53 protein-coding genes, 1 tRNA gene and 1 other RNA gene (2 of these 55 running past the window's edge) are annotated in these 57,671 nt (G+C 64.2%); 21 read left to right on the top strand and 34 right to left on the bottom strand.

Annotated features, from left to right (window positions below; all coding sequences use genetic code 11):
- The 10 genes from T31B1_RS16315 to T31B1_RS16270 all read right to left on the bottom strand — a co-directional run.
- On the bottom strand, positions 1-285 hold the start of the coding sequence (locus T31B1_RS16315; RefSeq protein WP_353250586.1) for a Na(+)-translocating NADH-quinone reductase subunit C. It extends 528 nt beyond the left edge of the window; 285 of the gene's 813 nt are visible here — the first part of the coding sequence; the start codon lies at positions 283-285; the stop codon falls past the left edge of the window.
- A 3-nt stretch (positions 286-288) separates the two neighbouring features.
- On the bottom strand, positions 289-1,551 hold the full coding sequence (locus T31B1_RS16310) for an NADH:ubiquinone reductase (Na(+)-transporting) subunit B (RefSeq protein WP_353250585.1): 1,263 nt from the start codon (positions 1,549-1,551) through the stop codon (positions 289-291).
- Position 1,552: 1 nt separating this feature from the next.
- On the bottom strand, positions 1,553-2,908 hold the full coding sequence (locus T31B1_RS16305; RefSeq protein ID WP_353250584.1) for a Na(+)-translocating NADH-quinone reductase subunit A: 1,356 nt from the start codon (positions 2,906-2,908) through the stop codon (positions 1,553-1,555).
- A gap of 33 nt (positions 2,909-2,941) precedes the next feature.
- Positions 2,942-3,026: transfer RNA gene (locus T31B1_RS16300), tRNA-Leu, on the bottom strand.
- Positions 3,027-3,045: 19 nt separating this feature from the next.
- Entirely contained in the window at positions 3,046-3,543 is a 498-nt protein-coding gene (gene secG / locus T31B1_RS16295; protein WP_353250583.1) for a preprotein translocase subunit SecG, read from the bottom strand.
- Positions 3,544-3,569: 26 nt separating this feature from the next.
- Positions 3,570-4,325: a triose-phosphate isomerase gene (gene tpiA, locus T31B1_RS16290; protein WP_353250582.1), complete on the bottom strand. Its 756-nt coding sequence runs from the start codon at positions 4,323-4,325 to the stop codon at positions 3,570-3,572.
- Positions 4,326-4,367: 42 nt separating this feature from the next.
- A complete protein-coding gene (gene glmM, locus T31B1_RS16285; protein WP_353250581.1) occupies positions 4,368-5,756 on the bottom strand; it encodes a phosphoglucosamine mutase in 1,389 nt (462 codons plus the stop codon).
- 1 nt (position 5,757) lies between these two features.
- Positions 5,758-6,642 carry a dihydropteroate synthase gene (gene folP, locus T31B1_RS16280; protein ID WP_502951012.1) on the bottom strand — a complete coding sequence of 295 codons (885 nt, stop codon included), beginning with the start codon at positions 6,640-6,642 and terminating at the stop codon, positions 5,758-5,760.
- Positions 6,643-6,714: 72 nt separating this feature from the next.
- Entirely contained in the window at positions 6,715-8,688 is a 1,974-nt protein-coding gene (gene ftsH / locus T31B1_RS16275; RefSeq protein ID WP_353250580.1) for an ATP-dependent zinc metalloprotease FtsH, read from the bottom strand.
- A 110-nt stretch (positions 8,689-8,798) separates the two neighbouring features.
- Positions 8,799-9,416, bottom strand: a complete 618-nt coding sequence (locus tag T31B1_RS16270) for an RlmE family RNA methyltransferase (RefSeq protein WP_353250579.1) — start codon at positions 9,414-9,416, stop codon at positions 8,799-8,801.
- A 51-nt stretch (positions 9,417-9,467) separates the two neighbouring features.
- Between T31B1_RS16270 and T31B1_RS16265 the strand changes: the two genes are divergently transcribed.
- Entirely contained in the window at positions 9,468-9,788 is a 321-nt protein-coding gene (locus T31B1_RS16265; RefSeq protein WP_353250578.1) for a YhbY family RNA-binding protein, read from the top strand.
- 15 nt (positions 9,789-9,803) lie between these two features.
- On the opposite strand, the gene greA is transcribed toward T31B1_RS16265, so the two are convergent.
- The 4 genes from greA to ubiA form a co-directional block, all read right to left on the bottom strand.
- A complete protein-coding gene (greA, locus tag T31B1_RS16260; RefSeq protein WP_353250577.1) occupies positions 9,804-10,286 on the bottom strand; it encodes a transcription elongation factor GreA in 483 nt (160 codons plus the stop codon).
- Between the two features lie 136 nt (positions 10,287-10,422).
- Entirely contained in the window at positions 10,423-11,793 is a 1,371-nt protein-coding gene (locus tag T31B1_RS16255; RefSeq protein WP_353250576.1) for an adenosylmethionine--8-amino-7-oxononanoate transaminase, read from the bottom strand.
- A 27-nt stretch (positions 11,794-11,820) separates the two neighbouring features.
- On the bottom strand, positions 11,821-12,861 hold the full coding sequence (locus T31B1_RS16250) for a hypothetical protein (RefSeq protein ID WP_353250575.1): 1,041 nt from the start codon (positions 12,859-12,861) through the stop codon (positions 11,821-11,823).
- A gap of 39 nt (positions 12,862-12,900) precedes the next feature.
- Positions 12,901-13,758, bottom strand: coding sequence for a 4-hydroxybenzoate octaprenyltransferase (ubiA, locus tag T31B1_RS16245; RefSeq protein WP_353250699.1), 858 nt, complete (start codon positions 13,756-13,758; stop codon positions 12,901-12,903).
- A 200-nt stretch (positions 13,759-13,958) separates the two neighbouring features.
- Between ubiA and T31B1_RS16240 the strand changes: the two genes are divergently transcribed.
- Positions 13,959-15,323: a glutamate--cysteine ligase gene (locus tag T31B1_RS16240; protein ID WP_353250574.1), complete on the top strand. Its 1,365-nt coding sequence runs from the start codon at positions 13,959-13,961 to the stop codon at positions 15,321-15,323.
- A 41-nt stretch (positions 15,324-15,364) separates the two neighbouring features.
- On the opposite strand, the gene T31B1_RS16235 is transcribed toward T31B1_RS16240, so the two are convergent.
- Positions 15,365-16,234: an anti-sigma factor gene (locus T31B1_RS16235; RefSeq protein WP_353250573.1), complete on the bottom strand. Its 870-nt coding sequence runs from the start codon at positions 16,232-16,234 to the stop codon at positions 15,365-15,367.
- Positions 16,227-16,748, bottom strand: coding sequence for an RNA polymerase sigma factor (locus T31B1_RS16230; protein WP_353250572.1), 522 nt, complete (start codon positions 16,746-16,748; stop codon positions 16,227-16,229). Before T31B1_RS16230 ends, T31B1_RS16235 begins: the two co-directional genes overlap by 8 nt.
- A gap of 217 nt (positions 16,749-16,965) precedes the next feature.
- Here T31B1_RS16230 and T31B1_RS16225 point away from each other — a divergent pair, with 217 nt between their 5' ends.
- Positions 16,966-17,361: a DUF4168 domain-containing protein gene (locus T31B1_RS16225; protein ID WP_353250571.1), complete on the top strand. Its 396-nt coding sequence runs from the start codon at positions 16,966-16,968 to the stop codon at positions 17,359-17,361.
- Positions 17,362-17,380: 19 nt separating this feature from the next.
- Here the strand turns inward: T31B1_RS16225 and T31B1_RS16220 are convergent, their stop codons facing one another.
- A complete protein-coding gene (locus tag T31B1_RS16220; RefSeq protein ID WP_353250570.1) occupies positions 17,381-18,109 on the bottom strand; it encodes an epoxyqueuosine reductase QueH in 729 nt (242 codons plus the stop codon).
- 93 nt (positions 18,110-18,202) lie between these two features.
- Between T31B1_RS16220 and T31B1_RS16215 the strand changes: the two genes are divergently transcribed.
- A complete protein-coding gene (locus T31B1_RS16215; protein ID WP_353250569.1) occupies positions 18,203-18,514 on the top strand; it encodes a hypothetical protein in 312 nt (103 codons plus the stop codon).
- Positions 18,515-18,758: 244 nt separating this feature from the next.
- Here T31B1_RS16215 and T31B1_RS16210 read toward each other — a convergent pair whose 3' ends face one another.
- The 9 genes from T31B1_RS16210 to grpE all read right to left on the bottom strand — a co-directional run bounded on the left by T31B1_RS16210 (position 18,759) and on the right by grpE (position 30,629).
- Positions 18,759-19,148 (bottom strand): ectoine synthase, encoded by a 390-nt coding sequence (locus T31B1_RS16210; protein ID WP_353250568.1) that lies wholly within the window; start codon positions 19,146-19,148, stop codon positions 18,759-18,761.
- 95 nt (positions 19,149-19,243) lie between these two features.
- On the bottom strand, positions 19,244-20,521 hold the full coding sequence (ectB, locus tag T31B1_RS16205; protein WP_353250567.1) for a diaminobutyrate--2-oxoglutarate transaminase: 1,278 nt from the start codon (positions 20,519-20,521) through the stop codon (positions 19,244-19,246).
- 53 nt (positions 20,522-20,574) lie between these two features.
- The gene (gene ectA / locus T31B1_RS16200; RefSeq protein ID WP_353250566.1) at positions 20,575-21,087 is read right to left on the bottom strand and encodes a diaminobutyrate acetyltransferase; all 513 of its coding nucleotides are present in this window, start codon (positions 21,085-21,087) and stop codon (positions 20,575-20,577) included.
- 109 nt (positions 21,088-21,196) lie between these two features.
- Positions 21,197-24,421, bottom strand: a complete 3,225-nt coding sequence (gene carB / locus T31B1_RS16195; protein WP_353250565.1) for a carbamoyl-phosphate synthase large subunit — start codon at positions 24,419-24,421, stop codon at positions 21,197-21,199.
- Positions 24,422-24,518: 97 nt separating this feature from the next.
- A complete protein-coding gene (gene carA / locus T31B1_RS16190) occupies positions 24,519-25,655 on the bottom strand; it encodes a glutamine-hydrolyzing carbamoyl-phosphate synthase small subunit (RefSeq protein WP_353250564.1) in 1,137 nt (378 codons plus the stop codon).
- Between the two features lie 115 nt (positions 25,656-25,770).
- Positions 25,771-26,580: a 4-hydroxy-tetrahydrodipicolinate reductase gene (gene dapB, locus T31B1_RS16185; RefSeq protein WP_353250563.1), complete on the bottom strand. Its 810-nt coding sequence runs from the start codon at positions 26,578-26,580 to the stop codon at positions 25,771-25,773.
- A 149-nt stretch (positions 26,581-26,729) separates the two neighbouring features.
- Positions 26,730-27,860, bottom strand: a complete 1,131-nt coding sequence (gene dnaJ, locus T31B1_RS16180) for a molecular chaperone DnaJ (protein WP_353250562.1) — start codon at positions 27,858-27,860, stop codon at positions 26,730-26,732.
- A 77-nt stretch (positions 27,861-27,937) separates the two neighbouring features.
- Positions 27,938-29,884, bottom strand: coding sequence for a molecular chaperone DnaK (gene dnaK / locus T31B1_RS16175; RefSeq protein WP_353250561.1), 1,947 nt, complete (start codon positions 29,882-29,884; stop codon positions 27,938-27,940).
- 118 nt (positions 29,885-30,002) lie between these two features.
- Positions 30,003-30,629 carry a nucleotide exchange factor GrpE gene (gene grpE / locus T31B1_RS16170; protein ID WP_353250560.1) on the bottom strand — a complete coding sequence of 209 codons (627 nt, stop codon included), beginning with the start codon at positions 30,627-30,629 and terminating at the stop codon, positions 30,003-30,005.
- 172 nt (positions 30,630-30,801) lie between these two features.
- On the opposite strand from grpE, the gene T31B1_RS16165 reads away from it, so the two are divergent.
- The 3 genes from T31B1_RS16165 to T31B1_RS16155 all read left to right on the top strand — a co-directional run bounded on the left by T31B1_RS16165 (position 30,802) and on the right by T31B1_RS16155 (position 33,969).
- Positions 30,802-31,689, top strand: a complete 888-nt coding sequence (locus tag T31B1_RS16165; RefSeq protein WP_353250559.1) for an NAD(+) kinase — start codon at positions 30,802-30,804, stop codon at positions 31,687-31,689.
- Positions 31,690-31,692: 3 nt separating this feature from the next.
- A complete protein-coding gene (recN, locus tag T31B1_RS16160; protein ID WP_353250558.1) occupies positions 31,693-33,366 on the top strand; it encodes a DNA repair protein RecN in 1,674 nt (557 codons plus the stop codon).
- A 117-nt stretch (positions 33,367-33,483) separates the two neighbouring features.
- On the top strand, positions 33,484-33,969 hold the full coding sequence (locus tag T31B1_RS16155; protein WP_353250557.1) for an outer membrane protein assembly factor BamE: 486 nt from the start codon (positions 33,484-33,486) through the stop codon (positions 33,967-33,969).
- A gap of 12 nt (positions 33,970-33,981) precedes the next feature.
- On the opposite strand, the gene T31B1_RS16150 is transcribed toward T31B1_RS16155, so the two are convergent.
- Entirely contained in the window at positions 33,982-34,263 is a 282-nt protein-coding gene (locus T31B1_RS16150) for an RnfH family protein (RefSeq protein WP_353250556.1), read from the bottom strand.
- Entirely contained in the window at positions 34,260-35,642 is a 1,383-nt protein-coding gene (locus tag T31B1_RS16145; protein WP_353250555.1) for a sodium-dependent transporter, read from the bottom strand. Before T31B1_RS16145 ends, T31B1_RS16150 begins: the two co-directional genes overlap by 4 nt.
- A 170-nt stretch (positions 35,643-35,812) precedes the next feature.
- Between T31B1_RS16145 and smpB the strand changes: the two genes are divergently transcribed.
- The 3 genes from smpB (at position 35,813) to T31B1_RS16130 (ending at position 38,915) form a co-directional block, all read left to right on the top strand.
- Entirely contained in the window at positions 35,813-36,292 is a 480-nt protein-coding gene (smpB, locus tag T31B1_RS16140) for an SsrA-binding protein SmpB (RefSeq protein ID WP_353250554.1), read from the top strand.
- Positions 36,293-37,217: 925 nt separating this feature from the next.
- Positions 37,218-37,576: a transfer-messenger RNA gene (ssrA, locus tag T31B1_RS16135) on the top strand.
- 157 nt (positions 37,577-37,733) lie between these two features.
- On the top strand, positions 37,734-38,915 hold the full coding sequence (locus T31B1_RS16130) for a glycosyltransferase (protein ID WP_353250553.1): 1,182 nt from the start codon (positions 37,734-37,736) through the stop codon (positions 38,913-38,915).
- A 6-nt stretch (positions 38,916-38,921) separates the two neighbouring features.
- On the opposite strand, the gene T31B1_RS16125 is transcribed toward T31B1_RS16130, so the two are convergent.
- Together T31B1_RS16125 and T31B1_RS16120 are read right to left on the bottom strand one after the other, a co-directional pair.
- Positions 38,922-39,797, bottom strand: coding sequence for a glycosyltransferase family 2 protein (locus T31B1_RS16125; protein ID WP_353250552.1), 876 nt, complete (start codon positions 39,795-39,797; stop codon positions 38,922-38,924).
- Positions 39,794-41,863 (bottom strand): HAD-IIB family hydrolase, encoded by a 2,070-nt coding sequence (locus tag T31B1_RS16120; RefSeq protein WP_353250551.1) that lies wholly within the window; start codon positions 41,861-41,863, stop codon positions 39,794-39,796. Before T31B1_RS16120 ends, T31B1_RS16125 begins: the two co-directional genes overlap by 4 nt.
- A 72-nt stretch (positions 41,864-41,935) precedes the next feature.
- Between T31B1_RS16120 and T31B1_RS16115 the strand changes: the two genes are divergently transcribed.
- The 7 genes from T31B1_RS16115 to T31B1_RS16085 all read left to right on the top strand — a co-directional run bounded on the left by T31B1_RS16115 (position 41,936) and on the right by T31B1_RS16085 (position 49,212).
- Entirely contained in the window at positions 41,936-43,003 is a 1,068-nt protein-coding gene (locus tag T31B1_RS16115) for a glycosyltransferase family 4 protein (protein ID WP_353250550.1), read from the top strand.
- 148 nt (positions 43,004-43,151) lie between these two features.
- Positions 43,152-44,255: a glycosyltransferase family 2 protein gene (locus T31B1_RS16110; RefSeq protein WP_353250549.1), complete on the top strand. Its 1,104-nt coding sequence runs from the start codon at positions 43,152-43,154 to the stop codon at positions 44,253-44,255.
- Positions 44,252-45,295: an acyl-CoA dehydrogenase family protein gene (locus T31B1_RS16105; RefSeq protein WP_353250548.1), complete on the top strand. Its 1,044-nt coding sequence runs from the start codon at positions 44,252-44,254 to the stop codon at positions 45,293-45,295. The genes T31B1_RS16110 and T31B1_RS16105 overlap by 4 nt, the downstream gene beginning before the upstream one ends.
- A 38-nt stretch (positions 45,296-45,333) precedes the next feature.
- Positions 45,334-45,954 (top strand): PIG-L deacetylase family protein, encoded by a 621-nt coding sequence (locus T31B1_RS16100; RefSeq protein WP_353250547.1) that lies wholly within the window; start codon positions 45,334-45,336, stop codon positions 45,952-45,954.
- The gene (locus T31B1_RS16095) at positions 45,951-46,532 is read left to right on the top strand and encodes a class I SAM-dependent methyltransferase (RefSeq protein ID WP_353250546.1); all 582 of its coding nucleotides are present in this window, start codon (positions 45,951-45,953) and stop codon (positions 46,530-46,532) included. Before T31B1_RS16100 ends, T31B1_RS16095 begins: the two co-directional genes overlap by 4 nt.
- Positions 46,533-46,601: 69 nt before the next feature.
- Entirely contained in the window at positions 46,602-47,153 is a 552-nt protein-coding gene (locus T31B1_RS16090) for a DUF421 domain-containing protein (protein WP_353250545.1), read from the top strand.
- Between the two features lie 295 nt (positions 47,154-47,448).
- Positions 47,449-49,212: a potassium/proton antiporter gene (locus T31B1_RS16085; protein WP_353250544.1), complete on the top strand. Its 1,764-nt coding sequence runs from the start codon at positions 47,449-47,451 to the stop codon at positions 49,210-49,212.
- 13 nt (positions 49,213-49,225) lie between these two features.
- Here the strand turns inward: T31B1_RS16085 and T31B1_RS16080 are convergent, their stop codons facing one another.
- Positions 49,226-49,696, bottom strand: coding sequence for a DUF1249 domain-containing protein (locus tag T31B1_RS16080; RefSeq protein ID WP_353250543.1), 471 nt, complete (start codon positions 49,694-49,696; stop codon positions 49,226-49,228).
- Positions 49,697-49,744: 48 nt separating this feature from the next.
- A complete protein-coding gene (gene ppsR, locus T31B1_RS16075; RefSeq protein WP_353250542.1) occupies positions 49,745-50,581 on the bottom strand; it encodes a posphoenolpyruvate synthetase regulatory kinase/phosphorylase PpsR in 837 nt (278 codons plus the stop codon).
- Between the two features lie 114 nt (positions 50,582-50,695).
- Here ppsR and ppsA point away from each other — a divergent pair, with 114 nt between their 5' ends.
- From ppsA to T31B1_RS16055, 4 genes are read left to right on the top strand one after another with little or no spacing between them, the layout of a single operon-like run.
- Entirely contained in the window at positions 50,696-53,068 is a 2,373-nt protein-coding gene (gene ppsA / locus T31B1_RS16070; protein WP_353250541.1) for a phosphoenolpyruvate synthase, read from the top strand.
- 19 nt (positions 53,069-53,087) lie between these two features.
- Positions 53,088-53,927: a sulfurtransferase gene (locus T31B1_RS16065; protein ID WP_353250540.1), complete on the top strand. Its 840-nt coding sequence runs from the start codon at positions 53,088-53,090 to the stop codon at positions 53,925-53,927.
- Complete coding sequence (locus T31B1_RS16060) at positions 53,924-54,808, top strand: DMT family transporter (RefSeq protein WP_353250539.1); 885 nt, start codon at positions 53,924-53,926, stop codon at positions 54,806-54,808. Before T31B1_RS16065 ends, T31B1_RS16060 begins: the two co-directional genes overlap by 4 nt.
- Positions 54,805-55,815, top strand: a complete 1,011-nt coding sequence (locus T31B1_RS16055) for an MBL fold metallo-hydrolase (protein WP_353250538.1) — start codon at positions 54,805-54,807, stop codon at positions 55,813-55,815. Before T31B1_RS16060 ends, T31B1_RS16055 begins: the two co-directional genes overlap by 4 nt.
- A gap of 9 nt (positions 55,816-55,824) precedes the next feature.
- Here the strand turns inward: T31B1_RS16055 and T31B1_RS16050 are convergent, their stop codons facing one another.
- Positions 55,825-57,510, bottom strand: a complete 1,686-nt coding sequence (locus T31B1_RS16050; RefSeq protein WP_353250537.1) for a putative bifunctional diguanylate cyclase/phosphodiesterase — start codon at positions 57,508-57,510, stop codon at positions 55,825-55,827.
- 98 nt (positions 57,511-57,608) lie between these two features.
- Positions 57,609-57,671, bottom strand: the 3' end of a protein-coding gene (locus T31B1_RS16045) for a competence/damage-inducible protein A (protein WP_353250536.1). The gene runs 705 nt beyond the window's last position; only the last 63 of its 768 coding nucleotides appear in the window; its start codon lies beyond the right edge, outside the window; its stop codon occupies positions 57,609-57,611.

The following is a 57,671-nucleotide window of genomic DNA, read 5'->3' as shown; positions in this document are numbered from 1 at the left end:
CTTGGACACGTCGACGTCCTTGGCATACTCACCCGTGGCCAGATCCACCACACGCAAGTCGATCCGGTCGCGGAACACGGCGTTGACGTCGACATCGGGCCCGGTCGGCAGGCCCGCGACGTCGAGGATGTTGCTGCGCCGGTCCGCCTTGGCGTTGACCGTCTGCAGCGGCTTCAAAAACGTCGCCGCGGAGGCCACGAGTACCGAGCAGACCAGACAGACAGCCAGTGCGACTACTACGATATAGCCGACGCCGTCACGGGAGAAACTGATGATTCCGGGCATGATTTACTCCGCGGCCACGGTGTCCTGACCCGCCGTCTCCGGCGACCCGGCCCGACGACTGGCCAGACGCTTCTGACGGCGACGCACATTCGCTTGCACCACAAAATAGTCGATCAGCGGCGCGAAGATGTTACCGAACAGAATCGCGAGCATGATGCCTTCCGGAAACGCCGGGTTGATCACGCGTACGAGACCGGTCATGACGCCGATCAGACCACCGTAGATGAGCCGGCCGGTGTTGGTCATCGCGGCGCTGACCGGGTCCGTGGCCATGAATACCGCACCGAAGGCGAACCCGCCGATCACGAGGTGCCAGTACCACGGCATGGCGAACATGAGGTTGCTTTCGCTGCCGATCAGATTGAACAGCAGGGTCACTGCAACCAGGCCACCGACACAGCCGGCCATGATTCGCCAGGACGCGACGCGTGTGTAGAGCAAGAACGCGGCGCCGAGCAGAATCGCCAGTGTAGACGTCGAGCCTATCGAGCCCTGGATATCGCCGGCAAACGCATCCCACCAGGTGATCTGGCTCGTGATGGCACTCATGCCATCGGTCGCGCCCAGGCCCAACGGCGTGGCCGCGGACCAACCGTCCAGCGCCGTCCATACGCTATCGCCCGACATGTAAGCCGGAAAGGCAAAGAACAGGAATGCACGACCAGTCAGCGCCGGGTTGAGGAAGTTCTTGCCGGTGCCGCCGAAGACCTCCTTGCCCACCACGATGCCAAAGCTGATGCCCAGCGCCGCCTGCCATAAAGGCAGCGCCGGCGGCAACGTGAGCGTGTAGAGAATCGAAGTGGCGAAGAAGCCTTCGTTGATCTCGTGATTGCGAACCGCCGCGAACAGCGCTTCCCAGAGGCCGCCGACAACGAAAGTCACGAAATACAGGGGTGCGAAATACCAGAAGCCGAGCACGAAGTTATCCCAGAAACTCTGGGGGTCGTGCGACACGCCCATCAGCTGCAACGGCAGCTGGCGCCAGTTGTCGACCGTGGAAACACCCATCTGCCCCATGGCCAGATTCGCCTGGAAACCGGTATTCCAGCAGGCCATGAAGATACACGGAAACGTCGCCAGCCAGACATAGATCATCACCCGCTTGAGATCAATGCCGTCGCGCACATGCGGTGCCGCCCGGGTCGTATCCGCCGGGGAATAGAGGAACGTATCCACCATCTCGTAGAGCGCATAGAAGCGCTCATAGCGCCCGCCCTTGGCGAACAGTGGGTGCAAGCGATCCAGGGTATGTCTCAGACCGGCCATATCAACCTTCGCGTTCGATGATCTCGAGCGTCGCACGCAGGTGCGGGCCGAAATCGTATTTCGCCACATCGACGAACGACAGCAGCGCGACATCCTCTTCGTCGAGCTCTGTTGCCCCCAGCGCCTGGGCTGTATCGGTATCCCGCACGAGCAACGCGCGCAGCAACTGGGTCGGCAGGATATCGAGCGGCATTACTTCCTCGTAGTTACCGATCGGCACCATTGCGCGAGCACTGCCGTTCTGCGAGGTATTGAACCGATACCGCGACGGTTTGAGCAGGCTCGACACGAAGACGTTGATCTTCGAGAACCGGTCACGGCCCGGCATCAGCCAGCCCATGAACGGCCTTTCCCGGCTTTCCGGCAACAGGGTGAGCTGCGTATCGTAGCGGCTCAGATACGAGCCCCACTCTGCTGCCCGCCGTCCTGACAGAACCGAACCGGAAATCGCGCGCACTTCGGGCCCTTCGACCTCACCGTTGAGCAATTCGTCCGTACTCGCACCCATACGCGTACGAAGCAGTCGCGGATTCGCAGCCGCCGGCCCGCACAGTGCGATCACGCGCTGGACATCGATCCGACCGGTCGTCATCAGATGGCCGTACGCCATTACATCCTGGTAGCCGATATGCCATACCGGCGCATCCACGCTGACCGGGTGCAGATGATGGATATGCGTACCCACGAGACCGGCCGGGTGCTTGCCGCCAAACTCTGCCACCACGAAACGATCGCCCGCGGCACTCGGGATATCGGCGCCCGGCGCCTTGCAGACATACACCGGCCCGTCGGTCAGACGCGCCAGCACCTGCAGGCCGTCGACGAACGCTTCGCGGCGCTCGTTGATAACAACGGAAGGGTCCGCGGCCAGCGGATTGCTGTCCATGGCGGTAACGAATATTGCGTGGGGCCGAGTGCCCGGCGCAGGAACCTTGGAGAAGGGACGCGTCCGAAGCGCGGTCCACTGACCGGAATCAAGCAGCGTCTTCTCGATGGTCGCGGACGACAGTCCGCTCAGCGAATCACTGGCATGCGATTCGAACGTACGCTGACCGTCGAGCTCGTCACCGGCGACACGAATAACGATCGACTGCAGGACACGTTTGGCGCCACGATTGATCGCGACAACCTCGCCGCCAGCTGGCGCGGTGTAGAACACGCCCGGCGTTTTCTTGTCTTCGAAAAGCGGCTGACCCAGCGCCACCTGATCACCCTCGGCGATCAGCATGGTGGGCTTCATCCCATGGTAATCCAGACCGACGACGGCAGCCCGAGTAACCGGCGCCGCATCTTCGATGATCTGGTTCGGCGCACCTTCGATGGGCAGATCAAGCCCTTTGCGTATCGTGACTTGCATTTCGCCGCTGGCGTGCCTCTTACCCCGATTGTATGGTGCCGACGGCCGGACTCGAACCGGCACAGCTTTCGCCACTACCCCCTCAAGATAGCGTGTCTACCAATTCCACCACGTCGGCATGACTTGCCCGGGCGCCCCTAGTCTGGGATCTGCGCACCGGGTTCGGAAGCACCGGCGTCGTCGCCCGTGCCACCAGTTGATTGCGAGCCGGCCGAGTCGCCGCCGGCCTGACCGTTGTCCTGAGCATTCTCGGCAGCAGCGCGTCGCTCGCTGTTCTGAGCGCGCTGCTCGCCGGTAATCTGTTCGTCACCAGGCACGCCGTTGTTATCGCTGTCGGAAAGCAGCGACGAACCCGGCGCCTCCTGGTTCATCTGGTCGGTCACGCTGCCGGTCGGCGTACTCACGCCATTGATCAGATACGCCAGCGTAAGACTGATCGCAAAGAACACGGTCGCCAATGCCGCGGTCGCCCGCGTCATGAAGTTCGCCGACCCCTTGGCGCCAAAAACCGTACCCGATGCACCGCTACCGAAAGCCGCACCCGCATCAGCACCCTTGCCGTGCTGAACGAGAATCAGCCCGATCAAGCCGAGCGCAATGACGACCTGGACGATGACCAGAATTGTATAAACCATACTAGGGCCTTAAATCGACCGCGAGCCTAACCGGCCGCGCGGGCGATGTCCAAAAATGAATCGGCCTTGAGCGAAGCGCCGCCGACGAGTGCCCCGTCGACATCTGCCCCGGCAAAAAGCGCCGCGGCATTATCGGGCTTCACGCTACCGCCGTAAAGCAGCTGAACCGATTCCGCCATTGTAGCATTCCTGTCTCGGATGTGTGACCGGATAAACGCATGAATTTCCTGCGCCTGATCCGGCGTGGCTGAATGACCCGTACCGATTGCCCAAATTGGTTCGTAAGCGATCACGGCTATCGACAAGGTGTCCTGATCGGCGTGATCGAACAAAGCATCGAGCTGAGCAGCCAGCACGGCCTCGGCCTGCCCTGCCTCGCGCTGCTCGAGCGTCTCACCCACACAGATGATCGGCACCAGGCCCGCAGCAGCGGCCGCATTGGCTTTCGTGGCCACGACCTGGTCGGTTTCCCCGTACAGCGCGCGGCGCTCGGAGTGGCCGACGATCGCGTAGGTCGCGCCCGCGTCGACTACCATCTCGCCACTGGTCTCGCCCGTGAACGCACCGGGCTCACGCTCGGCCGCCACATTCTGCGCACCCACGGCCACTGCGACGCCCGACACCTGACGGCCGAGACGCTCGATATAGACCGCCGGCGGGCAGATCAGCAGCTGCGCGGCCAGCCCGTCGACCGCTGTCGATATCTCTTCGGCAAAACGATCCACCGCAGCAGCGCTGCCGTTCATCTTCCAGTTGCCGGCGACCATCATCCTGCGCGTCATATGCTGTTCCCTTGCCTGTTCGTTTACCGCTGCGTCCAGCGCCTACGCGCCGTGTCCAACCACCTGCCGAACGGTATCTGCGAGGCGATTCGCGCACTCTTCAACGGCCAATCCGTCGAGCCCTTCGACCATGACCCGCAGCAGCGGCTCGGTGCCCGAGGGGCGCAATAATACCCGACCCGCCTCGCCGAGGGTGTGTTCGACATCACGTATCGATGCATCCACCCGGGGATCGGCCATGACCGTATCGGCCGTGCCCCGCCCGATACGCACGTTGATGAGCGTTTGTGGACATTTGTCGACGGGCGCTATCAGTCGTTCGAGGCTCTGCCCGCTCGCGACCATTGCCGCCAGAACCTGGAGCGCGGTGACGATACCATCTCCGGTGGTGGCCCGGTCGAGACACAACACATGCCCCGAGGACTCGCCGCCAACGATCCCGCCGCGCGCTTTGAGGCGTTCGAACACATAGCGATCGCCGACCTTGGCACGCTCGAAGTCGACGCCGTCCTTGCGGAACGCCAGCTCCAGTCCGAGATTGCTCATCAGCGTGCCGACCACGGGCCCGGCGAGATCGCCGCCTGCGCGACGCGCATTGGCAATGACATAAAGAATCTGATCGCCGTCGACGATACTGCCCTCATGGTCGACCATGATGCAGCGATCGCCGTCGCCGTCGAGCGCGATGCCGACATCGGCACCGCCGGCACGGACGGCCTCGACCAGTCCGCGCGGATGCGTGGAACCCACGTCGCGGTTGATATTCAGCCCATCCGGACGATCGCCGATCACCTCGACCGACGCACCCAGCTCGCGGAAGACGTCGGGTGCCACGTGGTAGGTCGCGCCGTGCGCGCAGTCGAGCACGATCTTGAAGCCGGACAGCCCCCCGTTCTCGAAGCGCGCCGTGGATTTGCAGAACTCGACATATCGCCCCGGCGCACTCTCCACACGCCGCGCGCGCCCGAGCTGATCGGAGGCCACGCATTCCAACGGCCGATCGAGTTGCGCTTCGATCTCGGCCTCCAACGCATCGTCCAGCTTCTGGCCGAAATGCGAGAAGAATTTCACGCCGTTGTCATGGTATGGATTATGGGAGGCACTGATCACCACGCCCGCGGCGGCCCGGAATGTTCGGGCCAGATAGGCCACCGCCGGCGTCGGCATCGGGCCGACCAGCAACACATCGACGCCAGCCGCGGCAAACCCGGCTTCCAGGGCGGACTCGAACATGTAGCCTGACAAGCGGGTGTCCTTACCGATAAGCACCTGTGGACGCTCGCGCGCGGTGTCTGGCACGCCGCGTTCGCCGCGCCTGCGCGCAAGCACGCGGCCGGCGGCCCAGCCAAGCTTGAGCGCGAAATCGGGCGTCATCGGCGCCTGGCCGACCTCGCCCCTGATGCCATCGGTCCCGAAATAACGTTGCGCCAACTTATTGTCCTGTTCTGAACGTTTCGTGTGGTCCGAGCGCCTGCGCCAGCCTGAGCACCTGCACGGTCGGCGCCACGTCGTGGCAGCGAATAATACGCGCCTGGCGCGTCGCTGCCCAAAATGCCGCGGCGACACTGGCGTGAATACGGGCGTCCATCGACGGGGTATCGAGCAGACGGGCGAACATCGACTTGCGCGACACCCCGACCAACACCGGGCGGTCGCCGTGAGTGAACCGATCCAGTTCGCGAAGCAGTGCCAGATTATGGTCCAACGTCTTGCCGAAGCCGAAACCGGGATCGATACACAGCCGCTCGCGTGCAATGCCGGCTTCGAAACAGCTGGCCACGCGCTGACGCAGAAACCCTGCCACCTCGCCCACCACGTCGCCGTAGACGGGCGCCTGCTGCATGGTGCGCGGCTGACCCTGCATATGCATCAGACACGCCGCCGCGCCGGTCTCGCGCACCGCATCGATCGCGCCGGGCGCCTGTAGAGCATTCACGTCGTTGACCATGTCCGCGCCAGCCATGCAGGCCGCACGCATCACACCCGGCTTGAGCGTGTCCACGGAAATGAACACATCGCTTTGTCGGCGCAATGCCTCGATCACCGGCACCACGCGCGCGCATTCGACCTCCTCGTCGACCGGCTCAGCGCCCGGCCGGGTCGATTCACCGCCGATATCCACGATGGCCGCGCCCTGGTCGATCAACGCCAGGGCGTGCGCGACCGCGGCCGCAGTATCGACATACGCCCCGCCATCGGAAAACGAATCCGGCGTGACATTGACGATGCCCATGACCACGGGACGGGACAGATCACAGACGCGTCGCGCCGACCCGAACACGGGCGTCGACGCGGTCGGCGGGTTGCTGACGATCATGCGTGGCAGCTCCGAACGTGCAAAAAAAAGGCCGACAGCCCAGGCTGCCGGCCCTGTCCATAGTGCGGTGCGCTAGGACTGACGATGATGCGCGGGACTGGGCACGCCTTTTTCGCCACCCGTCTTGTCCGTTTCGCCGCTCGGCGACGCCTGACCGTCGGTCGCGTCGACACCGGAGGCGCCACCACTGCTGCCCGGACCCGACGGATCCGAGTCGTTCCAGCTTTCCGGCGGGCCCGGCTCGCGGCCCTGCATGATCTCGTCGATCTGCTTGCGATCGATCGTTTCGTACTTCATCAACGCATCGGACATGTTATGGAGCTTGTCCATATTGTCCTCGAGGATCTGCTTGGCACGTTCGTAGCAGCCATCGATGATCGAGCGAATCTCTTCGTCGATGGCGTGGGCGGTCTCGTCCGAAATCCCGTTGGACTGGCTAGCGGACTTGCCCAAAAACGGCTGACTGTCCTCGGTATCGTATGCGATGGGACCCAGGCGATCCGACAGACCCCACTTGGTGACCATGTTCCGAGCGATCTCGGTGACCCGCTCGATATCGTTCGACGCGCCCGTGGTGACAGCCTCCTTGCCGAAAATGATCTCCTCGGCCAGCCGACCGCCGTAGAGCGTGCAGATCTGGCTGATCAAGCGCTGCTTGGAATAGCTGTAGCGATCCTCTTCCGGCAGGAACATGGTCACGCCCAGCGCCCGGCCACGCGGCACGATGGTCACCTTGTGCACCGGATCGTGCTGCGGCACGGTGAGGCCGATGATCGCATGACCGGCCTCGTGGTAGGCCGTCAGGCGTTTCTCGTCCTCGGTCATGACCATGGACTTGCGCTCGGCGCCCATCATGATCTTGTCCTTGGCGCGCTCGAAGTCTTCCTGCGTGACGGTCTTCTTGTTGGCCCGGGCGGCGAACAGCGCGGCCTCGTTGACCAGATTGGCCAGGTCCGCGCCGGAGAAACCCGGGCAACCGCGGGCAATGATCGACGCTTTCACATTGTCGTGAATCGGCACGTTCTTCATGTGGACCTTGAGGATCTGCTCGCGACCGCGCACATCCGGCAGCGGCACCACGACCTGACGATCGAAACGGCCCGGACGCAGCAACGCCGGATCGAGCACGTCCGGCCGGTTGGTGGCAGCGATGACGATCACGCCCTCGCTGCCCTCGAAGCCGTCCATTTCGACCAGCAGCTGGTTGAGGGTCTGCTCGCGCTCATCGTGACCGCCGCCCAGACCGGCGCCGCGCTGACGGCCGACGGCGTCGATCTCGTCGATGAAGATGATGCACGGCGACTGCTTCTTGGCCTGCTCGAACATGTCTCGCACACGCGAGGCGCCCACGCCGACGAACATCTCGACGAAGTCGGATCCCGAGATCGAGAAGAACGGCACACCCGCTTCGCCCGCGATCGCCTTCGCCAACAGCGTCTTGCCAGTACCCGGCGAGCCGACCATCAGAACGCCACGCGGAATCTTGCCGCCGACCTTCTGGAACTTGCCCGGATCGGACAGGAACTCGACCAGCTCCTGGACTTCGGACTTGGCTTCCTCGACGCCGGCCACATCGGCGAACGTGATCTTGATCTGATCGGCCGCCATCATGCGCGCCTTGGACTTGCCGAAGGACATCGCCCCCCGGCCGCCGCCACCGCCCTGCATCTGCCGCATGAAATAGATCCACACGCCGATGAGCAGCAGGAACGGGAACCACGAGATCAGGATCTGCTTGAGGAACGAACCCTGATCCGGCGGCTCGCCGGTGATCTCGACCTTGTTATCCATCAAGGTGCCGATCATCGCCTTGTTGTCGGACTCGGGGCTATAGGTGGCGAATTTCTGACCGGACTTGAGCTGCCCGCGAATCCGCTGGTCCTCGATGTGCACCTGCGAGACGCTGCCGCCTTCGACCTGGCTGAGGAACTGCGAGTACGGGATCTCGTTGGCGTTGCTCGTCGATGGCGCAAAGCTGGAGAACACGCTCATCAGCACCAGCGCAATCACGACCCACAGCAGCAGATTCTTAGCTAATTCGTTCAAGATCGTCGTCCTCGACCGCGGCACGTGCGGTCGTGTGAATACTTCGTGCGTGTCTTGTTCGTCACAGTATAAACAAACCGGGGCCCGGCCCGCGGTGCATCATGCATCGGTCATGTACGCCAGCCCTTGCCCAGCAGATACATTTCACGGCTGGCATCCCGCGAAGCCTTGGGCTTGCGAACCGCCACCTTGCCGAATCGGCCCCGCATGTCGCGTAGCAACTCGTCGAATCCCTCGCCCTGGAACACCTTGATCAGGAGATCTCCGCCGCCGACCAGCACCTGATCGCACAGCGCGAGCGCCAGTTCGGCCAGCTGCATCACGCCGGCCTGGTCGGCCACCATGATTCCGGTGAGATTGGGGGCCATGTCGGAAAGTACAAGGTCTACGCGATCGTCTCCCAGTGCTTTCGCCAGCGCGTCCAGACCCGCCTGTTCGGCGAAATCACCCTGCAAGAACTCCACGCCCTCGATCGGATCCATGGGCAGGCGGTCCAGGGCCACGATACGCGCGGTCGGCCGGGCGCGGCGGCAATACTGGCTCCAGCCGCCGGGCGCGGCCCCCAGGTCGACGATGCAGCGCTTACCGGCCAGCAGTCGGTCGCGTTCGTCGACTTCCGCGAGCTTGTAAACCGCTCGCGACCGGTAATTGTCCTTCTGGGCGGCCTTCACGTACGGGTCGCTACGATGCTTGTCCAACCAGCGTCGTGTGTCGCTGCGTTTGCTCATGAGCCGTATACTGCCTCGCGTTACCAGCCCAACGACCAGGCCGATCTATACATGTCGCTATCGCTCGATGCGGATACTCGCCGCGCCCTGAAAAAACAGGCGCATCACCTCAAGCCGATCGTGCAGACCGGTGCGGCCGGTCTCAGCGAGCCGGTGCTCGCTGAGATCGAGCGCGCACTGGTCGATCACGAATTGGTCAAGATCAAGCTCGCGGCCGATGACAAGGCAGGCGTTCGTGCCGACGTGGCCACCGCCTGCGATAGCCTCGGCGCAGCCTGTGTTCAACAGATCGGCCGTACCGCCACGCTTTATCGCCCCAACCCGGACGCCGACAAGCCCGAGAAGAAGGCCGCGCCGAAACGCCGACGGTAAGGCGCGCCGCGCACCTCAGATATAGCGCACCTCGACGATCTCGAGCGTGCGCTTGCCGCTGGGCACATCCACATCGACCACGTCGCCTTCGGTCTTGCCGATCAGGGCCCGTGCGATGGGCGAGGCGAACGAGAGCATGCCATTCTTGATATCGGCCTCGTCCTCGCCGACGATCTTGTAGGTCAGTTCGTCGCCAGAGTCCTCGTCGGCCAGGTCGACCGTAGCCCCGAACACCACTCGCCCATTGGCCTGCGCGCCGACTCTGGCCACGTCGATGATCTGGGCGGTAGCCAGCTTGCTCTCGATCTCGGCGATACGGCTTTCGTTGAAACCCTGCTCTTCCTTGGCCGCATGGTATTCGGCGTTCTCTTTCAGATCGCCGTGTGCGCGCGCTTCCTCGATCGCGGCCACGATCCGCGGGCGTTCGACTTTCTTGAGCTTCTTGAGTTCGTCGCGCAGCGCGTCAGCGCCGGTCTGGGTCAACGGTGTTCTGTCCATCGTATCCACCCTGCAAGGATTCGGTTCTCAAAAATAAAACGGCCGCCTCGATGGCGACCGTTTCCGGGAACAATCGGTTGGGCCGGCCCTGTATATCGGCCGGCAACGTGGCTCTCAGGCTAGCAGCGACGGCGTTTCAAGTCGAGACGGCGCGTTCGATGCCCTCGGCGGCCACACGGCCAAGATGCGCGATCTGATCGGGGGTGATCACATAAGGCGGCATGAAGTAGATCGTGTCGCCCAGCGGCCGCAGAAGTGCGCCCTGGCTCAAGGCATATCGATAGACAGCCAGTCCGCGTCGTTCGCGCCAGTCGAACGGTGTCCGGGTGGCTTTGTCCGCGACCATCTCGATGGCCAGCACCATCCCGGTCTGGCGGACCTCGGCGACGTTCGGATGATCGGCCAACGGTGCGACCGATTCACCCATCGCCCGTGCCAGGGCCCGGTTGGAATGGATCTGGTCGCGACGCTCGAATTCGTCGAGCGTCGCCAGCGCCGCGGCACAGGCCAGCGGATTGCCGGTATAGGAATGCGAGTGCAGAAATGCCGTCAGATTCGCGTAATCGTCGTAGAACGCCTCATAGATGTCGTCCGTGGTCATGGTGATCGACAACGGCAGATAACCCGCGGTCAGGCCCTTGGACAGACACATGAAGTCCGGCGTGATGCCGCGGTGCTCGCCCTCAGGCCCTGCCTGTTCGCAGGCGAACAGCGTACCCGTTCGACCGAAACCCACCGCGATCTCGTCGGCGATCAGATGGACGCCGTGGCGCGTACAGGCCTCGCGCAGCAGTTCGAGATACACCGGATGGTACATGCGCATATGGCCGGCGCACTGCAGCAACGGCTCCACGATCACCGCACAGGTTTCGTGGGCATGCTCGGCCAGCAATGCCTCCATGTCGGCAAACACGGCGCGGCTGTGTGCCTCCCAGCTCACCCCCGCATCCCGGTGGTAGCAGTCCGGCGAGCGAGCCGTCAGCGGCTTGAGCAGAAGCGGCTCGTAGGTTTTCTTGTAAAGATCGACATCGCCTACAGCCAAGGCGCCCAAGGTCTCGCCGTGATAGCTGTTCGACAGATTGATGAAGCGGGTCTTCTCGCCATGCCCCGTATTGCGCCAGTAATGAAAACTCATCTTCAGCGCGACTTCCACGGCAGCCGAGCCATTGTCGGCGTAGAAGGCGCGCGTCAGCCCGGCCGGGGTAGCCTGAACGAGCCGCTCGGCCAGCGCCACCGCCGGCTCGTGCGAGAAGCCGGCCAGCATGACGTGTTCGAGGGTATCGAGCTGGCTCTTGATACGGTCGTTGATCGCCGGGTTGGCATGCCCGAAGATATTGACCCACCAGGAACTCACGGCATCGATATAACGGTTGCCATCGAAATCCTCGAGCCAGATGCCCTCGCCGCGGCGAATCGGGATGGGCGGAAGCGCTTCGGTGTCTTTCATCTGCGTGCAGGGATGCCACACCACCTGCAGATCACGTGCGATGAGTTCGTCGTTCGTCATTGAAATCAGCCTTGGTCGCGAAATCGTTCAGTCCACGGCAAGCAGCGTGTATGGCGCCTCGTGCGCCTCCCGGCGATCGCGGGGGTGCTCGTCGGCCAGCGCCTTCACCCGATCGGGGTCGTAGACCACGAACAGCCTGTTGTCATCGAGCACCGCCACGCCTTCAGCCTTGTTGGTGAACTCGAACACGCTGCCGTCTTCGGCCATCACCAGTTCCGGGTCCAGGCCGGCATGGAAATCGGCCAGCGTCATCCGCCAGAGATAAGCACCGATACGCTGCTCGCCCCGTGCGTCTTCTACCTCGAAGCTCGTCAGGAAATAGATCAGGCCGCGCTTCGGGTCGTACTCCAGACTGGACAGGCCGACATCGAAACGTACGCCCGTCCATCGCGCGGGCTCGAATTCATAGATGACGCGGAATGGGCCAGTGAACACCAATTCGTCGTCCGCCATACGATACGGCGCGGCGACTACGCGACAGACATAGTCGAAATGCTCGTGATCGCATCCGACTTCACGGATACCGAACGCCAGCTCGTCATCGCCGCCATCGGCGGCCGGGATCGCGGCCAGGCCCTCGACCTTGTAGTACGGCGCGCCGAGCGCGGTCTCGAGATCGGCACGCAGGTTGGCCGAACTGCGAACGCCATCGGCCGTACGATCAGCCACCAGGCGAACCGCGTCAGGCTGGCCGACCGGCCATACCAGCAGTCGGTTGTAGTGGTCTAGCTCGGCCGACGCGTTGTCGATACGATCGAAGCCGGTGGTGGCCACCAGATGGTGGCCGGCAACGGTCAGCGCAAAGTCCTCGTACTTGCGCGCGCCGCTGATCAGCGGCGCGTTATAGAAATGCAGGGTGTCCGGCGCCGGCCGACCGTCCACACACTCCACGGCGAACACCGCCGAGCGATCGTCGCCCGGAACGTCCTTGTCGCTGGCCATCACCAGATGGCGTCCATCCCAGGCGACCGCCGAGACTTCGACATTGGCCAGCGCGCCGTCGGCGTCGGTCAATCCGGCATCGAAGCAGGCGAACACGCCGTGGTGCAGAATACGAATCTGGGTCATGCGAAAGGCTCGCTGGGCGTGGTCGGGCGACGGCGCAGGCTAGCGAAACGCCAGATCGATCACAATGCCGGCGAACACCACGCCACCGAGTACGTTGTGGTGCATGAACGCCTTGAAGCATCCCGCCCGATCGCGATGCCGGGCCAGCCACTGGTGATAAATCGCGGTCGCACCCGCCAATACCAGCGCGCAATAGAACACCGGCCCCATTGCGAACGACAGCCCCACCCCCACGAGCAGCGCCAACCATAGACACTGGAACACGCCGATGATGGCTCGGTCGTGGCGGCCCCACAGTATGGCCGTGGACTTCACCCCGATTTTCAGATCGTCGTCGCGATCGACCATCGCGTAGAACGTGTCGTAGACCAGTGCCCAGATGAGCGTGGCCAGAAAAAGGATCCAGCCGCCCAATGGCACGTATCCCGCCTGGGCGGCAAACGCCATCGGCACGGCCCAGCCGAACGCGGCGCCGAGAAACATCTGCGGCCAGTGCGTCGCCCGCTTGGTGAACGGATAGAGCGTGGCAAGCGCCGCGCCGACGAACGCCATGGCGATAGTCAGGCCGTTGAGGGTGAGCACCAGAACGAACGCCATCAGACAAAGCACGACGAACAGCGTCAACGCCTCGCCCGACGATACTTCACCGGTGGCCAGTGGACGCGCGCGCGTCCGTTCGACATGCCCATCGATATGGCGATCCGCGTAGTCGTTGATCACGCATCCGGCCGAGCGCATCAACACCGCCCCGACCACGAATACCAGCAATACCCATGGATCGGGCAGACCGCCGGCGGCCAGCCACAGCGCCCAGAGCATCGGCCATACCACCAGAAAGATGCCGATCGGCCGATCCAGACGAGTCAGACGCAGGTAACGATCCAGTCGCTGCGACAGCGCAGGCGTGTAGCTCATGCGCATTCCATCCTGGTCACAGCGCGCTGCCGGGGCGCATACACGCCGGGCTCGGTACTCGAAATTATTGATTGCATGAGACAACCATCCCGAAAACGATCGTTTAAAGTTACCATGCAGCAAATTCAGACTGCAGCACGCAGCGCCGGCAGACCCGGGCGCCGTGCCTGATTGGAGAACCCATGTCCGCTCCATCGCAATCCGGCGGCGCGCCGATCACCGACCGGCGCCAGCTGGTCGAATATTTCGAAAATGCCTGCAAGCCGCCGAGCCGCTGGCGGCTGGGCACCGAACACGAGAAGTTCGTTTTCGATCGCGAGACCCTGCGCCCGTTGCCATTCGACGGTGAACGCGGCATCGAGGCGTTCCTCGACAAGCTCACCCGCTTTGGCTGGCAGCCGATGACCGAAAACGGTCACCTGATCGCACTCGAACTCGGCCGATGCCATATCACCCTCGAGCCGGGTGGCCAGCTCGAGCTAGCCGGCGCGCCGCTGGAAACCATCCATGAAGCGTGCGACGAGGTGCATACACATCTGGCACAGGTCAAGGAAGTCGCGCAGGAAATGAACGTCGGCCTGATCGGGCTGGGCTTCCAGCCGAAATGGGCTCGCGAGGACTGCCCGTGGATGCCCAAACAGCGCTACGAGATCATGAAAGCGTACATGCCCAAGGTCGGCAGCCTCGGCCTGGACATGATGCTTCGAACCTCCACCGTACAGGTCAATATCGACTACGGCTCCGAAGCCGACATGATCGAGAAATTCCGAGTCGGTCTCGCACTGCAGCCGGTGGCGACGGCGCTGTTCGCGAATTCGCCTTTCACCCGCGGCAAGCCCAACGGCTTCGTGTCATATCGCAGCCAGATCTGGACCGATACCGATCCCGATCGTTGCGGCATGCTCGACTGGGTGTTCGACAACGACATGGGCTTCGAACGCTATATCGACTACGCGCTCGACGTACCCATGTATTTCGTCTATCGCGACGGCCGGTATATCGACGCCTCGGGCCAGTCATTCCGCGATTTCCTGGCCGGCAAGTTGCCGGCGCTGCCCGGCGAACGGCCGATGCTCTCCGACTGGGACGATCATCTGACCACCTTGTTTCCGGAAGTCCGGCTCAAACGTTTCATGGAAATGCGCGGCGCCGACGGCGGCCCCTGGCGGCGCCTTTGCGCGCTGCCCGCCCTCTGGGCCGGCCTGTGTTACGACAGCCAGTCGCTGGACGGCGCCTGGCAGCTGTGCCGCGATTTCACCGCCGCCGAACGCAATCATCTGCGCGATCAGGCACCGATCCAGGGTCTGAAGACGCCGTTTCGCGGCGGCACGCTCCAGGACCTGGCACGCGAGGTCGTTGCGCTCGCCCAGGCCGGTCTGGCCCGACGCGCGCGGTTGGATGCCCACGACCGGGATGAAAGCATGTTCCTGAACCAGCTGGCCGAAATCGCCGAAACCGGCGTGACCCCGGCCGAGCATCTGCTATCGCTCTACGAAGGCCGCTGGGGCCAGTCGGTCGATCCGGTCTTCAGCGAATTCGCCTACTAGCGAGGCCGACCGCGACAGCCGACGAACCGTCCGCAGCGCGCTCACATCGTGCCGGCGCCGGGCGCTGACGCGCCGGCCGGTACCACACTGGCCGGCGGCGCGTCATTGACCGTCGCCGTTCCGGCTGTCTCCGGGGCGTGCGGCCGGATGGATTTCGGCTGCCCCGTCGTCTCACCGTGTGTCGCATCGGAATCCGCGCGTGCGGCCTCAACGGCCAATGACTGCAAATCGGACGTCGGCAGACTGCCCACCAGCGCATAGTTGAAGCCGCCCGTCTCCCACCGTGCCAGGGACAGACCGTCGTGCGAGAACACGCGTGGCGACGCGCCGACGCCTGGCTGCATGTTCTGGGCATAGACTCTCACGGTGCGTCCACCGTCGTCCTGATAGACGAATTCCGACATCGGATGCCCGTTCTGGGCCAGCTGATGCCGGCGGGTCAGAAAGAACCCATGGCTCGAAAGATCGGGCTCGCCAGGCGACGCCGTGGTCGCCGGCATGTTGGCCGAGGCCACTCGGCGCATCGTGGAGGACTGCTCACGGGTGGCCTGTACCACCAATTGCCCAAAGGCGGCCGAGGGCGTACCGGGTTCGCGCTGCGCGCCGACCCACCAGCCACCGCCTGCTGCAGTGGCGACCACCATGATCGTGGCCATGCCACGCGCCCACCCACTGGCCGTTCGTCGCTGAGCGTGGACAAGCAATCGGCGCGGTATGGGCTCGTCCAGAACAGGCGCATAGCGGTCGCGCACGATCCATTCGGCTTCCGCGGCGCGGTGGGCGCGATGCGTCGCATCCCGATCGTGCTGCAAGCGGCACCCGCCCGTCCGCTGCCGCGCGGCGCCGAGCCGTCCGGTATGGAATGCCACCCTACGTTCGTGATCGATGCCGGGGTTGTCCGATTCAGCCATGCTGACCCTCCTTTGCCGATAGGGGTGACGGGCGCAGCTCGAGTCGTTCGCCGAGCATCTCACGCGCCCGGGACAGCCGTGAGCGATACGTGCCCACGCGGATACCGAGCATGGCAGCGCCCTCGCTATAGCTGGGCTGCTCGACGGCAACCAGCAACAGTACCGCACGCTGGGTGTCGGGCAACGCATCAATGGCGTCGAGTACGTCGCGACAGTGGAGCGTACTGTCCGGCCGCGCCCGGCCGCAGACTGGTTCGCGTATTGCATCCAGTGCGATCAGATTGCCGTGAGCTGCGGTGACGACCGGCATGCGGTCGAGATACAGCCGGTAAAGAATCCGGAACAGCCAGCTGCGCAAGCGGCCGCTCGGCCGCCATAGCCAGCGCTTGCTCCAGGCGCGCTCGAGCGTGTCCTGTACCAGGTCGTCGGCACTTTCGCGATGGCCGCGCAATAGCGAGCGGGCATACCGCCGCAAATGCGGAATCTCGGCCTCGATCATGTGCGCCTGAATCACTCGCCCGTCCTCGGTGCCCGGTCGGCCGCCATTGGCGTTGGTTGACTGTCCACATCGCTACCAACGGCTGTTGGCGCGTTTGGTTCCATCCAAGCCGTTATGAGGAACATTCGATGCGAGCGGAAAAACCATGGAACCGATCGCGGCGTGTCGGCGTTGGTGATCGTGCGTACGGCTTTTTGCCGTTCGCGACACTTAATTCAAGCAAGGAGTCACCATGCTTTCAGCCAACCGTATCGCTGCGACGGCGCTCATGGGCGCAACCCTGGCCTGTGCTGCACCGGTCTTCGCTCAGGACGGCCAGTCGTCGTACGGCGGATCCGGGCAAACCCAGACGCCGCAACCGGCTACGTCGGCCGCCAACGTCTCCGACGCGAAACTGGAAAAGTTCGCCGCCGCCCAACAAGACGTCCGTTCGGTGCGCGCCGATATCCAGCAGCAGATGAAAAACAGCCAGGATCAGGAATCGATGATGGCCAACCGCAACAAGGCCAACCAGAAGATGGTCGAAGCGGTTCAGGACAACGACCTGTCGGTGTCCGATTACAACGAGATCGCCCGCGCGGCCCAGCAGAATCCGGAACTGGCCCAACGTATCCAAAAGATGCGTTAAGGCCTTCGATGCCGGCCGATCAGTCGTCGGCCGGCGTCTTCAATGTAGGATATTCGCCACGCCCCGGCGCGGTGCCGGTAATCGCTTCCCGGCCATAGAATTTGACCCCTTTCTGGATACGCTCACGGCCTCGGGTTTTTCGGTGCCGATTAGTATCGCGCAGGCTGTATACGCATCCGCAGTACTCTTGCTGATAGAAGCCCTTGCGCTTGGCGATCTCGATCATGCGCGCCGCACCGCCCTCCTTGCGCCAGTTCAGGGTCCAATAGATGACATCCGGATAGCGGGCGGCCGCGCGTACGCCGGCCTCGTTGATCTGGGCCATGTTCTTCCAGCGCGAAATACCCAGGGTACTGGAGATCAACCCGTAGCCGTGCTCAGCGGCATAGAGCGCGGTTCGTTCGAACCGCATGTCGAAACACACGGTACAACGGCGCCCGCGCTCCGGCTCGTTCTCCAGACCACGAATCCGGTCGAACCAGCGGTCCGTGTCGTAATCGCCGTCGATATGCGGAATGCCGAGTTCTTCGCAGTAGCGAATATCCTCGGCCTTGCGCATCTCGTATTCGGCCACCGGATGAATATTCGGATTGTAGAAGTACACGGTGGTATCAATACCCGAAGCCTTTACCGCGGCCAACACGTCGCCTGCACAGGGGGCACAGCAGGAATGCATGAGCAATTTAGTATCCTGCTCGGGCGGCTCGAGTTCCGGACGTTCGTACTGATCCAGGCTGAAGCGGTTCATGCGCGGACTCGGTTGCTTTGCGACAATAGCCCTATTGTCCGGCTTTGATGCCGGCCAGTCCATGCACACAACGTTTTGAAGGACTCAAAAAAGATGAAGCAAGGCAGTCTCGTGATGGCCATGATCTGGATGGCGGTACTTTCCCTGCTGCTGTTCTGGCTGCCACTGATCGGCCCACTGTTGGCAGGTTTCGTGGGGGGACGCACCGCAGGCAATGCCGGTCGCGGGTTGCTGGCCGCCGTATTGCCGGCCGCCGTACTGTGTTTTGTCCTGGTCGGGTTTGGCACCGCACTTATCGGGATGCCCATCATCGGCGCAATCGCCGGCGCCGGGCTGTTCGTGCTCATCGTCGTCCAGAGCCTGCCGCTGTTGGCAGGTGCGCTGGTGGGTGGGCTGACGGCCTAACCGTTACGGTGGCCATGCGCCACAGCCAGTCGTGGCCCGAGCGGGCTGGCACCTGCATGGGGCCCTTGCCGACCCGGGCCGACCGCCGGCGGACTGTGCCGGCGCTCCGTCTTGCTTTGGCGGAGGAGGCAACACCGGCTGACGAGCCGTCAGTCGCCGAACTCACCCCTGCCGACGCAAAAAAAAAGCCCCGGCTCAGCGCCGGGGCCTTCGTATGCAAGCATGCAAATGCCCGCAGCAGGACTTAGTCCTTCGGCGGCACGTAGGCACCGTCTGCGTCGTGGGTTTCACGACCGGTAACCGGCGGGTTGAACGCGCAGACCAGCTTCATTTCGGTCTTGGCCTTGAGCGTGTGCTTGTCGTGGTTATCCAACGCATACACGGTGCCCGGCTCGATCTTGTGCTCTTCACCGGTATCGCGGTTCACGAGGGTACCTTCACCCTGGTAGCAAAACACCGCTTCCAGATGATGCTTGTACCACATGTCGAATTCGAGGCCGGGCGGAAAGGTGGTTTCGTGGAACGAGAACCCCATACCGTCCTTGGCGAGCAACCAGCGAACGCTGGTCCAGCCGCCTTCGCTGATGACTTCACGGTCGGTGCCGCGCAGGTCTTCGGTGCGAACAATCTTCATACCAACTCCTTTACTTGGGTGGAATTATTTGTACTCGCTTGCGAGCGTGCGTACAACGCTCGCAAGCGAATGACCAAACGACCGACGGTCGCCTACTAGGCGGCACCCTTGGCCAGACCATGCTTCTCGAGCACGCTCTGCACCGAGTCGGCCACGATATCCAGCCCCTTGTCGATATCAGCATCTGTGGTGGTCAGCGCCTGCATGAATTTGATCACACTGTCGCGCGGGCCGGCCGTTTCCATCAGCAGCTTGCGCTCGAAGCATTCGGCCACGATCTGACCGGCGATATCGGCATCCTCGCAGTCGACGCCGATGAACATGCCGCGTCCGCGCACCTCGGCTTCGAACCCGGAATGGCTGTCGACGATCTCCTGCAGGCGCTTGCGCATGTGCTCACCTTTGCGCAGCGTTTCCTTTTCGAACGCGTCGTCGCGCCAGAACTTGTTGAGCGCCGATACAGCGGTCACAAACGCGTGGTTGTTGCCACGGAACGTACCGTTATGCTCGCCCGGCTCCCAGATATCCAGATCGGGGCGAATCATGGTGATCGCAAGCGGCAGTCCGAAGCCGGACAGCGACTTGGACAGCGTGATGATGTCCGGCTTGATACCCGAAGGCTCGAAGGAAAAGAACGGCCCAGTACGCCCGACACCGGCCTGGATGTCGTCCACGATCAGCAGCATGTCGTGCTTGCGGCAGACCTTCTCGATACGCTGGAGCCACTCGTTGCTGGCGACGTTGATGCCGCCCTCGCCCTGCACTGTCTCGAGAATGACGGCGGCCGGCTTTTCCAGACCGCTGGAACTGTTGTCGAGCAGCATTTCCAGGTCGGACGCAGTGTCCCGGCCGTCGCGGAAGTAGTCGTGAAACGGAATCGGCGAGGAATGACACAGGCACACGCCCGCACCAGCACGCTTGGACGCGTTGCCCGTGACCGCCAGCGAGCCGAGCGTCATGCCGTGATAACCATTGGTGAAGAAAAGCACCCGATCGCGCTTTTTCACCTTGCGCGCGAGCTTGAGCGCGGCCTCAACGGCATTGGTGCCCGTCGGCCCGGGGAACTGGATCTTGTAGTCCATGCCCCGCGGCTTCATCACCACTTCTTCGAATGTCTCGAGAAAGATCTGCTTCTGGTCGGTCGCCATGTCCAGGCCGTGGCAGATGTTGTCGCCCTGGATGTACTCCAGCAGCGCGGCCTTCATGGTCTCGTCGTTATGGCCGTAGTTGAGCGCGCCGGCGCCGCCGAAGAAGTCGAGATAGTACTCGCCCTTGTCGTTGGTCAGGCAATTGCCCTTGGCCGTGGTGAATACGGTCGGGAAGCCACGCACATAACCGCGTACTTCGGATTCGAGTCGATTGATGGTTTCCATGGAAACTCCTGAGCTTGGCTCGGGTGGAATCGAAATAGACTGGATCGGCAGGACTACTCGAGCGCGCCGCGCACGGTCTTCGCATCGAACGGGCCGATACGAAACAGTATCTCGGGCTCGTGCTCTTCGTCGTCGAAATCGCCGAACAGATCGCTGGCGAAGAGTTCGCTTTCCTCGACGTAGGTGTTCAGGCGACGGGCCAGGCCACGGAACAACGCCTGAGACGGCTCGTTGCTCGGACCGATCGTGGTATCCATGTAGTGGACATCGAAACACGCCGGACGCTTGAGAATCTCGAAGAGCATGCGCGTCGCCAGCCCGCGGCCGCGGCCGGCCTCGGCCACACCGACTTGCCATACAAAGACGATATCGGGATGGCGCGGCAGGATATAGGCGGTGATGAACCCGACCAGACGACCGTCGATTTCGGCGACCACGCTGGTATCGGAATGATGCTCGCCGATCAGCATGTAGGCATAGGCCGAATTGGCGTCGAGCACGCCCAGATCATGCACGAGTCGCAGGATGTCCGCGCCGTCCTGCTTGAGCGGCGCACGAAAATTCACATCGTCCGATGCTTGCTTAATGACTTTTGTAATGACGTTCAATCGGTGGATGTTTGGCCCGCATTATAGCGAGTCACGACAGAATTTTCTGCCCGCCACGGCGTCCCGATCATGCCGGGATGGCCGCCTGAAGCGATTGCAGCGAATAGACTTGCGCATTCCGATCGTCCGCCATCGCCGTGCAACTGGCCTGCGCGCCGGCGATCGTGGTGAAGTACGCCACCTTGTAGCGAAGTGCGGTGATTCGGATCGAACGGGACTCCTCGATCGCGCGCTTGCCCTCGGTGGTGTTGACCACCAGCTGGATCTCGCCGTTCTTGATCATGTCGACGATATGCGGGCGCCCTTCCTTGACCTTGTTTACGCTTGCGCACTCGATGCCGGCGGCAACGATCGCCGCCGCGGTGCCATGGGTGGCCACCACCTGGAAGCCGGCGGCGACCAGCGCCCGTGCCAACTCGACTGCATGCGGCTTGTCAGCATCCCGCACGGTGATCAGAGCGACACCGCCTTCGGGCAGACCCACGCCACTGGCCAGCTGTGACTTGGCAAACGCCTCGCCGAAGGTTCGGCCAACGCCCATCACTTCGCCGGTGGACTTCATTTCGGGCCCGAGCAGCGGGTCCACGGTTGGGAACTTGGAGAACGGGAAGACCGCCTCCTTGACCGCGAAATGGTCAATCCGGCGTTCGGCGCCGACATTCTGCTCGGTCAGCGTAAGACCGGCCATACAGCGGGCCGCGATCTTGGCCAGTGGCACGCCGGTGGCTTTGGATACGAACGGCACGGTACGCGATGCCCGAGGATTGACCTCCAGCAGATAGACCTCGCCACCCCGAATGGCGAACTGAACGTTCATCAGTCCCACCACCGACAGACCGCGGGCGAGCGCGGCGGTCTGGCGCCGGACCTCGTCGAGCACCTCGGCGCCCAGGCTGTAAGGCGGCAGCGAACAGGCCGAGTCGCCCGAGTGCACGCCGGCCTGTTCGATATGCTCCATGATGCCACCGATGAACACGTCGGTGCCGTCGCAGATCGCGTCGACGTCCAGCTCGATCGCATCTTCGAGGAAACGATCGAGCAGTACCGGCGAATCCGGCGATACCTTCACCGCCGCGCCCATATAACGCTGCAGATCTTCCGGCTCGTACACGATTTCCATGGCGCGGCCGCCCAGCACGTAGGATGGCCGCACGACCATGGGAAAGCCGACTTCCTCGGCCAGGCGCATGGCTTCCGCCTCGGAACGCGCACTGCGGTTGGCCGGCTGCTTGAGCCCGAGCTTGTTGACCAGGTTGAGGAAACGATCGCGATCCTCAGCGAGATCGATCGAGTCAGGCGTGGTCCCGATGATCGGCGCACCTGCGGCTTCCAGACGCCGTGCCAGCTTGAGCGGCGTCTGGCCGCCGTACTGCACGATCACGCCCTTGGGCTGCTCGACGTCGATGATCGACATGACGTCCTCGAAGGTCAGCGGCTCGAAATACAGCCGGTCCGAGGTGTCGTAGTCGGTGGAGACGGTCTCCGGATTGCAGTTGACCATGATCGTTTCATAACCATCCTCGCGCATGGCGAGTGCGGCATGCACACAGCAGTAGTCGAACTCGATGCCCTGGCCGATGCGGTTGGGCCCACCGCCCAGCACCATGATCTTGTCCCGATCGGAGGGCGCGGCCTCGCACTCCTCGTCGTACGACGAATACTGGTAGGCCGTCGCGGTCGGGAATTCGGCCGCGCAGGAGTCCACCCGCTTGTAGACCGGCACGATGGAGTGCTTGAGCCGGGTCCGGCGGACGGCGAACTCGTCGCAGCCCAGCAGCGCCGCCAGACGCAGATCGGAAAAACCCTTGCGCTTGTAGGCACGCAGCGTATCGGCATCGATATCGCCAAGCGTGGACTGGGCCAGCGCGCCCTCCATGGTCACCAGCTCTTCGATCTGGTCGAGAAACCACGGATCGATATGACACAGCGCGTGCACTTCAGCCAGCGTGAAGCCGGCTCGGAAGGCATCGGCGACATACCACAGGCGCTCGGCGCGTGGTGTCGACAATTCGGCCCGCAGCGTACTCTTCGCACTGTCGCTGTGCAGCTCGTCCAGCTTCGGCTCGAAGCCGTCCGAGCCGATTTCCAGGCTGCGCATGGCCTTCTGCAGCGATTCCTGGAAGTTGCGCCCGATGGCCATCGCCTCGCCCACCGACTTCATCTGGGTGGTCAGACGGCTGTCGGCGGCCGGAAACTTCTCGAAAGTGAAGCGCGGCATCTTGGTCACGACATAGTCGATCGACGGTTCGAACGACGCGGGTGTGGCACCGCCGGTGATCTCGTTTTTGAGTTCGTCGAGCGTGTAGCCGACAGCGAGCTTCGCGGCCACCTTGGCGATCGGGAAACCGGTCGCCTTGGACGCCAGCGCCGACGAACGCGACACGCGCGGATTCATCTCGATGATGATCATCTGGCCGTCGGCCGGGTTGATCGCGAACTGCACGTTCGAGCCGCCGGTATCGACACCGATCTTCCGCAGACAGGCCAGTGATGCATCGCGCATGACCTGATACTCGCGGTCGGTCAGCGTCTGCGCCGGTGCGACGGTGATCGAGTCACCGGTGTGCACGCCCATGGCATCGACGTTCTCGATCGCACAGATGATGATGCAGTTGTCCGCCGAATCGCGCACCACCTCCATCTCGTATTCTTTCCAGCCCAGCACCGACTGCTCGATGAGCACCTCGTTGGTCGGCGAAAGCTCCAGCCCGCGCGCGAGCAGGTCATCGAACTCCTCGCGGTTGTAGGCGATACCACCACCGGTGCCCCCGAGGGTGAACGACGGCCGCATGATGATCGGAAAACCGATACGCGCCTGCACGTCCTCGGCTTCGGCGGCCGAATGCACGACCTGCGACTCGGGCGTGAACAGCCCGATTTCGTGCATGGCCTCGCGGAAGGCGTTGCGGTCCTCGGCCATGTCGATGGCATCGCGCGAGGCGCCGATCATCTCCACGCCGTGCTCGGCGAGCACGCCATTGTTGAACAGATCCAGCGCACAGTTGAGCGCGGTCTGTCCGCCCATGGTGGGCAGCAGTGCGTCCGGCTTTTCCTTGGCGATGATCTTGGCCACGGTCTGCCAGGTGATCGGCTCGATATACACCGCGTCCGCCGTTTCCGGATCGGTCATGATCGTGGCCGGATTCGAATTGACGAGAATGACCCTGAAGCCCTCGTCGGCCAGCGCCTTGCAGGCCTGCATGCCGGAGTAGTCGAACTCGCAGGCCTGACCGATGACGATCGGCCCCGCGCCGATGACGAGAATGCTTTGAATGTCTGTGCGCTTGGGCATGGCTTGGCTCGCTGGCTGGCCCGCAAACTCGCTGGGGCCGATATTCGCGTTCTAGATCATTAAATTGGAGGCATCAATTAAAGCGATGCCTCGATATTCAGGCGCCGGCGCTTCGGGCGTGCAGGGCACCGATGAAGCGCTCGAACAACGGCGCCACATCGTGCGGACCCGGGCTCGCCTCGGGATGCCCCTGGAACGAAAAGACCGGCTTGCCGATTATCTCGATACCCTGGAGCGATCCGTCGAACAGCGACCGATGCGTCACGCGCACCGTGTCGGGAAGGCTGGCCTCGTCGATAGCGAAGCCATGGTTCTGGCTGGTGATCATCACCTCGCCGGACGCAACGTCGATCACCGGGTGGTTGGCGCCGTGATGGCCGAACTTCATCTTGAGGCTTCGGCCGCCGGCTGCCAGGCCGAGAATCTGATGCCCCAGACAGATACCGAGGGTGGGCACCTCTCGTTCGATGAGCTCGCGACACGTGGCGATCGCATAGTCGCACGGTTCGGGGTCGCCCGGCCCGTTGGCCAGCAGCACGCCATCGACGTTCATCGCCAGAACCTCGTCGAGCGGCATCCGTGGTGGCACGACCGTCACCCGCGCGCCGCAGTCGACCAGGCGGCGCAGAATGTTGTACTTCACACCGTAGTCGTAGACCGCAACGTGATACTGCGCTGGAGCCGGCTCGTGGCTGTCGTTAGGCCCGACCCAGCTCGGCTCGTCCCACTCGTAGACTTCGGAGGTCCCGGCCTCGGCGGCGAGATCGGCCCCCTTGAGCCCCGGAAACGCCCGCGCCCGGGCAAGCGCATCGTCGGCGTCGATGTCGTCGCCGGCCACGATACAGCCGTTCTGGGCACCCTTCTCGCGCAGGATGCGTGTCAGCCGACGCGTATCGATATCGCCGATGCCAACGATATCGTTGGCCTCGAGGTAGTCGATCAGGCTGCCGTCCGTGCGCCAGTTGCTTGGCGTGCGCGGAATCTCCCGCACGATCAGGCCGGCCGCCTGCACCCGCGCCGATTCGACGTCCTGAGCGTTGGCTCCGGTGTTGCCGATATGCGGATAGGTCAGCGTGACCATCTGCTGACGGTAAGAGGGGTCGGTAAGAATTTCCTGGTAGCCGGTCATGGCGGTGTTGAAGACCACCTCTCCAACCGTACTGCCGAGTGCGCCGATGGCGCGACCGTGGAAAAGGCTACCGTCTTCGAGCGCAAGCAGGGCTGTCGGGCGCAACTATGACTCCGGTTACGGTGATCGAGCGGGCATCAGGCCGGGATAGCGGCCGACTGGCCGCATGCGGCGCGAAATTATAGCGGCTCCGGCTGGCGTCGGCCAGCCGTGACCGGTTTCAGTCGTCGCTCAGGCCGAGCACGTCGGTCATGTCGTAGCGTCCAGGGCCCTGATCGGAAGCCCAGGCCGCGGCACGCATCGCGCCGCCAGCGAACGTTTGACGCGAAGAGGCCTTATGCGTGATCTCCACGCGTTCGCCGTCGCCGGCGAACAACACGGTATGCTCACCCACGATATCGCCCCCGCGAATGGTCTGGAAACCGATCGTGCGCCGCTCGCGCTCGCCGGTATGGCCGTGGCGTGCGTAGACCGCGCAATCGCTCAGATCGCGTCCGGTGGCATCGGCCAGCACTTCGCCGATACGCAACGCCGTGCCGGAGGGCGCGTCCACCTTGTGCCGGTGATGAGCCTCGACCACTTCGATATCGAAATCATCGCCGAGCGCTTTGGCTGCAATATCAAGAAGTTTTAGCGTCAAGTTAACGCCGGCACTGAAGTTCGGGGCGATCACGATCGCGATCTGTTCCGCGGCCCGCTCAATGGTTTCCAGCTGGTTCTCGTCGAAACCGGTGGTGCCGATCACCATCGCCGCGCCCCGCGCCTGGCAGTCGGCAAGTGCGGCCAGACAGGGCCCCGGGCGGGTGAAATCAATCAGCACATCGAACTCGGCCGTGCCACGATCGTCCGCCGAGGCGATGGCCACGCCCAGATCCTCGCCGTTGGCCAGCCGACCGATATCCTGACCGATCGAGTCGCTGCCCGGCGCCTCGAAAGCCGCTGCCAGCGACAGGTCGTCACGGCGAAGGCACGCCACGGCCAATTCCCGACCCATGCGCCCGGCAGCGCCGTTGATGGCTACCCGTGTCATACCCTGTCTCCCGGTGTCGTACAAGATGTTATTAACCATATACGGTCCGGCGGCTTGTCAGCCGGGCCGATGCGCGTTCACCACGCCTGCCGCGGGCCTTCCGAGTCGTACGAGGCCGAAAACGAGCGGCGTACCGGCGGGCGAGCTGTCTAGCTCAGATGTTCGCCGAAAAAGCGCTTGGCCTTATCCAGCCAGCTGGCCGTGGCCGGGCTGTGACTGCGGCCGCTATCGTCCATGCTTTCACGCAGCTCTTCGAGCAGCTTCTTCTGCTTGCTGTTGAGGTTGACCGGCGTTTCCACACTGACCTTGACCAGCAGATCACCAGGCGCGGAGGTACGCACCGATTGCACACCCTTGCCACGCAGACGGAACGTTTTGCCCGACTGGGTCTCCGCGGGGATGCGAAGGCTCACCTTGCCCTTGAGCGTCGGCACGTCGATCTCCCCGCCGAGGGCTGCTGTGATCATGTCGACCGGCACGTTCGCACGCAGATTGTTGCCATCGCGTATGAAGAACTCGTGCGACTTGACGTTGATCTGAACATACAGATCGCCCGCCGGACCGCCCATCTCGCCGGCCTCGCCTTCGCCCGAGAGACGGATGCGATCGCCGTTGTCCACGCCCGGCGGCACCTTGACGGACAGCGTCTTGGATGACTGCACTCGCCCTTCGCCGTGGCATTTCCGGCAGGGATTGCGGACCTTCTTGCCGGTTCCGTGACAATCCGGACAGGTCTGCTGAATCGAGAGAAAGCCCTGCTGGATACGCACCTGACCCATACCCTGACAGGTGCCGCAGGTATCCACGGGCGAGCCCTTCTCGGCACCGCTGCCGTCGCAGGCGTCGCACTCGTCGAGCGTGGGAATACGTATCTCGACGGTATCGCCGTCGATCGCGGTTTCCAGATCCAGATCGAGGTCGTAGCGCAGGTCTGCACCGCGTGAGGCCCGTTGCCGGCCACCGCCCATGCCGCCGCCGAAAATGTCAGAAAAGATATCGCCGAAGATATCGCCGAACCCGCCGGCGCCCGCCGGGCCTCCCCCGCCGGCCGCGCCGCCCAGCCCGGCATGGCCGAACTGGTCGTAGGCCTGGCGCTTGCGATCGTCCGACAGCACCTCGTAGGCCTCGGAGGCCTCCTTGAAACGGGCCTCGGCCTCGGCATCGTCCGGATTACGATCCGGATGATTCTTCATCGCGAGCCGTCGATAGGCCTTCTTGATCTCGTCCTTGCCCGCGCCCTTGGACACACCGAGCACTTCGTAGTAATCGCGTTTCGCCATGAATCGAAAACCTTATAACCAAAAAGGCCGGGGCAACGGCTGGCGTTACCCCGGCTGCTGGGTCGAATTAACCGACGTTACGAGTTGGTGCCGGACTTCTTGTCGTCTTCCTTGACTTCCTCGAAGTCGGCATCGACGACGTCATCGTCCTGGCTACCCTGGCCCTGCGCCTGGGCGTCGGCGCCCTGCTCGGCCTCGCCTTCGGCACCCTGACCATAGACCTTCTCCATGACCGGTGCCGACGCTTCGGACAGCTTCTGGGTCTTGGCGTCGATCTCGTCCTTGTCGTCGCCTTCGAGTGCGGTACGCAGCTCGGCGATGGCCTCGTCGATCGGCTTCTTCTCGTCTTCGGTGACCTTGTCGCCCAGATCACGCATGGACTTCTCGATGCCGTGGATCAGGCCGTCCGCCTGGTTGCGCGCGGTGATCAGCTCGTTGAACTTGGCATCTTCCTCGGCGTGATCCTCGGCGTCCTTGACCATCTGATCGATCTCGTCGTCCGACAGACCGGAGGAGGCCTTGATCACGATCGACTGTTCCTTGCCGGTGGCCTTGTCCTTGGCCGAGACGTTCAGGATGCCGTTGGCGTCGATATCGAAGGTGACCTCGATCTGCGGCGTGCCGCGCGGTGCCGGCGGAATATCCGACAGGTCGAACCGGCCCAGCGACTTGTTGGCAGACGCCTGCTCGCGCTCGCCCTGAAGAACATGCACGGTCACGGCCGGCTGGTTGTCCTCGGCGGTCGAGAAGGTCTCCGACTTGCGGGTCGGGATCGTCGTGTTCTTATCGATGAGCTTGGTCATCTTGCCGCCCAGGGTTTCGATACCCAGCGACAGCGGCGTGACGTCCAGCAGCAGCACGTCCTTGGTGTCGCCCGACAGGACCGAACCCTGAATCGCGGCACCCACGGCCACGGCCTCATCCGGGTTGACGTCCTTGCGGGCATCCTTGCCGAAGAAGCTCTTGACCGCTTCCTGTACGGCCGGCATGCGGGTCTGGCCGCCGACCAGGATCACGTCATCGATGTCCGAGGCCTTCATGCCCGCGTCCTTGAGCGCAGTCCGGCACGGATCGATCGTGCGCGCGACCAGATCCTCGACCAGGCTTTCCAGCTTGGCGCGGGTCATCTTCATGTTGAGATGCTTCGGGCCCGACTGGTCAGCCGTGACGTACGGCAGGTTGATCTCGGTCTGCTGCGTGGAGGACAGCTCGATCTTGGCCTTCTCGGCCGCTTCCTTGAGCCGCTGCAGGGCCAGCTTGTCCTTGCGCAGATCCACGCCCTGCTCTTTTTCGAACTCGGCTGCGATGTGCTCGATGATCTTGTTGTCGAAGTCCTCGCCGCCGAGGAAGGTGTCGCCATTGGTGGCATGCACCTCGAACTGATGCTCGCCGTCGACTTCGGCCACTTCGATGATGGAGATATCGAAGGTACCGCCACCCAGATCATAGACCGCGATCTTCTTGTCGCCGCCTTTCTTGTCCATGCCGTAGGCAAGGGCGGCCGCGGTCGGCTCGTTGATGATGCGCTTGACGTCCAGGCCTGCGATGCGGCCGGCGTCCTTGGTGGCCTGACGCTGGGCATCGTTGAAGTAGGCCGGCACGGTAATGACCGCCTCGGTCACCTTTTCACCGAGATAGTCCTCGGCGGTGGACTTCATCTTCTGCAGCACCTTGGCCGAGATTTCCGGCGGCGCCATCTTCTTGCCGCCCGCTTCGACCCAGGCATCGCCGTTATCGGACTTGACGATCTTGTAGGGCACCGTCTCGATATCACGCTGGGTCGTCGGATCGTCGAACGTGCGGCCGATCAGTCGCTTGATCGCGTACAGCGTATCGGTCGGATTGGTCACCGCCTGGCGCTTGGCCGGACGACCGACCAGCGTCTGATCGTCGTCCGTGAACGCGACCACGCTGGGCGTGGTGCGTTCACCTTCGGCATTCTCGATCACCTTCGGCTGATCGCCCTCGAGAATGGCCACACACGAGTTCGTGGTGCCGAGGTCGATACCAATAATCTTACCCATGTTCTAGTCCCTCTGACTGTGCGCCGTATAAACGGCGTCTTGCAAAACTTGACTTGCTCTTCGATTTGGGGCGCGGCCGTTGCCTTTTCAAGCGCCGCGGCGAGTTAGACGACCGTGGTCAGCCTTTTTCGGCCGGCTTTGCGACCACGACCATGGCCGCGCGCAGCACACGTCCATTGAGCGTGTAACCCTTCTGCATGACCGCAGCGACCGTGTTGGGCGCCATGTCGTCGGTCGGCTGGGTCGACACGGCTTCATGAAACTCCGGATCGAACGACTCGCCCTGGGGGTCGATCGGCTCGATGCCCGCCTTCTCCATGCTGGTCGCCAGCATGCGCGCGGTCATGTCCATACCCTCCTTGAGCTTGTCGAAGTCGCCGCTGTGTTCTTCGGCGGCCTGCTGACCCAGCTCCAGGCTGTCGCGCACACCCAGCAGATCGGCTGCGAATTTCTCGAGCGCAAACTTGCGGGCGGACTCGACATCGCGCGCGGCGCGCTTGCGCACGTTCTCCATCTCGGCCGCTGCGCGCACCGCCTGGTCGCGGTACTGGGCAGCTTCGGCGCGCGCCTGGTCGAGCTCGGCCTGTAGCTCTTCGGTCTCGGCCAGGCTATCGGCGCTCGCGCCGCCGGCATCGACATAATCCTCGGTGCCGTCCTGAACGGCCTCGATATCCGGCTGCGGCGCATTTTCCGCGGCCGAGTCCTGTTCGCCATGCGGCGTCTTGGGCGTGTCTTGTTGGCTCATTGGCAAATCCCCGCTTGAATGACCTGGACAGTCGCAACCCGTGTTCGACTGTCCCGTTGGCGAGCATGATTGGGCTGGCTGTCGTCATTTCAAGCGATATCGTCGCGCGCGTTGAAATTATCGGCCAAGGCGTGAATGCTTGTGCGTTGGAGTCGCGAGAGACAGACGGGCCATGGCGCACGAGTTCGAAACCATCGGCATTCTTGCCAAGAAGGACGGCGACAGCGTGCGCACGACGTTGCATGCCCTGGTGGACGACCTGCTCGGCCGAGGCAAGACCGTGCTCGTCGACGACAGCCACGAGGATATTGCCGACGGCATCGACCGCTGCCCGCGCATTTCGCTCGGCCAGCGCTGCGATCTCGTGGTGGTGGTCGGCGGCGATGGCACGTTGCTCGATGCCGGTCGCCTCGTGGCCGCCACCGGCACGCCGCTGCTCGGGGTCAACCTCGGGCGCCTGGGTTTCATGGTCGACGTGCTGCCTCGCGATATGCGAGCCACGCTCGATGACGTCTTCGCCGGCCGGTATATCGCCGAATCGAGGCTGATGTTGTCTGCCCGAATCGAACGCGCCAGCGGCCAGTTCGAAAAGGACGCCTTTGATGCGATCAATGAGTGCGTAATCCGCAACCAGGCCTTTGCCCGGGTGCTGGATTTCGACACCTACATGAACGGCGTCTTCATCAGCCATCATCGGGCCGACGGCATGGTGGTGGCCACGCCTACCGGTTCGACAGCCTATGCCCTGTCCGGCGGCGGCCCGGTGCTCCACCCCGGGCTGAACGCGCTGGCGCTGGTACCGATCTGTCCGCATACCCTGTCCGACCGGCCGCTGATCGTGGATGCCGACCACCGCATCGAAGTGCACGTGGCCAACAATCTCGATGGCTCGGCGCTGTTCACCAGCGACGGCCAGGTCACCCAGGCCCTGTCGGGCGGTGATCGCGTGCATATCGAACGGGCGCCGCACAACCTGCAGCTGATCCACCCGCCGGGCTATGATTACTTCAACATACTGCGCAACAAGCTCCAGTGGGGCCGCGGCCAGCAGCTGGCCTGATTCATGCTCGCAGAGATCACGATCCGCAATTTCGCCATCATCGACCGCCTGGCCGTGGAATTCGGGCCGGGCATGACGGTGCTCTCGGGCGAGACCGGCGCCGGCAAGTCGATCCTGGTCGGCGCGCTCAATCTGATCCTGGGCGATCGCGCCGATGTAGAGGCGATCCGCGAGGGCGCGGACCGAACCGATATCACCGCGCGGTTCACGCTGGCCGACGCGCCGGCAGCCGCGGCTTGGCTGGCAGAACACGAACTCGATGACGACGACGAATGCGTCATCCGCCGGCTGGTCGCCCGGGAAGGTCGCAGCCGAGCCTGGATAAACGGCACACCCATGCCGGTGCGCGAGCTGCGCGCCCTCGGTCAGACGCTGGTTGATATCCACGGCCAGCACGCCCACCAATCGCTTCTGCGCCGCGGGGCACAGCGTCAGCTGCTCGACGAGTACGGCAGCTACGACGCCGAGCTGACCGCAACCGCCGACGCCGCCCGGGCGCTGCGCGATACCCGGACGGCCATCGAACGGATCGAGCAGGTCGATGCCTCCGGCGACATGCGTATCGACCTGCTGCGCTACCAGGTCGGCGAACTGGACGCGCTGGCTCTGGCCGACGACGAAATCGACACCCTCGGCGCCGAACACCGTCGCCTGGCCAGCGCAGAACGGCTGATCGCGGACGGTCAGCAGGCGCTCGCCGCGCTGTTCGAAGCCGACGAAGGGGCCGCCATGGATCAGCTTGGCATGGCCGAGCGGTTGCTGACGGATCTGGGCAGCATCGATGCCGGTTTCGGCCCGATCGCCGAGTTGGTCACCAGTGCGCGTATTCAGACACAGGAGGCGGCAGACGATCTGCGTCACCATATCGACGGGCTGGATATCGACCCGCAGCGTTTCCGCGAGGTCGAACAGCGCCTGGCCGGCATTCAGGATCTGGCCCGCAAGCATCACGTAAACCCCGCCGATCTGCCGAGCCTCGCTCTTCGCCTGAACGATGAACTGGCCGAACTCGAGAATGCCGGCGAGCGGCTGACAGCACTCAGACAGGCCGAGGCGCGACAGGTGGCCGACTACGACGAAGCCGCTGCCGCGCTCAGCCGTGCCCGACAGAGCGCGGCTGAACAGCTCGGCGATGCGATCAGCGAGATCATCCGCACGCTCGGTATGCCCGAGGGCGATTTCAAGGTCCAGGTGAGCCCCGGCGCCGCGTCACGCGTCGCGCCCACCGGAACCGACGAGATCGAGTTCCTGATTGCCGCCAACCCGGGCCAGCCGGCACGCCCTCTGGATCGTGTGGCTTCCGGCGGCGAGCTGTCGCGTATCAGCCTGGCCATCGAGGTGGTTGCAGCCAGTCGTACCCGGGTGCCCACCCTGGTCTTCGATGAAGTCGACACGGGTATCGGCGGCGGTGTGGCCGAGATCGTCGGCCGCCAGCTGCGAGCACTGGGCAGTGCCGGCCAGTCGCTGTGCGTGACTCATCTTCCCCAGGTCGCCGCGCTGGCCGGCCAGCATCTACGCGTAGCCAAACAGGTGGCCGGCGGCCAGACCTCCACGTCGATCACCACGCTGGACGATGACAGCCGGGTCGAAGAACTGGCGCGCATGCTTGGCGGGGTCGAACTCACCGCCCAGACCCGAGCACATGCCGCCGACATGATCGCGCGTGCCCAGCGCTGAGCCCGCCTCGCCGAGCAGCACGCTGTTTGGCAGGCACAAAAGCCCTGCCGTATGATGCGGTTCGCATCTCGGACGCGGACGGCCACCGGCCGTCGTTCCACCAGGGATTATGGTCGTATGAGAACACTGTTCGTGCTAGCCACGCTGCTGATGCTGTCCGCCTGCAGCCTGCCGGTCTTCTTCCGGGTACCGGTAGTCCAGGGCAACGTGGTGACCGCGAAGAACGTCGGTCAGCTCGAGCTCGGCATGACCAAGCGTCAGGTCCAGTACGTCATGGGCACGTCGCTCATCGACAGCAGCTTCGAAAAGGACCGCTGGGACTACGTCTTCTATTATCGCGATCCACGCGCGCACGTGCGCCAGAGCGAGCTGAACCTGTACTTTGCCAACGGCCAGCTCGCCCAGATCGAGGGCGATGACGAATACACCGCCAGCGTGATGGACGGCGCCCCCGGACTGGACGACGATAACCCTCTGCCGAGCGAGGTCTCACCGGGCCCGGATAACGATGGCCCCGGCCCTTACGACGACGAACTGGGGCCCTATGACGATGGCCCCGGCGCTCGGGAAAGCACCATCGGCGCCCCGCTGCCGGGTACCTGAGCCAGCTGTCGGCTAGCCCTGATCCCGCGCGCGTGCGCGGCGGCGCGCCCGCGGATCGGCCAGCAGGCTTCGATAGAGTTCGATCCGATCACCGACGCGCAACGACTGTTGCGCATCGACCTTGCGCCCGTAGATACCGTAGGCCGGCCGTTCACCGGTCAAGCGCTCGCACAAGCCGGCCAGCCCGGACGCTGTGGCAGCCGTCTCTACGGTCAGCCCAGCGGTCAGGGCCACGCGTTCACGCCAGCAGCGCCCCGGCAGTGCCAGTACGACTTCGATCGACGCGTCGTTCATAACCCCCAGATCCGTTTGGCCAGCGTGAACACGCCAAGTGCGTAGGCCAGCATCACCACCAGTGCGATGCGGCAAGGATAGCGTAACAACCCATGCCAGACCGCGAAGCCGACAGCACGCCGAGGCCGGTCGTCGGCGTGCCAGGCCTCCACGAGCCGACGCCGTGCGAGCACGCGTCCGAGCAGCACACATAACAGCAGCCCGCAGATCGGCCCGATGACGTGTGTGGCCGCCAGCAACAACCAGCCAAACGGGTCGTAACCCAGCAGGCGCCAGTCTCCCAGCGCACCGAATGACATCAAACCCAGCAGCCCCACCAGGGTGAGGCCCAGGCCGGCATACAGGCTCGATCGGAGACGCGAGAACCCGCTTCGGCGCTCGACCGTGCGCACGACCGGCTCGAACAGCCCGATCGCGGTCGATACACACACGAGTGCGACCAGCACGAATACGATCGGAGCGCGCCAACTGCCGTCGAGCGCGACCGGCAGAATCTCGAACACGCTCTGAACGCCCTCGCCCAGATGCATGCCGCTGCCGCTGACGAATACGCCCAGCACGAACGCCGACGTCAGCGCGGCGAGTACGTCCGCCAGGATCACGATCAACGACAAGCGAACCACACGGGCATCGTCGGGCAGATAGGCCCCGAATGCCACGATCACGCCGCTGCCGAGGCTCAGCGAGAAGAACGCCTGGTAGAGCGCCTCTAACACGCCTTGCGTGCCCAACGCCGTGAAGTCCACGGCAAACATCGCCCGCGCCGCCGAGCCGGCATGCGGGTCGAACACGGCCGAGACTCCCAGCAGCATCAGCCCGGCAATCATGCACAGCGCCAGCGTACGCATGACCGGTTCCACGCCGCGCCGCAGCCCGCGCGAGGCCGTCGCGCATAACAAACAGAAAAACAGCAGCAGCCAGCCGAAGCCGCGTTCGGAATCGCGCGCAAACGCCACGAACTGAGCCTGCGCCGTATCGAGACTACTGCCGTCGAGCACGCCGGTGACCGCGCGCATACAGTAGGCCAGAGCCCAGGCAGCGACCACGCTATAGGCCGCCAGCAGCAGCCCTGCGCCCGCCACCGCCAGATAACCGCACCATACCCATAGCCGAGAATGCGCCGAGTCGCGTGTCCAGTGCGACAGGACGCCCGGCACGTCCGTGCCTGTGCCGCGGGCCATGAGTAACTGGCCGCTGAGCAGGGGCAGCCCCATGGTCACAAGCGCCAGGACATAAACCAGCAGAAACGCCCCTCCGCCGTGTTCGCTCAGCAGATACGGCAGTCGCCATAGATTGCTGAGGCTGAACAGCGCAGCGATGGTCACCACCACGAACCGTGTGGACGACGACCATCGGGGGGCCAGTACCGGATGGCTCACCGCGCCGCCGCACCCGTTACTACGGCGCGGATATGGGCCCGCCGGCGTGTCGATCGCCGGCGACCGATCGAGTCCGCCATGCCGACCCGACGAATATTGCCGATGCCGCCCCGCTCGCTGGCCATTCGAAGATCCCTCGTCTGCTTGCGTCAGCCGGCTATACTAAGCACATGGCAAAGCAAAAAAACAGCAAACAGCCCAGTGCGACGATCGCGCTCAACAAGCGTGCGCGTCACGACTACTTCCTCGAGGAACGCCTGGAAGCCGGGTTGGTACTCGAAGGCTGGGAGGTCAAGGCACTGCGTGCCGGCAAGGGCCGGATCACCGAAGCTTACGTACTGATCAAGGACGGCGAAGCATTTCTTCTGGGCGGGCATATTCAGCCGCTGGAATCGGCCTCGACCCATGTAGTGGTCGATCCGACCCGCACGCGCAAACTGCTGTTGCACGAGCGTGAACTGGCAACCCTGATCGGCGCCACCGAACAGAAAGGCTATACGATCGTGCCGCTGGCGATGTATTGGAAACGGGGCAAGGCCAAGCTCGAAATCGCGCTCGCCAAGGGCAAGGCCAAGCACGACAAGCGCCAGTCCAAGAAGGAAGCGGACTGGAACCGCCGCAAGGCCCAGATCATGCGCAGCGACGCCTGACACGACCCGGCTAAACGGGTTCGTCTATGCTTGGCGAATGCGCGTGCACAGCAACGGCTCCTGACTGGCGAGGCAGGCCTGATTATCGGCACAGCAGTACAGAAGGCCATCCTCCTCTCGAGCGATGTCCGCGACGCGCGACACCATCATCTTGAGCGCTGTCGTGGGACAGCGCACGACAAGTCGTTCGCCACGACGCAGCTCGACGCCGGCGCCCGTGGCACCGAGCGAAGCCGATACCGGTGCAGCGCCGGGAAAGCGGATGTCGCAGGCATGCGCCCGACATCTGCATCGCGAATCGCGCAACCGGCATATGCGCGTTCCGTCCTCGCGGCAACGGGGTTCGTCGAGTTCCGACGGTGGCCGCCTGTTCGATGGGTTCGCTCCCACTACGGGAACGCGCGGCTGCGGCTATGCGGTGACGGCCCATCCGTCCGCCATCACCGCCGATGATTTCGCCACGGTCACGCCAGGCGATGGTTCGCGCGCCATTCGAACCCGATCGGCGGGCCGCGCAGCGTATGTCGCCGACGGCCGTTTTATGCTGGCCGATGGGCGAGACGATGCCGGCGTGGCGGTAACCGCAGCAGTGCCGCAGTCCACGCCCGCAGTGAGCAGGCCAGAACAGGCCACCACGCGTTCTGCGTGCTGGCCGATTCGATCGGTCGCGGTAGCCGACGTCGGCGGCAACGAAGCCTATGCGACCGCGGGGCGTTGATCGTCGTCGCGAGCGCGCCAGGCGAAGCCGGCGCGGTCACCGGGCGCCGTGCCGAGCTGACGATGATCTTGCAAACCGGGCGCCGGACCGGTTCCCGGTTCGCCTGGCCCGCCGCCTCATCTGGCCCGTGGCCCGCGCCGGTAGCGCACTACCCAGCAGACTCGCAAATTCCCGATTTGCCTGTGTTAGAATCTGCGCGTTCCGACCGGGGGCGACATGGCTTCGACGCGGATGTCAAAACCCAAGGTGCATGCCGAGGTTGCAATCTTCCTCGTTAATCAGTTTGCACCCTAAGCTAGTTGCGAACGACGACAACTACGCTCTAGCGGCTTAAAGCCCGCTAGTGCCCGCCCGGCAAGTGTCTATGCTTCCGGTCACGGGTATCGACTCTCATAGACTCGCGGCAAAGCCCCGTTTCGGGCTGACCCGTTAAGAGCAAACGAAGCTAAGCGCAGGTTTTCCCTGCCCGTTGGGTAACCTGCGCCGACAACCAAAAACGGTATAAGCATGTAGATCCGAGGGTGGAGAATCCGCGGACGCGGGTTCGATTCCCGCCGCCTCCACCAATACCGGAGCCGCCCGGCTCCGCGAGCCCGGCTGCCGAAAGGTGCCGGGCTTTTTCATGCGCGTCTGCAAAAGGCCTCGAGTCAGTCAAACTACCCAGTTCACCGGGCCGCGCGCGGACGTATGCTCGACGCTTGTCGCCGACACGGACCGGTATTCATGCGTAGACCCATCTGCTTTTTCGTTCACCATCAGGGACGCGGGCACGCCCAGCGAACCATGGCGATCGTCGAGCGCATGCATCCCGCGCGGCCGGTGAGCGTGGTCACTGCCGACCCCGGCCTTTTCGACGGCTTCAAGCGTGATATCGAACGCATCGCCCTGCCGGACATGATCGGCGCCACCGTTCCCACGCCAGCCCTTTACTCGCAGCCCACGCCGGCGGTCATGCACTGCGTGCCGCTGGGACTGACCGCGATGCGACGATCCATGCGTCTGATTCTGGATCATCTCGACGATCGCGACATCGGGCTGTTCGTGATCGATGTATCGGCCGAGCTCGCGCTGCTGGCCCGTATCGCCAGCGTGCCGGCCGTGACCATCCGTATGCACGGCATGCGCAACGATCCGGGTCACTTGGCGGCCTACGAGAGTTGCACAGGCATGCTGGCGCCGTACGATCCGGCGATCGAAGAGCCGGATTACCCCGAGTGGGCGCGAGCCAAGACATTCTATTCCGGCGGTCTGTGCACGCACGACCACGGCGTGCCAGATCGCGCCGCCGCCCGCGCCCGCCTGGGGCTGCCTGCCGAGGGCGAGATCGTGCTCGCACTGACCGGCGGGGGCGGGGCCGGCACGCCATACGCGCCGTTGACAGTCGCCGCACGCGCCGCGCCGGAAAGCTTGTTCGTCACGATCGGGCCACTGCACCGGGAAGGCCACGAAACCGATTTCGCCAACCTGATCAATCACGGTTGGGTGAAACGACCGGCCGACTATATCGCGGCCGCGGACATCGTCATTGGTTCAGCCGGCGATAACACCGTGCATGAAATTGCAAAGATCGGGCGGCCCTACATATGCGCGCCGGAATGGCGTTACTTCGACGAGCAGACCGGCAAGGCGCAGCGTTTGGCCGCGCTTGGCGCGGCCATTCACATGGCGCGCTGGCCCGGCGATTTCCAGGGCTGGCAGGCCGTGCTGGCCGAGGCGCGAACCCTGGACGTCAGCCGCCTTATGCGTTTGTACGATCCCGACGCGGCGAGCCATGCCGCCGACTGGCTGGAAAGCCGGGTCGATACCCTGTGGGCCGACGCCCGCCCAGATGCCGCCGAGACGGCGGCGGTCGCCGGTGCGCGGGTGATACCGATCGGCGAATCACTGGGCGCCGGGTCGGCCTGATCCAGCTCAGCCCCAGCGCGCGCTGTCGTCCAGCCGTGCGGCATCGATGTCCGCCGGGCCGGGATGACGACGTACCTGGATCCGCGTTGCCTGCGGATGCCACTCGATGAAACCGGCGTCGGCGAACAGGCCCAGCCAGTAATCCATGCACCAGTGCTGCCAGCGAGCGTGAAAACGTCGTGCGTTGGCGATGATCGCCTCGAAATGCTGCAACGGCGGCCGGTGCAGACGATGATGCTGATGCCAGGCCAGCGCATCGGCCACCCAGTAGAACCGCAGCCCGGCGGCGGCCAGGCGGTGGGCGTAGTCGGTCTCCTCGCCGCCGTAGCCGACATATGCTTCGTCCATGCCGCCGGCCGCGTGATGGGCCGCGCCGGTCAGGGCAAAGGACAGCCCCCACAGCTGCCCCGGATCGGGTTCGACCCGCACGCCGTGTGCCGGCGGCGCCGGGCGTGCCGGATGACGCAGTCCCGAACGCGCCAGCTGGTCGTAATCCAACCGCCGGTGCGGATCCAGATCCACCGCGCCTGCGGACAGATAGCGCACCTCGCCCAGATACAGGCCCGGACCCCGATCGAGCGCTTCGGCATAACGGCCGACCAGCGCCGGCGCAGCGATACAGTCGACATCCAGAAAGATCAGCCCCGGATGGCGGGCCACCGCGGCCGCCCGATTACGCGCGGCCGCCAGCGGCAGGGACTGTCCGTCGACCATGACATGACGGACGGGAAAAACGGTGGCTGGCAGCCCGGCGTGCGGAGCCGGCTGCATCCATGCAATCACCAACTCGTCGGGGGGACGCTGCTGCGCGTTCAGGCCGTGAAGAAAATTGATCAGGTGCTCGCGGCGTCCGCGAACCAGCGTCAACACGCTGACCTTCACGGCTGGCGCCGCTCCTGGAAGTGACGTACACCCTCGATCACGCCCCAGGCATGCGGTCGACCGGCGCGATAGGCGCGGGACAGACCCGGCTGGCCAGCCAGATCGTCGCGATAATTGGCCACGATGATCGGGCAGGCACTGGTGGCCAGCATGTCGATATCGTTGCCGGAATCGCCGGCAACCATGACCTGTGTCGGCGCCAGCCCAAGGCGCTGGCGCAGATACTCTACCGCCGCACCCTTGCTGGCCGCAGCCGGCAGTACGTCCAGATAGCGCCCGTGACTATGAATGACGCTGCAAGCCAGACCGGCCGTATGCAGCCGCAGCCGTACTGCTTCGAGGGTGGCAGGCGTATCGGCGACGAGATAACTGATCTTGTGCGTCTTCTGTTCAAGCGCGCCCTGCAGCACGAGCCCCGGCAGCCCCTCGAGCGCGCGCGCAATACGTTCGCGGTGCCAGTGGCGATCGATCTGGCGATGCCAGCGCCTGTCCCGTCGATAGGTCACGCCGTCCTCGGCCAGATAGTGAATCTCGGCGCCTACGGAGGTGATCAGAAACCGCGGCGCGGCGATATCGCTGGCCTCGAGTACCGCCATCGCGCTGTGGAAACTGCGCCCGGTTGCCACGCCGAAGGTCACCCCGGCCTCCCGCGCCAGCCAGCCGTTGAACGAATCGATCCCAAGCGCACAGCCGGTGAGCGTTCCGTCGATATCCGAAACCAGTAGCGCACGACTGCGTGCGATACGCACGCTGGGCGTATCGTTGGCCAGCCGCCCAAGCAATTCGTGATATCGCCGGGCATGTTCGTGCCAGTCATAGGAGGTGACGGCGGCCTTGCCGGCTGCCGAGTAGCGCTGCCATCGCTCCGGATCGTCCAGAAGATCGAGCGCGGCCTCGGTGATTGCCGACGGCTCGGCGGGGTTGATCAACAAGCCGTTGCCGCACCGTTCGATGATGTCGTTGGGACCGCCGCTGTCGGTGGCGATAACCGGCAGCCCTGCCGCGGCAGCCTCCAGCAGCGTCAGCCCGAACGGTTCGTTGAACGCCGGATTGACGAACATCCCCTGGCGTGCCCGCGCCCAGGCATAGACGCCTGGGACATCAGCCTCGACGTGCTGCTTGGGGTAGGCGATCTTGCCGTACAGATCATAGCGATCGATCAGGGCCAGAATTTCCCGCAGGTTCGCAGCCAGCTCAGCCTCAAGATCGTCGATACGGTCGCGATGACCGGCCAGCAACACCAGATTCGCACGTGCCTGCAACGCCGGCGACTCGCCGTAGGCACGAATCAGCGCGCCCAGATTCTTGCGGCTGACCGGCCTGGCGATGGCGAGCAAGGCCGGTTTGTCGGGCTCGCTCAGAAAGCGGCCGAGCATGGCATCGACCTGACTCCCGATCGCGCCCTCGGCGAACGGGCTGACATCGATCCCAGGCGCGAGTATGCGGATCCGCCCCGGCTCGTAGGCAGCATAATCGGCATATTGGATCTCTGCCTCATCGCGCGAACTGGCGAGCACAAGATCGGCCTCCCTCAGCGCGCGCTCCTCGTAGGCGATGCGTCGATCCAGCGCCGGCGTGCTGTCCGCGCCCGCCGCGGCAGGCTGATGGCGCCGCTTGACTCGTCCCAGCGAATGGGCCGTGAAGACGAAACCGATACCGTGTTCTGCCTTGACCCCGGCGGCGACCTCGGCCGCGTCGGCATAGTGCGCATGCACCACATCGGGCGCTCGCTCCAGACCTGCGATATAGTCGTTGAGCGCACGGGTGAAGGCCGGCAACTCCGGCCAGAGCGCTTCCTTGGCCAGATACCCCGGATTAGGCGTGGCCAGTCGCACGACCCGGATCTTGGCGCTGCGGTGTTCACATGGCGCCTGATAATCGACGGACGTGAAGTCGGCACTGAAGGCACGGGTGACAATATCGATCCGGTCGATCTGCGGGTCGGCGGCCGACGCATCGGCGAGTTGCATCAGATAGCGGATATGCCCGCCCGTATCGGCCGTGATCCCGTATTCGACCGCGCCGGCACAAAGACAGCCCTGCAGGGCAACGTGCATGATAAACACTCGGTTTAACTCCTTGTCCGTCGGCCAGTCGGGAAAATCGCCCGTGGCGTCGTCGTCTGTCGGATGGTGCCCATGATCGATACCCGAACACTTCGTATTGCCCAGGTCGCACCGGTGATCCGAGCGGTACCGCCCGCCGACGAAGGCGGCACTGAGCGCATCGTCGCGGAGCTGGCCGATGCGCTCATCGATCTCGGACATGACGTCACGCTATTCGCTCCGGCGGGTAGTCATACGCGTGCCCGAATCGTGGAAGGCCCGCCCAGCCTCGAAGCGTTGACCGCAGCCCACGGTACGGTGCCGCCAGGCACCCCGGCCGTCCTGGAAGCGGCGCTCTTGGAGACGCTTCGGCCGATGCTCGACCAATTCGATATCGTTCACTGCCACGGCGAGTTCTTTCATGCCGCCCTGCTTGGCGCTGGTCGCCCGACGAGCCTGACCACCCTGCACTGGCGGACCGACGAACTCGATCGCCGGCTGTTCTTCGAGTGTTTCGCCGACTTGCCGGTGGCCGCGATATCCGCGAGCCAGGCGGCCCATGTGCCGGCCGCCAATCTGGCCGGCATCGTGCCGCACGGGCTCGATGGAGCCCGGTTTGGCGCCGGGCCGCCCAATGCCGGCGACGACCTGCTGTTCATCGGCCGAATGACCGATCAGAAGCGGCCGGACCTGGCCATAGAGATTGCGCGTGCTGCTCATCGTCGAATCAGACTAGCCGGGGGTATCGATCCGGGTAATCCGTACTATTTCGCGCATCACGTGGAAAAGCGGCTCGGTGCCGACGCCGAATATCTCGGCGCGATCGGCGAGGCCGACAAGATCGCCCGGCTGCACGAGGCTGCAGCATTGCTGTTGCCGATCGACTGGCCCGAGCCTTTCGGACTGGTCATGATCGAAGCGATGGCCTGCGGCACGCCGGTCATCGCCTGGAATCGCGGCGCCGCGCCCGAAATCGTCGAACACGGGGTGACCGGCTTCATCGTGGACAGCATCGCCGAAGCGGTCGAAGCCTTGGAGTGGGTCTCGGGCCTGGATCGTGATCGGATCCGCGGTGTCTTCGACCAGCGTTTCAGCGCCAAGCGAATGGCCGAGAATTATGTGGCGCTGTATCGGCGACAACTGGCCCGCCGCACGGGTTAATACCGATGGCAGACTCGTCGGCGCGTGGGCACGCTGACGCCATGATCTTCACGCACACAGGCCCGAATCGATGCACCCTGGCCCGGCGGGCGAACATCTTGCGTTCGCTAGATGGGTCCGTCCCGAGACCGTCAATCTGTCGGAGGACATGTTGATATCGGGCGGCACCCCGCGCGAATCCGGCGCCAGGACCATGCCACCCGCGCGCAGGCCGGACCGCAAGCGTCCGAGCGTGGCGGTCTGCGTACCGGTCCGGGATGAGCGACGCCACCTGACGACGCTCGTGGCCGCACTGGCCGGCCAGCAATCGTTGGCCAGCCCGTTCGCGCTGTGTCTGGCATTCGATGGCGCGCAGCCCGACAGCCAGGCGACCGTCCAGGCGATGAGCGTGGACGCTCCGTTCACCCTTCATTGCACCACTATCGAACGCCACGACACACCCAACGCGGGTCGCGTCCGCCGCGCGGCGATGGGTTTGGGCGTGGAATGTGTCGGTCGCGGGCAGGATGCGAGGCTGTTGACCACCGATGCCGACAGTGCACCCGCGCCTGACTGGATCGTGCGCGCGCTCGCGGCCTTGAGCCGTGTCGATGTCGTGGCCGGCCGCATACAGCGCCGCCAGCCGCATCGCCTGGGTCCACGGTATCGGCTGGAGAATTATCTGGATCGGTTGTATCGGCTGGAACGACAGGTCGATCCGATCGACTACGAACCGACGGGCGCCTATCCGGGTATCGGTGGCGCCAATCTGGGTTGCCGCGCGCCTGTCTATCTCGCATTGGGCGGATTTGCCGCCTCCAGCTGCGACGAGGACACAAATTTCGTCCAGGCGGCCCGACAGGCCGGCTATCGCGTCGCGCGCGATCCAAGCGTACGGGTGGCGACCTCGTCTCGGCGCCAGGGACGCGCACGCGGCGGATTGGCCGATGCGCTGCGCGACAGCGTGGATGTGGACACCATGCAGGTCGAACACCCCGCCGATGCGCTGGCGCGCTACCAGCGTCAGGCATTGGCGCGCCGGGCATTCGATGCTCGACGCAGCAGCGGCGCAATGGCGATGCTGGCCAGCCGTCTGTCGCTGCCGGTGGCGCGTGTGCAGCGCGTGGCCGATGATGCAGCCAGCGCCGATGCATTCTCGCTGGCCCTGGCCGCGGATCGCCCGGCGCGGCAAGTGGTACTCTCCGAGGCCGAACGGCTGCTGGATGCCATCGAATTCGATCATCGTGCGCTGCAAACGGCCACCGCACCATGAATGCCGTCGTGGAAGGCCACTCTCACGGCCTGTTCGAACTGGTGCGCACAAACGATAACGCCGGCTTCATCCGGGCCGGCATCGATCGACTGGCCGCGGACATGGCATTCGACGACCCGCGCGACAGCGTTCAGCTGCTCGCGCTACTTCGACGCCTGTATGCCGCCGGTCGGCACGATCTGGCCCTCGGGCGGCTGTTCGAAGGGCATGTCGATGCCTTGCAGATCATCGGCCGCTACGCGGCGGCAACCGATCGCGACCGGCTATTCGCCGCCGCGCGTGCCGGCGCGCTGTTCGGGGTCTGGAACGCGCCGTTGCCGGGCGAGCCGCTGGTGTTGGAAGGCGCCGATCTGTGTGGCGGCAAGGCGTTTGCCTCTGGCGCGGGGCTGCTCGATTACGCGCTGGTGACTCTCGAGGCGGGCGATGCGGCTCGGGCGCAGCTGGCAGCGGTGGACCTGAACGCGATGGCGCCGGTCGTCGACCGCAGCTGGTGGGATACGCTGGGCATGCAGCACTCGGAAACCCATCTCGTACGCTGGCAGTGTGCTGCCGGGACAGGCCTGACCCTGATCGGCGCGCCTGGCGACTACGAGCGCCAGCCCTGGTTCTCGGGCGGTGCGCTACGTTTCGTCGCGGTCCAGGCGGGCGGCGTAGCGGCGGTGCTCGATCAGGTTCGGGATCACCTGGTGGCGCGCTCGCGAGACGATGATGCGCATCAGGCATCCCGTCTGGCCAGGCTCTACGCGTGTGCCCAGGCGTCCGCCGATACGGTTTATCGCATAGCTGAGCAGGCATTCGACGACCGCCCGACCGTGCACGCCGCTCGTGTGGCACATGCACGGGCGGTGGTGGCTGAACAGGCCGACCGCGCCATCAGGCTCGCCCAGCAATCGGTCGGCGTCCAGGGATTGTTCCGTGAGCATCCACTGTGTGCCACGATCGCAGATCTGATGGTCTATCTACGCCAACCCGGTCCCGACGCGCAGCTGATGCAGGTGGCCCGCGCGGTCGCGGCCGGCGATCTGACGGCCGACCTTTGAGGCCGCCGAGGCTGACCGGCCTTCGCCGGGCGGTGATCGTGGCTCCACATCCCGACGACGACGTCATCGCAGCCTTCGGGCTGATTCGCCGGTTGCGGAGCCAGGGCACGCACGTGCATGTCATCGTAGTCACCGACGGGGCCGCCTCGCATCGCCACAGCCAACGCTGGCCGGCCCCCCGCCTGCGGATGGCCCGTCGCGCCGAGTGCCGCCGCGGGCTGGCACGGGCTGGCGTCCACGCCCACCGGGTTCGTTTTCTCGACTATCCCGACGGCAGTCTGGGCGCCTTCGATGATGTCGACACCCGGGGCCTGGCGCGCGCGCTGACACGCACCCGGTCGCCTGACCTTCTGGTACTTCCCTCGGCCAACGACGATCATCCGGACCATCGCCGGGTCGCGGCCGCCGCCGCGCTCGCCTGGCCGCGCTGCCGTCGGCGGCTGAGCTATCTGGTCTGGCCGCGCGCCGAGGGCCGATCCTCGCCCACCCGATATACGCTGGCGCTGGATAGTGTCACCGTGCATATGAAGCGTGCTGCGATTCTTTGTCATCGCACCCAGACCGGGCTGATCGACGACGACCCGACGGGCTTCTGCATGGACACAGCGACGATCGCGCGTTTCGCGCGGCCGATCGAGCGCTTCGGTGCGTTGCGGTGAGCCGGTCGATCGACCTGGAGGGTTTTCAGGCAACGTTTGCGGCCAACCCCGACCCCTGGGGCACTTACATACGGCGCGACGAAATACGCAAGCGCGTCTGTCTGCTACGTGCCCTGGGCCCCGGACGCCGGGCACGCGTGCTTGAGCTTGCCAGCGGCAACGGCGCCAACAGCCAGGCCCTGGCCAGCCGCGCGCTGGCCCTGGACGCCTGTGAAGGCACGACAGCGGGAGTTGCCCTGACCGCCGCGGCGCTGGCCGGTCGTCCGCATGCACGCGTGTTGCATCGCGTGCTGCCGGGTCGTCTACCTCGCGTCCGCTATGAAGCGATCGTGATCGCGGAGCTGCTCTACTATCTCAACAGGCGGGCCATGCGGGCGCTGGCCCGGCACGTGGCCGCGCATCTGGCCCCGCACGGCCGGCTCGTGCTGGTGCATCACCATATCGATTTTCACGACACCGCCCAGACCGCGCAGGCCATTCATCGGCGTTTTCTAGCAGCTACCGGTCGGAACTGGCACAGGCATTACGCCCATCGCAACCAGCGCTGGCGCGTCGACGGGCTGTCGCGACCACGCTGAGCTTCGCCGCTCCATCGGGCCGGTGCTTTCGCACGCGCCCTGACTTTCCACGTTTCCATGAGGTCTTCCATGATCGATCCCGCCTGGTTCACCGCCAGCTCTTCGTCACTGGTGTCGATGCTTGTCTCCACGCTGGGCATCTATATCGCACTGATGCTTTTCACCCGCCTGTCGGGGCTGCGTAGCTTCTCCAAGATGTCGAGCTTCGACTTCGCCATTACGGTCGCCTTCGGCAGCATCCTCGCTTCCACTATTCTGAGCGACACGCCGGCGCTGGCCACGGGCGTTGCCGGGCTGGGTCTGCTGTATCTCATACAGTATGCGGTCGCGCGCAGTCGCCGCTTGAGCCGCAGTATCGAACGCTGGGTCGACAACGAGCCGATGGTGCTGATGGTCGGCGACCAGATGCTGGCGAACAATATGGACGCCGCCCGGGTCACTCGGGAGGATCTGTATTCGAAAGTACGCATGGCCGGCATCATCGATCTTGCGCAGGTCCTGGCCGTGGTCATGGAAAGCACCGGTGATATCAGCGTCCTCGAACACGGGCCGAACATCGATGCGCGCCTGTTCGAAGGGGTACGCGACGGCGGGCGCGTACTCGACCAACACCGCACCTGAGGCGCGCTGGTCGAGACGCCTGTCTGGCTGGCTTACGTGGCGAGACCGCGAGTGCCGCGCGCTTGTGGCGCTCGCGCATACGTCCGTGATCGATGCCGGATTGGGCCGTCGAAACCGGGCCGGCCGCGGTTTCGTCGAGCCGATAGTGCATCGGACGTGACAGATGCCGTGCCCACGTGCGGACGGCGTGGCGCCGATACACCGGTTTTGTCACCATAGAAACCTCCGGGCCGCCGCGCTGATCTGACGCAGGCTTTTCGGTTTTTCTTTCGAGCCCTGATGACGCGACGCCTCGATGAGTGATATCAACATCATCCTTTTCTTCACTGGCCTGCTGCTGTTTCTCAGCGTGCTTGCCAGTTCGCTGGCCCGCTTCGGCCCGCCGCTGCTGTTGATTTTCTTGCTGGTCGGCATGCTGGCCGGCCAGGACGGGCTGGGCCGAATCGATTTCGACAACGTGCCGCTGGCATTCTTCATCGCCAACCTGGCCCTGGCGGTGATACTGCTCGACGGCGGGCTGCGCACCCATATACAGACATTTCGGGTGGCCCTCAGTCCGGCGCTGTCGCTGGCCACGGTCGGGGTGCTGGTATCGGCATCGCTGGCTGGCGCCTTCATTGCGGTCTGGCTGAACGTGGACTGGCGATACGGCCTGTTGCTGGGCTCCATCGTAGCCAGCACAGACGCCGCGGCGGTGTTTTCCCAACTGCGCAATAGTGGCGTGACGCTCAATCAGCGCGTTTCGGCCACCCTGGAGATCGAGTCCGGCACCAACGATCCGATGGCCATTTTCCTGGTCACGTTCCTGCTGACCACGATCAGCAGCGACGCCGGCTTCACCGCATCGGTCGTCGCCGAACAGATACTGCGCCAGTTCGGTATCGGTATCGTCGGCGGCGTCGTGCTCGGATACGGGCTGTCGTTTCTGGTATCCCGCATGCAGCTGGTCGAAGGGCTGTATGCGCTGTTGATCGCCTCCGGCGGCCTGATGGCGTTCACCGCGATCAACCAGCTCGGCGGCAGCGGTTTCCTGGGTATTTATCTGGTGGGACTGATCGTCGGCAATCGTCGCAATCATGCCTCGGAGCACGTCTTCCGGGTGATGGACGGGCTGGCCTGGCTGGCGCAGGCCGGCATGTTTCTCGTGCTCGGGCTGCTGGTCAACCCGATCCAGCTATGGGCCCACGCCGGCTCGGCCGCCCTGATCGCGCTGTTCCTGATCTTCATTGCACGCCCGCTGGCCGTCTGGCTCAGCCTGCTGCCGTTCCATTTTCCCAGCCGAGAACAGGGGTTCATCGCCTGGGTGGGACTGCGCGGCGCGGTGCCGATCGTGCTGTCGCTTTTTCCGCTGATGGCCGAACTCGAAGGCGCCCAGTTCCTGTTCGATATCACCTTCGCGGTGGTGCTTGTATCGTTGATCATCCAAGGCACATCGCTGGGCTGGATGGCACGCCGGCTCAAGCTCCAGGTGCCGCGCGAGCCCGGCCCGGAAGCGACATTCGGCTTCGACGGTACCCGGCCGGACACGCACGTATTGCTGGCTTTTCGTATTCAACGCTCGTCCAGCCTGGCCACAACCCAGGGCGAAGCGTTGTTCCGGTTCCCCGGAGTGCGCTGTATTGCGGTCACCCGTAACAACCGACTGCTGTTTCCCAGGCCGCGGTTCGTGTTCGCGGTGGACGACCTGCTGTATCTGATTACCCCGGACCGGCATCGCGAAGAGCTCGGCGTGCTGTTCCGCGGCGACAGCAAGAACGCGCCCGAGGTACGGACGTTCTTTGGCAGCTTCACCCTGCATGGCGATGCTGGCATGGACGGACTGGCGGCGGTCTACGGCCTGGATATCAAGCCGGAACTGACCGAACTGTCCATCGCCGACTACATGCGGCGCCGACTGCGCCGTCGGCCGGTCGAAGGCGATATCGTGGATATCGACCGCGTGCGGCTGGCCGTACGTACGATCGAGTCGGGCGTGATTGCCAGCGTGGGCCTGCGACTGATGGACATCGAGCCGGGCGAGGACGCCGAGGACGCCGCTCCAACCCGACGGCCGGCCTAGCCAGACAAGACGATCAGCCGCGGCGCGGCCGGTGCGCGCCGCCGAAACTGTGCCCCTGAGCCAGACAGTACGCCAGCCACTTGTTGAGCAACAGATTGCGCGGCCACTGGCTGGCCAGGACCTCGTCATCGATGTCGGGTACACCGACAAGTGCGACATAGCGAGACCGCGCGTCGCACGAGATCGCCTCGACGAGTTCGGCATCGCGATACAGGCGCAGACGCAGATCCGGATCCGCACGCATATCCGGCCCTTCTCCGAACCAGTAGGTCAGATGCACGGTGGTGGTGTAGCGGCAACGCTCCAGCACACGCAGATACAACACCGCATCCTCGCCCTGCGAGTGGGCTTCGTCGAACGGCAGATCCAGCTCGGGCACCAGGCGCTCGAAGCGGCGGTAGTTGCTTTCGTACAAGCCCATCAACCCCGTGAAACTGCGGGGCTGCGCGGCGGCTAGCCAGTGATTGCGTTTGAGTGTCGGCATCCCCGGACTATACGGCAGGGTCGGCGCTTTTCAAATGCGGGGTCGCGCTCAGAACGAACGCCGCCGGATGTTCTTGTCCTGCATGATCATTGTGGCGATCTCCTCGATCGACTTGTTCGTGGTTTCGGCGAACGGCAGCCCGTGCCGCTTGTAGAGCGCTTCCGCCTGACGCAGCTCGTAGCTGACCTGCGGCAAGGCCGCGTACTGGCTGCCACGACGCCGTTCGCTGCGTATCTGGTGCAGCCGCTCGGGGTTGATCCAGAGCCCGTAGAGCTTGTCCTTATGATCCTTGAGGGCTCTCGGCAAGGCCCGGCCTTCGAGATCCTCCTCGGTCAGCGGATAATTCGCGGCGTACACCCCATGCTGCATGGCCAGATAGATGCTCACCGGCGTCTTGCCACAACGCGACGGCGCGACGAGAATGACCTGGGCCTTGTGATAACCGTTCTCGCCGACCCCGTCATCGTGGGTGAGCGCGAAATTCATCGCATCGATCCGCGATTCGTAGACATCCTCGTTCGAAATGCCGTGTGCACGCCCCACCCGATGGCTGGATTTGGTTTCCAGCGCGCCCTCGAGTTGCGGCACGAAGGTATCGAACAGGTCCAGGAACAAGGCGCCGCCGCTGCGCAGGATATCGCGCACTTCTTCACTGACCGTGGTCGAGAACACGATCGGCTGCAGACCGCTCATCTTGCCGGTGTGCTCGATGTACTCCAGCACCGAACGGGCTTTTTCCGGGGTATTGATGAACGGCAGCGTGGATTGCTTGAACTGGGTTTCGTCGAACTGGGTGAGCAGCGTCGCACCGAGCGTCTCGGCGGTGATGCCGGTACGGTCGGACAGAAAGAAAATCGAGCGTTTGGGCGTATCGGAATTCGTCATGGTCGCTATCCTGCCCGAGGCGCGGGGCCACGCCTAGAGCACCGAGCGCGCGCAGCTGTTCGTGAGCGTGTAAAATCGCGCGCTCGAACGATTTGCTCTGCGAGGACAGAATCTGTGCAAAACGCGCACGTAGCCTGGTTCAGCCAGTTGGGAATGAACGACGTCGAGCATGTAGGCGGCAAGAACGCCTCGCTCGGCGAGATGATCAGTCATCTGGCCGATGCCGGGGTGAACGTGCCGGACGGCTTTGCCACCACGGCCGACGCCTACCGCGAGTTTCTCGCGCATGACGGACTGGCCGACCGAATCAACGCCGCCCTCGATGCGCTGGATGTCGAGGATGTCGATGCGCTGGCCGAAACCGGCGACAAGATCCGCCGCTGGGTGATCGATCATCCGTTCCCGCCGCAGCTCGAGGAGGCGATCCGCGAGTCATTCGAAAAACTCGCCGGCGACAACCGGGACATCTCGGTCGCCGTGCGCAGCTCGGCGACCGCGGAAGATCTGCCCGACGCCTCCTTCGCCGGCCAACAGGAGACCTTCCTCAATGTGCGCGGGCTCGACAACGTCATGCTCGCGATCAAGGACGTTTTCGCCTCGCTGTTCAACGACCGCGCGATCTCCTATCGCGTGCACAAGGGTTTCGAGCATAGCCAGGTGGCGCTGTCGGCCGGCATCCAGCGCATGGTGCGCTCGGATACGGGCGCTTCGGGTGTGATGTTCACCATCGATACCGAATCCGGTTTCGATCAGGTGGTGTTCATCACCAGTTCCTGGGGCCTCGGCGAGGCCGTGGTCCAGGGCGCGGTCAACCCCGACGAATTCTATGTCTACAAGCCGAACGTCGACGCCAAGCGGCCGGCGATCCTGCGGCGCGTGAACGGCGGCAAGGCCTTGAAGATGGTCTATACGGCCGATCGCAGCCACGGCAAGACCACCGAGTTCGTCGACGTGGACGCCGCCGATCAGGCGAAGTTCTCGATCACCGATGCCGACGCCGAGGCCCTGGCCGCCCAGGCGCTCATCATCGAGCGCCATTACGGCCGGCCCATGGATATCGAATGGGGCAAGGACGGCGAGACCGGCGAGCTTTATATCCTGCAGGCACGCCCGGAAACGGTGAAGTCCAACAGCGGCGGCACGCTCGAGCGCTACCGGCTGGACTCGGCCGGGCGCGACGTGCTCGTCGAAGGCCGTTCGATCGGCCAGCGCGTGGGCGCGGGCAAGGTCCGCAACGTATCGTCGATCAAGGAAATGAACCGCGTACAGGAAGGCGATATCCTAGTCACCGACATGACTGACCCGGACTGGGAACCGGTCATGAAACGCGCTTCGGCGATCGTGACCAACCGCGGTGGTCGTACCTGCCATGCGGCGATCATCGCCCGTGAACTCGGCATTCCCGCGGTCGTTGGCACCGGCGACGCAACCGAACACCTGAGCGATGGCATGCCCGTCACCGTTTCCTGTGCCGAGGGCGACACCGGCTATGTCTACGACGGCGAGATCGACTTCAACATCGATGAAGTCTCGCTGGACGAAATGCCGGAGATCGGCACCAAGATCATGATGAACGTCGGCAACCCCGACCGCGCCTTCGACTTCGCGGCCACGCCCAACGCCGGCGTAGGTCTGGCCCGTCTCGAATTCGTCATCAACCGGCAGATCGGCATCCACCCGCGGGCGCTGCTCGAGTACGACGACCAGTCGGACGAGCTGAAGAAGACGATCGATGCGCATATCGCCGGCTATGCCAGCCCGGTCGAGTTCTATATCGACCGGCTGGTGGAAGGCATTTCCACCATCGCAGCCGCGTTCGCGCCCAAGCCGGTGATCGTGCGGCTGTCCGATTTCAAGTCCAACGAGTACGCCAATCTGATCGGCGGCGAACGCTACGAGCCCGACGAAGAGAACCCCATGATCGGCTGGCGCGGCGCCTCGCGGTATCTGGCCGAAGACTTCACGCCCTGCTTCGAGCTGGAGCTGGCGGCCGTCAAACGCGTGCGCGACGAGATGGGCCTGAAGAACGTCCAGATCATGATTCCGTTCGTGCGCACGCTCGGCGAAGCCAAGGGCGTAACCGACCTGCTCGCCGGCCACGGGCTCAAACGCGGCGAGGACGAGCTCAAGATCATCATGATGTGCGAGTTGCCCTCGAACGCCATCCTGGCCGATGAATTCCTCGAATACTTCGACGGCTTCTCGATCGGCTCAAACGACATGACCCAGCTGTCGCTCGGTCTGGATCGCGACTCGGGGCTGATCTCGCATCTGTTCGACGAACGCGACCCGGCGGTCAAGGTGATGCTGGAAAAAGCGATTTCGGCCTGCAAGCGTAACGACAAGTATGTCGGCATCTGCGGCCAAGGGCCGTCCGACTACCCGGATCTGGCCAAATGGCTGCTCGAGCAGGGCATCGAGAGCATGTCGCTCAACCCGGACACAGTGGTGAGTACGTGGCTGTATCTGGCCGGACGTCAGGTCTGAACAGGCAGACAGCAAGCGCATGAGCGATTCGCTGCCACTGTTCATAAGTGCCGATCAACTGGCCGAGGTAGCCGGCGCGCCGAACGTACAGATTGTCGCCGTGGATGCGCCGGCTGACTTCGCCAGCGCACATGTCCCGGGAGCGCGCCAGCTGTCGATGGCGGATTTCACCGTGGCGCGCCCACCGGTGGCAGGCCTGCTCCCGATGGCTTCCGTGCTGGAAGAACGCCTGCGCAAGGCCGGGTTGCGTCACGACATGCATATCGTGGCCTACGACCGGGTGGGCGACGGCCAGGCGGCACGCCTGCTCTATACGCTCGATGCCATGGGCCACGCGTCGATTTCCCTGCTGGACGGCGGTCTTGCAGCTTGGCATCACGCCGGCCAGCCGCTGGAAGGGGGCGCGGTGTCCCCGGCGCCCGGCGATTTCCGTGCACAACCGCAGTCGATGCGTATTGCCGACAAAGCCTGGATCGCGGCGCGGCTGGACGACGATGACATAACGCTCTTGGATGTCCGCAGCCCGGCCGAATATGCCGGCACGGACGTGCGTAGTGCCCGGGGTGGGCACATCCCGGGCGCGATCAACCTGGACTGGAACCGTTTCAAGGGGCCAGACGGACGCCTGCGTCCGCGGGCCGAGCTGAAAGCGCTGCTGAAGGCCGAGGGCATCGACGCCGATCAGGACGTGGTCAACTATTGTCAGAGCCATGTCCGTTCGTCCTATACGTATCTGGTGCTGCGCTACCTTGGCTATGAACGGGTTCGCGGCTATCCAGGCGCCTGGTCGGACTGGGGCAACAGCGCCGACACGCCGGTCGTCTCCGGCGCCGATCCATACGGCGCGTCCACTCTGTGAAAGACGAGCTGCGCCGCGGCGCAGCCTTTGCCATGGCCGGCGCGGCGAGCTTCGCGGTGATGAGCGCGCTGATCAAGCAGGTGGGCCCCGAATTGCCCAATCCGGTGATCGTGTTCTTCCGCAATCTGTTCGCGTTGCTCGCTCTCTTGCCCTGGCTGGGCATGCTCACCCGCTCGCGCCCTTCGCTGACTACGCGGCGCCCGGGCATGCATCTGCTGCGGGCAGCCACCGGCCTGGGCGCCATGTACTGTTTCTTCTACGCCCTGTCCGATCTGCCGCTGGCCAGCGCGGTGCTGCTCAATTACAGCCAGCCTTTGTTCCTGCCCTTCATCGCCTGGGCCTGGATCGGCGAGCGTCCGCCGACACGGATTTATCCGGCCGTGCTCATCGGTTTTCTGGGCGTGATCCTGATTCTCAAGCCCGGCCTCGGCTGGGCCGGGCCCGCCGGCCTGGCCGGTCTGGCCGCGGGCGTGCTCGCAGCCACATCCATGGCGGCCATCCGGCGTATGGCCGATACCGAGCCGACCGTGCGTATCGTGCTCTACTTCAGCGTGCTCGGTACCGTATTGTCGCTGCTACCGGCGCTTGCCGTATGGCAGACCCCGACACGCGATCAGTGGGTGACCTTGTTGGGTGCCGGCAGCGTGGGAACGGCCGGCCAGCTACTGCTCACCCAGGCGTATTCGCTTGCACCGGCCGCACATATCGGCTCGTTGATCTACACCACCGTGCTGTTCGCCGCCCTCATTGGCTGGGCGTTATGGAACGAAACCCCGGATCTGCTCAGCCTGCTGGGCGGCCTGGCGGTGATCGCCGCGGCACTGATTGTGGTCGTGACACGCCGCAGTCGCCGGCCGGATGCCCCGGCGGGCAACCGATGAACCGCTGGCTACGCGGAGTACTGCCCGGCCGGGGTTACGGCCATCGTGGTCCGCCCAGTGATCATTTCGACGGGCGGCGTTTCTTCAATCCCGAACCGATCGTGCACGAGCGGGGCGATCTCTGGCGCTGGCTGCGCGAGCGCGACCGCGGCACCTGGACCTGCCCTGAGCGCTTTGTCCCACCCCCGCCACCACCGGCTCGTGTGACGCACGGCCTGCGCGTGACCTGGATCAACCACGCCACGGTGCTCATTCAGAGCGCCGCGGGCAACGTGCTGACCGATCCGGTATTCTCCGAGCGCGTCAGCCCGCTGCCCTGGCTTGGCCCACGCCGCCATCACCCGCCTGGCGTGGCATTCGACGATCTGCCGCCGATCGATACAGTGCTGATCAGCCATTCGCATTACGACCATCTCGATCGAGCCACCATCACCCGCCTGGCAAAGCACCATGGGCCGCTGTTCGTCGCCGGGCTCGGTCTGGACCGCTGGCTGCGCGGCGCGGGTGCCCGGCGCGTGGTCGTAGCCGACTGGTGGGATCGTATCCAAACGAACACCGGATCCGCGCTGACCGTCGCTCCGGCCCGCCACTGGTCGCGGCGCGGCGTGTTCGATCGCAATCGAACGCTCTGGGTGAGCTATTGGATCGAGACACCGGCAGGAGCGGTGTATTTCGCCGGCGACACGGGGATGGGCGAGCATTTCCGGCATATCCGTCAGCGCCTGGGCGCGCCGCGCATTGCGCTCTTGCCGATCGGTGCCTACGAGCCGCGCTGGTTCATGGCCCAGCAGCACATGAACCCGGCCGACGCAGTGCGCGCCCACCAGTGTCTCGAGGCTGTACACAGTCTCGGCATCCATTTCGCGACCTTCAAACTCACCGACGAAGCACGCACGGCCCCGGCCGATGAATTGGCCCAAGCGTGCGCTCGGGCGGGTCTGTCTGCGAAGGATTTCCGGGCACCGGCATTCGGCGGCGCGTATTGCTTTGACCCGGACTGGTCGTAGCGAGGCCAATCAGTTGAGACGCTGGGGGTCAGCTCCCTCGCCGAGCAGTCGTTCATGCTGAGGCACATGATAGAGATGCCATTGCTCGAGCCAGTCGCGCAGTTTGTCCATGGGCATCGGCCGACCGAAGTAGTACCCCTGCACCAGATCGCAGCCCAGCATGCGCAGGCGATCAGCCTGGGCTTCGTTCTCGATGCCTTCGCCCACCGCTCGCAGGTCCAGCGCGTGCGCCAGACCAATGGTCGCCTGGACGATCGATAGATCGGTCTTGGACATGAGCATGTCCTGCACGAACGAGCGATCGATCTTGATCTCCGAAGCCGGCAACCGTTTGAGATAAGCCAGCTGCGAATAACCGGTGCCGAAGTCGTCGATCGAGATCTGCACGCCCATGTTCGCCACCCGGGTGACGATATCCAGCGTCCGCCGCTGGTCGGCCATCAGCGTGTCCTCGGTGATCTCGAGCGTGAGGAACTTGCTGGGCAGTTCGTAGGCGGCCAGCAGCCCGGCCAGCACGTCGGGGAAATCCGGATCCAGCAGCGAACGCGCAGACAGATTGACCGACATCCGCAACGGCCAGCCCGCAGTACGCAGCTCCGCGGCGTACTGGAGCGCGCGCCGCAACACCCAGTTGGACAGATCTCGCATGAGGCCGCTGCGCTCTGCGCGCGGGATGAAATCGCCCGGCATGATCAGCCCGCGGCGGGGATGCTGCCAGCGGACCAACGCTTCGACCCCATGCACCCGATCGCCGCTGGCATGCACTAACGGCTGCAGATACAGCACCAGTTGGTCTTCGTCGATGGCCGCGCGCAGTTCCGCGCTCAGGCTGTGCATCTCGGCGTCGCGCAGCGGCAGCCGGGCCTTGACCATCTCGAAGCCGCCTCCGCGTGTCTTGGCGTGCTGCATGGCGCCATCGGCGGCGTTGAGCAGTGCCTGGGCATCGCGCGCGTGGTCCGGGTAAACCGCCCCGCCGATGCTCGACGCAATATTCAGCGACAGGTTGTCCAGCGTGCACGGCGGCTCGAGCCCCTGCTGAATACGCTGCGCGGCGCTGTCGAGCATGTCGGCCGAGGCGACCGGATCCATGAGTATCCCGAAGCTGTCGCCGCTCAAGCGTGCGACCAGCCCCGTGTTTTCCATCGCCAGCGAAAGGCGCCGGCCGACGCTCTTGAGTACACGGTCACCATTGGTTTCGCCGAATTGGTCGTTGACCTCGGAAAAACCGTCGAGATCGATCACCAGAATGCCGAGTCGCGTACGGCTGAGGTGCGCTGCGCCAATCCGCCGATCGAGCTCGGCAAAGAAATGGGCGCGGTTGGACAGGCCGGTCAGCACGTCGCGCTGGCCCATGCGCACCGCTTCGGCCTCGAGTGCACGGTTGTCGACGCGCAAGTGCTCGGTCTGATCGAGCACGATCACGCCAGCCTGGTGAGACATGATCACGCCGATATACTGCCCCCAAAGAGCGAACAGGAACGGCATCAGATCCAATGCGAGAAGGCTGGCGTTGTTCCGCTGCGCATCGTAAAGACTCGCGAGCGTGATCGGCTCGCCTGCCAGGACCACCGTGGCCACGGTAGCCAGCACGACGGCAATAAGCGCTATGACAAGACCGTAATAGGCATAGCGCGACGCGCGGCTTCGCAGAGCGCGCACGATATGCGAGAAATACGCAGCGTTAGAGCGTTGCAAATCAGCCTCCCCCAGGCGGATGCGGCAACTTTAGCATCGTACCCTGGAAAAGGGGGAGCTTTTTCGATTACCAATCAGCCGTGTAGAGCAGCCTCTAGTTATCGCTCGCTACGCTCGCCGAGCGGTACACCGGCCGCGCTGAGCGCTGACTCGAGTTCGCC

It is taken from the genome of Salinisphaera sp. T31B1 (assembly GCF_040361275.1).
Classification (GTDB): domain Bacteria; phylum Pseudomonadota; class Gammaproteobacteria; order Nevskiales; family Salinisphaeraceae; genus Salinisphaera.
Note: the sequence above shows the minus strand (reverse complement) of the source record. Positions and strands in the feature narration are given on the sequence as shown.

Bases quoted from the DNA above. Each gene is read 5' to 3' on its own strand.
- T31B1_RS16310 (WP_353250585.1), bottom strand. From the start codon at position 1,551: ATGGCCGGTCTGAGACATACCCTGGATCGCTTGCACCCACTGTTCGCC.
- T31B1_RS16305 (WP_353250584.1), bottom strand. From the start codon at position 2,908: ATGCAAGTCACGATACGCAAAGGGCTTGATCTGCCCATCGAAGGTGCG.
- secG (WP_353250583.1), bottom strand. From the start codon at position 3,543: ATGGTTTATACAATTCTGGTCATCGTCCAGGTCGTCATTGCGCTCGGC.
- tpiA (WP_353250582.1), bottom strand. From the start codon at position 4,325: ATGACGCGCAGGATGATGGTCGCCGGCAACTGGAAGATGAACGGCAGC.
- folP (WP_502951012.1), bottom strand. From the start codon at position 6,642: ATGATCGTCAGCAACCCGCCGACCGCGTCGACGCCCGTGTTCGGGTCG.
- T31B1_RS16270 (WP_353250579.1), bottom strand. From the start codon at position 9,416: ATGAGCAAACGCAGCGACACACGACGCTGGTTGGACAAGCATCGTAGC.
- T31B1_RS16265 (WP_353250578.1), top strand. From the start codon at position 9,468: ATGTCGCTATCGCTCGATGCGGATACTCGCCGCGCCCTGAAAAAACAG.
- greA (WP_353250577.1), bottom strand. From the start codon at position 10,286: ATGGACAGAACACCGTTGACCCAGACCGGCGCTGACGCGCTGCGCGAC.
- T31B1_RS16255 (WP_353250576.1), bottom strand. From the start codon at position 11,793: ATGACGAACGACGAACTCATCGCACGTGATCTGCAGGTGGTGTGGCAT.
- T31B1_RS16250 (WP_353250575.1), bottom strand. From the start codon at position 12,861: ATGACCCAGATTCGTATTCTGCACCACGGCGTGTTCGCCTGCTTCGAT.
- T31B1_RS16240 (WP_353250574.1), top strand. From the start codon at position 13,959: ATGTCCGCTCCATCGCAATCCGGCGGCGCGCCGATCACCGACCGGCGC.
- T31B1_RS16235 (WP_353250573.1), bottom strand. From the start codon at position 16,234: ATGGCTGAATCGGACAACCCCGGCATCGATCACGAACGTAGGGTGGCA.
- T31B1_RS16225 (WP_353250571.1), top strand. From the start codon at position 16,966: ATGCTTTCAGCCAACCGTATCGCTGCGACGGCGCTCATGGGCGCAACC.
- T31B1_RS16220 (WP_353250570.1), bottom strand. From the start codon at position 18,109: ATGAACCGCTTCAGCCTGGATCAGTACGAACGTCCGGAACTCGAGCCG.
- T31B1_RS16215 (WP_353250569.1), top strand. From the start codon at position 18,203: ATGAAGCAAGGCAGTCTCGTGATGGCCATGATCTGGATGGCGGTACTT.
- T31B1_RS16210 (WP_353250568.1), bottom strand. From the start codon at position 19,148: ATGAAGATTGTTCGCACCGAAGACCTGCGCGGCACCGACCGTGAAGTC.
- ectB (WP_353250567.1), bottom strand. From the start codon at position 20,521: ATGGAAACCATCAATCGACTCGAATCCGAAGTACGCGGTTATGTGCGT.
- carB (WP_353250565.1), bottom strand. From the start codon at position 24,421: ATGCCCAAGCGCACAGACATTCAAAGCATTCTCGTCATCGGCGCGGGG.
- dapB (WP_353250563.1), bottom strand. From the start codon at position 26,580: ATGACACGGGTAGCCATCAACGGCGCTGCCGGGCGCATGGGTCGGGAA.
- dnaJ (WP_353250562.1), bottom strand. From the start codon at position 27,860: ATGGCGAAACGCGATTACTACGAAGTGCTCGGTGTGTCCAAGGGCGCG.
- dnaK (WP_353250561.1), bottom strand. From the start codon at position 29,884: ATGGGTAAGATTATTGGTATCGACCTCGGCACCACGAACTCGTGTGTG.
- grpE (WP_353250560.1), bottom strand. From the start codon at position 30,629: ATGAGCCAACAAGACACGCCCAAGACGCCGCATGGCGAACAGGACTCG.
- T31B1_RS16165 (WP_353250559.1), top strand. From the start codon at position 30,802: ATGGCGCACGAGTTCGAAACCATCGGCATTCTTGCCAAGAAGGACGGC.
- recN (WP_353250558.1), top strand. From the start codon at position 31,693: ATGCTCGCAGAGATCACGATCCGCAATTTCGCCATCATCGACCGCCTG.
- T31B1_RS16155 (WP_353250557.1), top strand. From the start codon at position 33,484: ATGAGAACACTGTTCGTGCTAGCCACGCTGCTGATGCTGTCCGCCTGC.
- T31B1_RS16150 (WP_353250556.1), bottom strand. From the start codon at position 34,263: ATGAACGACGCGTCGATCGAAGTCGTACTGGCACTGCCGGGGCGCTGC.
- smpB (WP_353250554.1), top strand. From the start codon at position 35,813: ATGGCAAAGCAAAAAAACAGCAAACAGCCCAGTGCGACGATCGCGCTC.
- T31B1_RS16130 (WP_353250553.1), top strand. From the start codon at position 37,734: ATGCGTAGACCCATCTGCTTTTTCGTTCACCATCAGGGACGCGGGCAC.
- T31B1_RS16115 (WP_353250550.1), top strand. From the start codon at position 41,936: ATGATCGATACCCGAACACTTCGTATTGCCCAGGTCGCACCGGTGATC.
- T31B1_RS16110 (WP_353250549.1), top strand. From the start codon at position 43,152: ATGTTGATATCGGGCGGCACCCCGCGCGAATCCGGCGCCAGGACCATG.
- T31B1_RS16105 (WP_353250548.1), top strand. From the start codon at position 44,252: ATGAATGCCGTCGTGGAAGGCCACTCTCACGGCCTGTTCGAACTGGTG.
- T31B1_RS16090 (WP_353250545.1), top strand. From the start codon at position 46,602: ATGATCGATCCCGCCTGGTTCACCGCCAGCTCTTCGTCACTGGTGTCG.
- T31B1_RS16085 (WP_353250544.1), top strand. From the start codon at position 47,449: ATGAGTGATATCAACATCATCCTTTTCTTCACTGGCCTGCTGCTGTTT.
- T31B1_RS16080 (WP_353250543.1), bottom strand. From the start codon at position 49,696: ATGCCGACACTCAAACGCAATCACTGGCTAGCCGCCGCGCAGCCCCGC.
- ppsR (WP_353250542.1), bottom strand. From the start codon at position 50,581: ATGACGAATTCCGATACGCCCAAACGCTCGATTTTCTTTCTGTCCGAC.
- T31B1_RS16065 (WP_353250540.1), top strand. From the start codon at position 53,088: ATGAGCGATTCGCTGCCACTGTTCATAAGTGCCGATCAACTGGCCGAG.
- T31B1_RS16055 (WP_353250538.1), top strand. From the start codon at position 54,805: ATGAACCGCTGGCTACGCGGAGTACTGCCCGGCCGGGGTTACGGCCAT.